The following is a 57671-nucleotide window of genomic DNA, read 5'->3' on the forward strand; positions in this document are numbered from 1 at the left end:
CAGCTGAAAGTGGCACTACATCCGTTACTTCCTTTACTGTAAAGGTCTTATAAATATAGGTATGAGCTAACAAACCAACCCCTCTTTCTTGAGGTCTAAATCCATAGGTATATCCATTCTCCTCTGGCTTATAGACTGCTGTATAATGGTGATTACCTCCTGTACCAATTCCTAAGATATAATTACCAGGAGGCAAGTTGTCTATCTCTGCTTTTTTCTCATATTTGGAAGGATCTGATGAAAGCTTGGCAACTGTATATCTCGCTTGTCTTATATAGTTTCCCGTATTAGCCCGTTTGTAAAGTGGTTCTGTTCCTCCTGGGTCTCTAAAGACATGTAGCCAACCCAGTACATTGTTATCTACCTCATCTACTGCCCTGTAGATAAGCTTTCCTCTTCCCACTTGTCCATTCTTACTACATTCTACCTCTACCTTTAAGGGATCTATCTGTATGTACGGTGCAGGAGTCTCCGCTACAGTAAGAGGAAGGTTACGGGTAGCACAATTATTCTGAATATTTACAATATATTCTCCTGGCGGCACATCCATAATCAGTATATAGCCTGTACGTATATCTGCCTCCTTGTAAGTTCTCTCAATAGGAAATTTTATCTTATAGGTACCTGCCAAGCCTTCAGGACCAGTAGCTATATAGGTCTTTATCCCTTGTAAGCCATCCTTGCGACGGATAGAGACCTTCAAGGGGTTAGCATCAGTTACTATATCTCTCACACCATATAGCTGTACCCTTTTTCCTCTGTGTTCCCACTGTAGGACTGCCCCGTACCCATTATAGGCGGCATGTACCCCTATATTATCAATCAAGTCAGGCTTAGTAAGGGTTATCTCCTGAGAGACATAGTGCTTGCAATCAGTAGGTGTAGCGGGGTTAAAAGGCGTAGAAGCTCCCGCATATTCTACTTGATATTTGTTAGTTATGGTAGAGACTGGTACATACATCCTATGGCGATTAACATCATATTCGTCATAGAACTTATACATGATATCCGTTACTGGGGTGGCTGCCTGCCAAACATTGGAGGTCTTCACACGCCCTTTCATTCCTGTGAAATTACAAAAATCGGTATAGGAAGGCGTTCCTCCATGTTGGAAATGAGTGGTAAGTTCCACCTCTCTGTCACAATCACTTCCTCCTATTTTCTTACGTACTCCTATTTGAGTGTAAGGCTTGTAAGGTGTAGTAACAACCGTATGAGTGAGCACTATAGGAGTTGCCAAGGCACAATCCTCATAAGTAATGGTGATTACATCTCCTCCTTTTACCTTATGAGCGGACTTATGCACCATGGCATCGTAAAGACTACTCAGCCTAAACTCATTATTCCCATACACGATCCCATGAGCGTCTATTCTCGTTTGTGGCAGGGCATCGGTATTGGTGAATTGTTCAGGATATCCTGGAAGCATTACCCCACCACGCTTTACTTCAACCCTTAGAGTATAAGTATAGAACTTATCACGGGTTATTTGATAATTGAGAATACTATTTCTATTAGGGAACTTAGGTGCTACGGCAAACTCGTATTCCCCACAGTCAGCACAGGTGTGTGCCAAGTGAAGTCTCAAGGATTCTGCAGAGAAGCGAAGTGGATTGGTCTGGGTACGTTCGGCTACACAACCTGCTCCTATGTCTTTTATCTTAATAATATAATCCTTTCCTATCTCTAACCTCTTACCTGCATCAGGTTCTATTTCCTTCAGAGTAGTTCCTGTAGCACCTCCTTTAGGAAAAGAAGCATCCGGATTCCCTGAAGATACAATTAACTGGTTATTATCTTTCCGACGTACCTCTACCTGAAAGGGACCTATAGCATTAGAATTATTAATCTCTACCGTGAGCATTCCTCTGGAGCCTTTGAGAACTCCTTTCTGTTTGCAACTCTCTAAGGTGAGACCTCTAAGGAAAGAAGCTGAAGCTGGCTTGGTAGTGAAGTTTCTTACGTTACGGTTTTCTTTTTTTTCGCACATTCCTCCTCCTACTTGATCAGTTACCTCTATCTCATACTTAGTATTGGCTTTAAGACCTGTGGTAATTTGTACAGTAGTCTCATTGCCTGTCTTATTAGTAGGGGCTGAAGTAGCTGCAGCGGTAGCTTGCCCTACTTCATAGAGTTTTATCACAAAGGGACCTGCACCATTTTTTATCTTAAAGGTCATTTTCCCGTCGGAGGTACATTCCCCTACAGCACGTTCGGCATCAGTCTGCTCGAAAGGCTCTACCACGATAAAATCCCTATAGGTGGAGACTACCGCTTGGGTAACTACTGTAGGATGGGTCATAGTACCATCCTTCCTGACAAGTTTTACTTTATAGGTGCCTGAGGAAAGATTCTTGAATTCTGCCTTTCCTGCACTATCAAATGCCTGCTGGGATTGTTTATTAGCACCACTATTATCATACAGCTCTGCCCACCAGTCAGCTACATAAGCAGCTCCTTTAGCGGCTACAGCAGCACTCCAATCCACCTTCACTGTACCTCCACATACTGTGTTCTGAACACTCGTACTATATGGAGGAGGGGTAGTTTGCGATCTACCTAACAGAGAAAAGCATAAAAGAAAAAGTAAATATAAATACCTATTTGTTTTTATATTAGAACTATTGATTTTCATAATCTTATAATTTTATTAGCTATTTATAAGGTATTTTGTGTGCAAATTTATAAATTATTATTAAGATACCAAGTATTTTTTCTTTATTTTTTTTCACAATTTGAAATTTAACATTTAAAATGTTAAATATTTTCCTATTGACAATAATTATAAGCAAACGGATTTCAATAAAAAAATGGTTAATGACAAAAATCATCAACCATTTTCTAAACTATTTAATTAAATTACGCTTCCCCTGAATTTCCGAAATGAGTTTGCTTATTTAAGATATCATCTTCCGAAACTTTATCATGTTCGTATTGATAGAGATTACTACTAAGGGTATGTATCAGTTGTTTGGCTTGCGAGGGAGTAATAATTATCCTACTCTGCACCCTCGCTTTGGGGACTCCTGGCATAATGCTTACAAAATCCAAAACAAATTCAGTTTCTGAATGATTTACTACCACTAAGTTAGCATATACACCACTGGCAATACTATCATCCACTTCAATACTAATCTCCTTTTTTATTACCTTCTCCATGAGATCATATATTAATATTTTGTTTTGCTAAGTCCTTACGGGAACCTACTATGATATTTTCATACCGTTTCATTCCTGTCCCAGCGGGGATACGATGACCTACAATCACATTTTCCTTCAATCCATCTAAGTAGTCCACTTTACCTTGTACGGCAGCTTCATTAAGTACCTTCGTGGTTTCTTGGAAAGAAGCAGCAGAGATAAAGGATTTTGTTTGTAAAGAAGCTCGCGTAATACCTTGTAATACAGGAATAGCAGTAGCAGGAACTACCTCACGAGCCACTACTAAGTTTTTATCCTGACGCTTAAGGAAGGAATTCTCATCTCGTAACTGTCGCATGGTCACCATTTGTCCGGCTTTAAGGTTTTCGGAATCTCCAGCATCCACAACTATCTTCATGCCAAATATCTTATCATTTTCCTCAATAAAGTCATCCTTATGTACCATCTGTTCTTCCAAGAAGAGTGTATCCCCAGGATCCTGAATTTCCACCTTGCGCATCATCTGACGTACTACCACTTCAAAATGTTTATCATTGATCTTCACCCCTTGTAAGCGGTATACTTCTTGTACTTCGTTCACCAAATATTGTTGAACAGCGGAAGGGCCTTTTATCCTTAGGATATCATCTGGTGTTACAGAGCCATCAGAGAGTGGCATCCCTGCACGTATATAGTCATTCTCCTGTACCAATACTTGGTTAGAAAGTTTCACCAAATAAGTACGCTTTTCACCTGTTTTAGATTCAATAAAGATTTCTCGGTTACCACGTTTTACCTTTCCAAAAGAAACGACTCCATCTATTTCCGCTACAATTGCAGGATTAGAAGGATTACGTGCCTCAAAAAGCTCAGTTACACGAGGAAGACCTCCTGTAATATCCCCAGACTTAGCGGATTTACGAGGTATCTTAACCAAAATCTTACCTTCTTTTATCTTCTCTTTATCATCTACCATGATGTGAGCTCCCAAAGGCAAGGTGTAGGAACGTAATATATTGCCCTCCTTATCTTGAATATGCAAGGTAGGAATGAGTTTTTTATTACGTGATTCAGAGATTACTTTTTCTTGGAAACCTGTTTGTTCATCTATTTCCACTTGGAAAGTAACTCCTTGTTCTATATTTTCATAAGCTATTTGTCCGGAAAATTCAGAGATAATTACTGCATTATAAGGATCCCATTGGTTAATTACATCTCCCTTTTGAACGGTATCTCCATTCTTCTTAAAGATAAAAGAACCATAAGGAATATTAGAAGTACTTAATACCATGCGGGTATGAGGCTCTAAAATCTTTACCTCAGAGGTACGAGAGATGACTACCTCTACTGCATTACCATCATAATCTTCTCCGCTAACGGTCTTAAGATCATCAATTTCAAGAATCCCATTGAAGTGTGCAATAATCTTATTCTCTTCAGAGATATTTCCAGCAGTACCTCCCATGTGGAAAGTACGTAGAGTAAGCTGAGTACCTGGCTCTCCGATGGATTGTGCTGCCACTACCCCAACGGCTTCTCCTATCTGTACCATCTTACCTGTAGAGAGGTTACGTCCGTAACATTTGGCACAGATACCATGTTTTGCCTCACAGGTAAGAGCAGAACGTACTTCAATATATTCAATAGGGGCTGCATTAATCTTAGCTACAGCATCCTCACGAATTTCTTCTCCAGCAAGGACAATAATTTCTTCATTAAGTGGATTTATAACATCATTAAGAGCTACACGACCCAATACACGTTCCCCAAGAGTTTCAATTACTTCTTCATTTTTCTTGAGTGCACGTATCTCAATACCACGAAGAGTTCCACAGTCATCAGTATTGATAATCACATCCTGAGATACATCCACCAAACGACGGGTAAGATAACCTGCATCGGCAGTCTTAAGAGCAGTATCGGCAAGCCCTTTACGAGCTCCGTGAGTAGAAATGAAGTATTCCAAAATAGAAAGACCTTCCTTAAAGTTAGAAAGGATAGGATTCTCAATAATTTCTCCTCCTCCTGCGGTGGATTTCTTTGGCTTTGCCATCAATCCACGCATACCAGTAAGCTGGCGAATTTGCTCCTTAGAACCACGTGCTCCAGAATCAAGCATCATATATACAGAGTTAAACCCTTGCCTATCCTCACTAATACGCTTCATCGCCAAATCTGTAAGACGTGCATTGGTAGAAGTCCATACATCAATTACCTGATTGTAACGTTCATTATTGGTGATAAGCCCCATGTTATAGTTATTAATGATTCCCTGCACCTGTTCATTAGCATCGGCAATCATCGCCTGTTTTTCCTTTGGAATAATGATATCGCCTAAGGAGAAAGAAAGACCTCCTTGGAAGGCAAACTTATATCCCATGGATTTGATATCATCTAAGAAATCTGCAGTACGTGGAATACTAGTGCATTTGAGTACATGCCCTATAATATCACGAAGCGATTTTTTAGTCAATACGGTATTAATATATCCAGCTTCTTTAGGCACTACCTCATTGAAGAGTACACGTCCCACAGTAGTTTCAATAAGCTTGGTTACGATATTACCCTTTTCATCCAAATCCTTAGTACGTACCTTAATAGAGGCATTTAAGTGTACTTTACGTTCATTATAAGCAATATTCACTTCCTCTGGAGAGTAGAATACGGAACCTTCTCCTGCAATAGGATCTTCAGGAGTACTCTTACGAACCTTAGTGATATAGTACAATCCCAAAACCATGTCCTGAGAAGGCACTGTAATTGGTGCTCCATTGGCAGGGTTCAATATATTATTAGAAGCTAACATAAGCATCTGTGCTTCCAAAATAGCCTCAGGTCCCAAAGGAAGGTGTACTGCCATTTGGTCACCGTCAAAGTCGGCATTGAAAGCGGTACACACCAATGGATGCAAGCGAATTGCCTTACCTTCAATAAGTTTTGGTTGAAATGCCTGAATACCCAAACGGTGCAGTGTAGGGGCACGATTCAGAAGTACAGGATGCCCTTTAATGACATTTTCCAAAATATCCCATACTACAGGCTCTTTCTTATCTATAATACGTTTAGCAGATTTTACAGTTTTTACAATACCACGTTCAATGAGTTTACGTATCACAAAAGGTTTGTAAAGCTCAGCTGCCATATTCTTAGGAAGTCCACATTCATAAAGCTTTAACTCCGGCCCTACTACAATCACAGAGCGCGCAGAGTAATCCACACGTTTCCCTAATAAGTTTTGGCGAAAACGTCCTTGCTTCCCTTTTAGAGAATCTGACAAGGATTTCAACGGACGATTGGCATCCGTTTTCACAGCAGAGGATTTACGGGTATTGTCAAACAAAGAATCTACAGATTCCTGTAACATACGTTTTTCATTACGTAGAATTACATCTGGAGCCTTTATTTCTATCAAACGCTTAAGACGATTATTACGAATAATCACACGTCTATACAAATCATTAAGGTCAGAGGTCGCAAAACGACCACCATCCAAAGGTATAAGCGGACGAAGTTCTGGAGGTATCACAGGGATGACCTTCATGATCATCCATTCGGGCTTATTCTCTCTATTTTTCTGGGAATCACGGAAAGCCTCTACTACTTGCAAGCGCTTAAGAGCATCTGTTTTACGTTGTTTAGAAGTTTCTGTATTAGCCTTATGGCGAAGGTCATAAGAGAGTGCATCCAAGTCCAAATCATGAAGTAGATCAAAGAGTGCCTCAGCTCCCATCTTAGCAACAAACTTGTTAGGGTCAGTATCCTCTAAATATTGGTTTTCTACAGGAAGTGATTCCATAATATCCAAGTACTCTTCTTCGGTAAGGAAATCCATCTTCTGTAATGGATCTCCATCAATAGTTTTGGCAATACCTGGCTGGATTACTACATAACGCTCATAATAGATAATCATATCCAACTTCTTGGAAGGGAGTCCCAGCAAGTAACCTATTTTGTTAGGCAATGAACGAAAATACCAGATATGTGCAATAGGCACAACCAAGCTAATATGCCCTACACGTTCTCTACGTACCTTCTTCTCAGTAACTTCCACCCCGCAACGATCACACACAATTCCTTTATAACGAATACGCTTATACTTCCCACAAGCACACTCGTAGTCCTTTACAGGACCAAAAATACGCTCACAGAAAAGCCCATCACGCTCAGGCTTATGTGTACGATAATTAATCGTTTCAGGTTTGGATACTTCTCCCCTAGAGACCGCTAAAATACTCTCAGGTGAAGCTAGTCCGATAGAGATTTTATCAAATCTCATTACTGCATTTTTCTCTTTTACTCTTGCCATAGCATTTTTTAATAACAAATTTGTTCCCATTTGGACAAACACACGAAAAGAGGAGGTTACATAATCACTCGACTACGTTACCTTCTCCATCACGCTCCCTCCTCCTAAAGAGAAGAAAAACAAGTGTTTGTATGTGTTAGGAAAGTCAAAATAACTTCTATTGAACACTTTACCAAATTGCGGGCAAAGATACAAAAACTTTTTTATATTACAATTTTTTTGATGATTTTTTCTTTAAAAACAAAATCATTAAATATTGTTAAAATCAGCTCTCTTCTCAAGAAATATCTTTAACCATAAGATCATTAAAACCCTATTGCCGTATCATCGCCACGAGGATCAGCACCTCCCTCTAAGGAACCGTCTCTTTCAACCAAGATAGCATCTACTTTACCGATAATCACAAAATTCTCTTCCTTAGGTTTATAACCCTTTGCCTTGAGCTTAGCTACCACTTTGGGATTAAAACCATTAGGTTCAAACATTACATCATCAGGAAGCCATTGATGATGAAAGCGAGATTTACTTACAGATTCTTGCATGGTCATTCCATATTCGAAGACATTTAAGAGACATTGCAGTACTGAGGTAATAATAGTAGAACCTCCTGGTGTACCAATAACCATACGAAGTTTCCCGTTCTCTTCCACTATGGTAGGTGTCATAGAACTAAGCATACGTTTATTGGGTGCAATCGCATTTTTCTCAGAGCCTACCAATCCGTATGTATTAGGTTCTCCTGGCTTTATACTGAAATCATCCATCTGATTATTAAGAAAAAAACCTCCTCCTTTTACATACACTTTTGAGCCATAATTTGTATTAAGGGTAGTGGTTACGGCTACTGCATTCCCTTGTGCATCTACTATAGAATAATGAGTAGTTTCATCACTCTCATAACCTACTATCTTCCCATGAGCTATTTCAGCAGATTTGCTTGCCTTATCCCAAGAGAAACTTCTCATGCGTTCCTTAAGATATTCAGGAGAGAGGAGAATTTCTGTAGGAACTTTTACAAAATCAGGGTCTCCCAAGTAATAGGCTCTATCGGCATAAGCACGACGCTCTGCCTCTACCAAGAGCTGTATGTATTTTTCTCCATTATGAGGATATTTTCCTATGTTATAAGGAGCTACCGATTTTAGAATTTGTGCTAAGCAAATTCCACCACTAGAAGGTAGTGGCATAGAGGAAATAGTATAATTCTTATAATTAAAAGTAATAGGAGTACGCCACTGAGAATGGTAATTCTTTAGATCCTCAAGGGTTAGGATTCCTCCTAATTCTTGTACATAACTGACAATTCGCTTAGCCGTTTCTCCTTCATAGAACTCAGCACGACCTCCATCACGAATACGTTCTAAGGTTTGTGCTAACTGTTCATACTTAAAGTGCTCACCTGCCTTCCACCCTTTATCAAAAGGAGTTACATAGTTATTGGCTTTTCTAATTTCATCAACATTTTTCCCCATATAGAAATCAGCTTGCAAGGGCGTAATAATAACTCCCTTACGAGCCAAATCAATAGCTGGCTGTATGAGTTCTGCCATTGGAAGCGAACCAAATCTCTTATGTACCTCAAAGAGGGCATCAATAGTTCCTGGCACCCCTATTGCCAATGCCCCAAAAGTGCTCTTATCAGGAATTACCTTGCCATTGGCATCCAAGTACATATCACGATGTGCCTTACTAGGTGCTTTTTCACGATAATCTAGAGCTCCTTTTTCTCCATTGGCAAGACGATAGACCATAAAGCCTCCACCTCCAATATTTCCTGCATTGGGGTAAGCCACAGCTAAAGCAAGTTCAGTAGCTACCATAGCATCAAAGGCATTACCTCCCTTTTTTAGAATAGAAAGCCCTATCTGAGAGGCTTCCTCCTTGGCACTAACCACCATCGCATGTTTAGCTATTACTCCCTTTGCGGACTGCTGGGATATTTTTGAGGTAGTGCAAGCTCCCATGAGGAGAAGCACAAGAAAGAACAAAAATTTTTTCTTGAAAATCATATCCATTATATTTAAATTGATTGTGCAAATATAATGAATTTATCCATAATTCAGACAAAAGAGTATTATTTTTTATTTCAAAGGAGATCTTTTCTAGTTAATTCTTTATTCCAAGCGACACGGAATCTTACAGGCCTACTTTCCTTAAAAGAAAATTCAAATGGATCCACTGCAAAATAGCAATTTTCCTTAGTTTAAGAGGTTTTTAAGTAATTACCCTTAAGAGAGCAAGAGCAGATGTCTTTTCGAAATAGTTGCCTTATTATCCTATCTTCTTCTTTGATAATCATCTCTTTCTCATAGAATTTTGTCACTTCCCCTCTGGAGAAAGGAGTACAAAAATGCAGTGAATAATAATGATTTCACCACTAATTAATCTTTAAAAGCGTTTGGATATTTAGCTTTTATTTCTTTGATATATTCGCCCCAACCATACTTATAGTACTGAGGTGCAGGAGAGAATTCCCCAGCTCCCATATCCAAATCCCCTGCACAAGGAACACGATAATGACCCCAACTTACTTGCTGAGACTTATGTGTTTGCTTACTTGTCCAAGTTCCTATATAGGCATTATTCAGGTAAGGGTCTGCCATGAGATAGCCATCGTTATATTCTATTTTTCTCTTTTTGGAGAGAAACCACCATAGGAGTACTTTCCCTTTGAATATGCCCGTAGCGGGAAGATCTTCGTATTCGTCCAAGGTAAAATCCCCTACAGCCACGCCTTCCTCCTGTACACCACTATTTTTCGTGTTGAGTTCTCCACTTGCATCCTCTGATTTACCTGAGACAAACTGGGTTAGGATTATACGTCCCTTGAATTGACGTATGTTCTTTCCTACACGTGTTTTCCCAGCTACTTCATACACCAAAGGATGCTTTGGGTCACGCTTAGCGGAAGAGAATATGACTACTAATCGTTTTTTATGGACCCCTATAGCTCCTAAATAATCCGTACTTTGGTCAAGAATAAGGGAAGAAAAATCCGCCTTTTGAATATCTATCTTAGAAGGATAAGTCTTATCATAGAACATCGTCATTTTCTGCAATACCTGCTCATAGGCACAAGGTTGTGCTATAGCACAAAAAGGGAGCAAACTTAACAGTAGTGTAAAAATCACTTTCTTCATATCTAAAAGTTAAAAAGGGACAGAGTTTTCTCTATCCCTTATGATAAGTCTTTCTTGAACTATTTCATAGCCTGAATAATAGTGATAAAATCATCTACTATGAGGGCAGCTCCTCCTATGAGTCCACCATCTACATCGGGGTTAGCAAAGAGAGAAGCAGCATTCTTAGCATTACAACTACCTCCGTAGAGGATGGAAAGATCATCAGCTACTGTTTTTCCATATTTATCAGCTACAATCTTACGTATAAAGGCATGTATTTCCTGTGCTTGTTCAGGAGTAGCTGTCTCCCCTGTACCAATTGCCCATACAGGTTCATACGCAAGTATGATACTTGTCCATGCTTGTTGTGGAAGATGAAAGAGAGCTTTTTCTATTTGACCTTTCACCACTTCAAAGTGCTTACCTGCCTTACGTTCAGCAAGCTTTTCCCCTATACAGAAAATAATACGGAAATGATGTGCTAAGGCTGTATCTACTTTCTTGGCAAGGCTCTCGTCAGTCTCGTTAAAGTATTCACGACGTTCGGAGTGCCCTAAAATGGTAGTCTTTATCCCAATAGCTTCAAGCATAGAAGCGGAGACCTCTCCAGTGAAAGCTCCTTTTTCAGCAAAGTGCATATTCTGCGCTGCTACAATAATGGGAGAATTTTTTGTTTTTTCCACTGCCAAAGCCAAATTCACAAAGGAGGGTGCAATAACCACCTCCGCATGAGTTTGCGGAAGCTTTTGTAACAAGGTATTAATGAGCTGAACAGATTGCTCGGCATCATTATTCATCTTCCAGTTTCCTGCGATTACTTTTCTTCTCATAAGTCTGTTATTAAAATAAATTGTTTGTTAGTCCTATCGTAAGGAGGTGTAAAGGTAGGATTTTTTTATTGAAAATGCAAAAAGAATAAGGACGAATTTTCATTCGTCCTTAATTCTCATTTAATTAAAAAATTATTTCACACCATGCATGAGTTTCTTAATCATAGGATGCAGAAGTATTACCAATATCCCTGCTGCTGTTGCTATCACAGCAAAGATAAGGAAGAAAGAACTTAATCCATAGTTCTGTTTTACATACTCTATTTGTCCTCCTAAGGTAGCGGCTATCTTCTGAGCAATGGCTATACCTAAGTACCACATACCAAACATGAAGGCAAGCATCCTTGCGGGTACTAATTTGGAAACATAGGAAAGTCCCACAGGAGAGATAAACAACTCACCTAAAGTATGGAACAAATAGGTAAGGATAAGGAATACTACAGAAATCTTAGCTCCATCACCCAAATCCACTGAACCTAACCATATTGCTAAATATCCAATAGCAACAAAGAACAAGCCAAAGCCATATTTATAAGCTGCAGGTGGATTGAACTTAGATTCCCATATCTTGGACACCGAAGAGGCTAAGGTAATAACAAAGAATGGATTTAGCACAGAGAACCATGATACAGAGATTTCAGAATCTGTTTTAGCAAACTCGCTCTTAAGCATATATACCACTACTACCCAAATCAAAAAGAAGCAAAGAAGAAGAATCATATTGGTAATAGGAATGCGTTTCCATGTAGCTATAGCAAGTTGCATCAGCACATAAGAAATAATAATCAATGGTACTACTATAATAAGACTATTGATAATATTAAAGGTAAGCAATCCACTACCACTAAGACTCCTATCCACATGATCACGAGCAATAATAATCAAAGAAGAGGGTGCCTGATCAAAGGTAATATAGAAAAACATAATAAAAATTGCTAAACTCACTACCGCTAACATTCTGCTACGTACAACCCCTTCGTAACGCATGATACGAGAGAAAAGTACATAGATAAATAAGACTAAAGTAATGATAATAAAGAGTGTTTGCCCTCTCATAAAAGAGCTATCCGCCCACTTGAAGACATCAAATATCCCATTCTTAGACAAAGGGTCATTGAAAGCATAGGTAAGTCCTAATATAGTAACAACAACAATAAGAATACTATCTACAAGAGTAAAAGGATTACGTTTATCAGTATCTACTTTTTGTTCCTGTTTATGAGGTTCTTCCTTCTTAAGTACCCCTAAATCACCCATAAGGTTCTTAGCAAAGATAAACTGAAGAGTACCCAATGCCATAAAAATACCAGCTAAGCCAAAGCCCCAACTCCAACCTTGAGTCATGGCAAGATAACCACAAAGCATAGTACCAAAGAAAGAACCAGAATTCACGCCCATATAAAAGATAGTATAGGCACTATCCTTCTTATCGGCATGCTCCTTGAACATTTCCGAAAGGATAGAAGGTACATTAGGTTTAAAGAACCCTACCCCAATAACAAGGCAGGTAAGTCCCAAAAAGAACATAATAGGGGTTGATAGGAATAGACATAATTGTCCAAAGGTCATCACTACTGCCCCCGTAATTACGGCATTACGTGCTCCAATATACCTATCGGCGATAATACCTCCCAAAACAGGAGTAAGGTAAAGAAGCATCGCATACGTACCATAGAGTGATGCCGCTTGTTCAGGGGTCCAGCCCCAACCTCCCTTGGGATCACCAAAGAGAATTTCGGCAGTTAAGAATTGCACCAAGAGTACTCGCATCCCATAAAAAGAGAAGCGCTCCCACATCTCAGTAAAGAACAAAAAGAAAAGCCCTGAGGGTTGCCCCAGTACTTTTGTGTCAAAATAATGTTTCTTTTGCTGTTCCATAGTATTTATAATAAATAATTTGCTGTTTCTTATCTTTTACTGATTTATCTGCAACACTTTTGCCTAAAAATCCCTTATGACAGACTTATTCTTTGCATTTTTGATAATATTCCTTTTCTGTAAGAAGCTGTCAATTACCACTTTGCTATTAAAAATAAGTCTTTCAAAAACGGTTATAAAATTAAATCTTTTTTTTGAATTTTCCTAATCTTTATCTGTAAAATTTATTCTTTTACCTTTTAAGAAAAAATTGTACCTTTGCACATATTATCTAAGTCATCCTTTTCTGATGAAAAAAATAATTTATATTTTTCTCCTATTCTCCTATTCTCCTCTCTTTCCTCAAGAGAAAGATACACTTTCATTACTCTTTGTGGGAGATATCATGGGACATTCTCCACAAATCCACTCAGCTTACAATAACCAAACTGGACGTTATGAGTATGACCCTGTTTTTGCTAAGGTAGCCCCCATTTTTAAGGAAAATGACTTTGTCATTGCTAATTTAGAGGTTACTCTTGGAGGAAAACCCTATACAGGTTATCCTACTTTTTCCTCTCCAAATGCATTAGCAGCAGCTTGTTATAATAGTGGGATCAATGTAATGGTAACGGCTAATAACCATTCTTGCGATCGTGGTCTGAAAGGGATTACTAATACCCTTTACCAATTGGATTCCTTAGGTATCAGGCATACAGGCACCTTCTATGACCTAATGGACAGGGCTCGAAGAAACCTCCTTGTCCTAGAAAAAAACCGCATCCGTATAGGTATTCTTAACTATACCTATGGTACTAATGGTTTACCTATCCCCAATCCTACTCAGGTGAACCTGTTAGATACGTTACAAATTAAGAATGATATTTATCATGCCCAGAAATTAAACTTGGACAAGCTCATCACAGTAGTACACTGGGGTATTGAATATGCTAATAAGCCTAATAAAGCTCAAAAAGATATGGCTGATTTCCTCTTCAAAAATGGTGTAGACATTATCATAGGAGGGCACCCTCATGTACTACAACCCATGGAAATACGTCCCTGTAAAGCCCCTTACTCTGACCAATTTATCACCTATTCTATAGGAAACTTTATCTCCAACCAGCGAAAACGTCACACCGATGGAGGAGTAATGGTCAAACTTACTTTAATAAAGAATCAACACAAACAAACCTATTTCTCTGCTCCTAAATACTACCTCACTTGGGTACATATTTATAACAAAGAAGGAAAAGCCCACTATGAGATTCTTCCTTGCACTCAAGTAGAAAAGGAAAATTTTAAAGGTATGTCCTTAGAAGCTATAAAGCAAATGAAAATTTTTATAGAAGATTCTCGAAAGCTATTCAAAGAGAATAACTCAGGGGATATTTTTGAAAAAAAATAGTCTTTAATGACCCTTAATAGAAGTTTACAAGGAGAAAAAACACTACATTATATATAGATTTATAAAACTACATATCAAAAAAGATATCTTTCAATAACTTCACAATCTTACACATCTGTTTGAATTAAAACTAAATACTAAATAATGCAAATTAATTGTAAGGGTGAATTAATCACCTTTGATACTCCTAAAGTAATGGGAATACTGAACATAACCCCAGATTCTTTCTATGCAGGAAGTCGTACCCAAAGTACAGAAGTACTCAAAAGAACAGAAAAAATGCTTTTAGATGGGGCTTCTTTTATAGATATTGGTGGATATAGCTCTCGCCCCAATGCACAAGAAGTTTCTCAAGAGGAAGAGATCCAACGGGTAATCCCTGTAGTGAAAATGCTTGTGGAACATTTTCCTGATATTCGTATTTCGGTAGATACCTTTCGTAGTGAAGTAGCACGACTAAGTCTTGAGACGGGAGCCTGCATCATCAATGATATTGCTGCTGGACAAATTGAGGCTACCATGTGGGAGGTTATACAGAAATATCAGGTACCCTATATAGCTATGCACATGCGAGGTACACCACAGACTATGCAAAACTATACCCAATATGAAAATCTTACTAAGGATATTCTCTTCTATTTCTCCCAAATAAAGGATAAAACACGTAAGTTGCAGATCAATGATTTAATCATTGATCCAGGTTTTGGTTTTTCTAAAACTCTTGCCCAGAACTATGAACTTATGCAACATCTGTCTCTTTTTAGGGAACTGGATTGCCCTATCTTGGTAGGTATTTCTCGCAAATCCATGATATACAAGCTCTTCAATTCTTCTCCTGAAGAGGCTCTCAATGGAACTACTGTATTGAATACTTTTTCTTTGCTTCAAGGAGCAGATATTCTCCGCGTGCATGATGTAAAAGAGGCTATAGAATGCATAAGAATTATAGAAGAACTAAGAAAAAAATAGAAAAGAGGCTGTCCCAAGAAAAAGTCTGGGAAGCCTCCTGTAAAGAACTAATTTTTAAATTTATTTATCTATGGTACCAAGTACCCGCCGCATAAAAGCATTAAGAGCATCCTTCTGAGGAGTACCTGCTTTGATAAGCTTTTGTACCTCCAAAGCTCCATACATATTAGAGAGAAGTTCTCCGATAACATCTACCTCTTCCTCTTTAAGGGAAGAAAGCTCAGTGAGATACTCTAATACTTCTATTGTTTCTATCAAATAATCCTCATCATTAACCTCAATAAACTGAGTAAGGTGCTTAATTACTGGTAATTTCATCAATCAATTCATTTAGTACCTCTTGTTTATTGGTTTGTACGTCTCTGACAAGCTGTCCATCTACAAAAATAGCAAAGGTAGGTAGGTTAGTTACATTAGCGAGTTTACGAGATTCTGGAAATTGCTCTGCATCTACAATCACAAAGGTAATATCCTCTCTCTCTGAGGCAAGTTTCTTAAATTTGGGCTTCATAATACGGCAATTCCCGCACCACGAAGCGGAGAATTGTACCGCCACTTTTTTAGTAGCTTGTACTATTTCTCCTAAAGTATCAGTGGTGAGTTCTACTAACATAATTTAATAAAGAGATATAATATTTTTTTGTTTTTAGATGTGAGAGCTAATGTTTAGCTAAGTATTCTGCTGTGCTCTTCCTATCGGCAGTCATAGCATCTTTGCCTTCTTCCCAGTTAGCAGGACATACTTCTCCAAACTTTTGCACATGTGTATAAGCATCAATAAGTCGTAGGTATTCTTTAACATTACGTCCTAAAGGCATATCATTCACACTTTCATGGAATATTTTCCCTTGTTCATCAATAAGGTAAGTAGCCCGATATGCTACATTAGAACCTTCAATAAGATAAGTTTCTTGTTCTTGGTTATATACATGCTCTGCGTCCAGAATCCCCAGAGCATTAGAAAGATTACGAGTAGTATCGGCAAGGAGAGGATAAGTAACTCCTTCTATTCCACCTTGATTTTTCGGGGTATTAAGCCAAGCAAAATGTACTTCACAGGTATCCACGGAAGCACCTATAATAATTGTATTACGCTTTTCAAATTCAACTCGTAACTCCTCAAAAGCATGTAGCTCTGTAGGACATACAAAGGTAAAATCCTTAGGATACCAGAAGAGAACTACTTTTTTATTCTTCTTAGTGGCTTCTTCTAAGATATTAATTCGAAGATTATCACCCATTTCTGACATAGCGTCAACGGTAATATTTGGAAATCTTTTTCCTACTAATGACATATTTCTCTTAATTTAAAATAAACTATATTTCTACTTTTTTTCAGTGGCAAAAGTATAAAGAAAAACTATAGTATGTCTACTATCTTAATCGTTTTTTTCTATAGTAGAATAAGTTTTCACAATACTTGAAACTCTTGAAATTGTTAAAATTCATCATTCCTAATTCTCATTAAACAAGAATTACTATCTTTGTACTTTTAATTTTTTAAACCTTTATATTATGATAAGGAAAATATGCTTTATGTTATTTACATTTCTTTCGCTATCTCTTTTAGCACAGGATAAGTACAAGTGTATGATACAGATGACCAACTATACAGGAGAATCCGCTTATATGGTAGTTTCTTTGATTGATCCAGAGGGAAATTATCAAAAGACTCTTCATATTTTTGGAGACAATGGTAAGTATTATGACTCTCTTAAAAAGTGGTTTGGTTTTTATTCTTCCAAGAAAGAAAAAGTAGATGCTATTACAGGAGCTTCTATTACTCAAGGTGATCGTAAGACTATTGTACTAAACCTTGAGAGAAGCCTATTGAACAAGGGATACAAAATTCGTTTTGAGTCCGCCGTAGAAGACCAATATTACTACACTACTGATGCGGAAGTACCCTTTTCCTCAGAGGGTTTGAAAAGTAAAACAGAAGGAACTGGATACATACGCTATGTACGCATTATTGAAGTCAAGTAACTCCTTCTCTTAACCTATTGAAAATAAAATATTTGATTTTCATTTAGAAAATAGAGCATTTTTTAACAAAAAAAAGAGACTTAATCACTTGCAAAAACAATAAAAATTCCTAATTTTGCAATCTCTAAAATTTCCAAATGAATATAGCCTTTAATAAGAATGAAGATTATAACAAGCTTGCTCGTGACCAAGTTCGTCAACGATGGGAGCAAATAAAACTTGGAGGTGGAGAAAAAGCTATAGAGAAACTTCATTCACAAGGTAAGCTAACTGCACGCGAGCGTATTGATTACCTATTGGACAAAGATAAATCACGTTTGGAAATAGGCGCTTTTGCAGCAGAGGGCATGTATAAGGATTATGGAGGTTGCCCTTCTGCAGGAGTTATTGTAGAAATCGGTTATGTGAAGGGTAGGCAGGTGATTGTCGTTGCTAACGATGCTTCAGTGAAGGCAGGTGCTTGGTTCCCAATGACTTGCAAAAAGAATCTTCGCGCACAAGAGATATCAATAGAAAATCGCTTGCCTATCATCTATTTAGTAGATAGTGCAGGCGTTTTTCTTCCTTTACAAGATGAAGTCTTCCCTGATAAGGAACACTTTGGACGTATTTTCCGTAACAATGCACAGATGAGTAGTATGGGAATTGTTCAGATAGCAGCCATCATGGGAAGTTGTGTAGCAGGAGGCGCTTATCTGCCTATTATGAGTGATGAAGCTCTGATAGTTAACAAAACAGGAAGCATATTCTTAGCAGGAAGTTACTTAGTGAAGGCTGCCATAGGAGAGAATATTGATAACGAAACACTTGGAGGAGCAACTACACATTGCCAAATTAGTGGAGTTACAGATTATCAATGTGAAAATGATTATGATGCCTTAAAGGTTATTAAAAATCTTGTTGACAAATTAGGAGACGCTCCTAAAGCCGGTTTCAATAGAATAAAGAGCGCAAAACCCAAACTCAAAGAAACGGATATCTATGGTATTCTGCCCTATGATAGGTCTCTTCCTTATGATATGAAAGAAATTATCCTTCGCATAGTGGATGACTCCGAGTGGGAGGAATACAAAGAAGGTTATGGAAAAACAATCCTTACAGGTTATGCCCGCATAGATGGCTGGGCTGTAGGGATTGTAGCTAACCAACGAAAGGTGGTAAAAACAAAAAAAGGAGAGATGCAGGTGGGGGGAGTTATTTATTCCGATAGTGCTGATAAGGCAACTCGCTTTATAGCTAACTGTAACCAAAAGAGGATTCCTTTGGTATTTCTACAAGATGTTACCGGCTTTATGGTGGGTAGTAAGTCCGAACATGGAGGAATTATTAAGGATGGAGCAAAGTTAGTAAATGCAGTTGCTAATTCTGTGGTTCCAAAATTCACTATTATTATAGGCAACTCCTATGGTGCTGGTAACTATGCCATGTGTGGCAAAGCGTATGACCCTCGCCTTATTGTTGCCTACCCCACAGCTCATATAGCAGTAATGGGAGGGGTACAAGCTGCTAAAGTACTCCTACAGATAGAAACAGCAACCCTTAAGCGTAGAGGAGAGAGCCTTTCACCTGAGAGAGAAACTCAGTTATTGGAGGAGATACAATCAAAATATGAAGCACAAACCACACCCTATTATGCCGCTGCACGCTTGTGGACAGATGCTATCATTGATCCTTTAGATACACGAAAATGGATCTCCCAAGGGATAGAGGCTGCCAATAACGCCCCTATTGAGAAGAATTTTAACTTAGGAGTAATTCAAGTATAATAATTAGAATAAATAAGACAACACAACATTTTTCTAACATAAAAACACTTTTTTATAAAAATACTAATTAATAAAAATGAGTACCTACATTAGAAAAAATGCTTTGGAATTTCACATTGATTTGCGAAATGTACATGATGAACGCACTTTTTTGATGAGAATGAAAGAAGGCTTCTCTTTTCCAGATTATTTCGGATACACTTTGGACTGTTTGGATGATTGCATGCAATCCTTAGACTGGATAGAACATAAGCATGTATTGGCAAAGTTCTATCACCTGGAGGATGTGAAAAAGCACAATGAAACCTTGTATGGGGAAATCGTCAATAGTCTTAATCTTTATCGTTCTTATTGGACTGGGAATAAAGAAAAAAACGTTCAATTTGAATATTAATCCTTACGAGAGATCGCTATCCAAAAAGTATAGTTAACAATAATCCTTACCTCCTGTAGGAGGTAAGAGGAAGAGTATTTGCAGTTTTTTGGACAGTTTTTTTCTTCAAATAGAACTAACTACTTAAAAATAAAGCAACCTATATAGGTTGCTTTATTTTTATTTATCATCTTCTTCCTCGTCAAAGGCTTCATCATCAGGTTCATCATATTCAGATTCATCTTCCTGATCTTTACTCTTGGATTTTGTCTTTGTTTTTTTCTTAACAACTACTTTTCCTTCCCTAACAGCTTCTTTAATTTTATTTTCTATCTCTTCTGCCATTTCAGGATTATCCAAAAGTACTGTCTTCATAGCCTCTCTCCCTTGAGCCAAACGTGTACCTCCATAGCTATACCATGCCCCACTTTTAGAAAGAATATCATAATCCGTTCCCCAATCTATAATTTCTCCCGTTTTTGAAATTCCCTCTCCGTATATAATTTCAAATTCAGTATTTTGGAAAGGAGGGGCTACTTTGTTCTTTACTACTTTTACTCTGGTAAGGCTTCCATAGGCTTCTCCTTCTTTATTTTTCAAAGGAGAAGGTTGTCGGCGTACATCCACTCTTACAGATGCATAGAATTTTAAGGCATTTCCTCCAGTAGTGGTCTCAGGATTTCCAAAGGAAACCCCTATTTTTTCCCTGAGTTGATTGATGAACATCACCACACAATTAGCCCTACTAATACTCCCTGTTATTTTACGAAGCGCCTGAGACATAAGGCGTGCATGTACCCCCATCTTGGATTCTCCCATATCTCCTTCAATTTCCACTTTAGGAGTAAGGGCTGCTACAGAGTCCACCACAATAATATCCACTGCTCCTGAACGAATAAGATTGTCCACAATCTCCAGAGCTTGCTCTCCATTATCAGGTTGTGAAATAATGAGATTATCTATATCTATTCCTATTTTCTTAGCATACCCTGGATCAAAAGCATGTTCTGCATCAATAAAGGCAGCTGAACCTCCTTTTTTCTGAGCCTCTGCAATAGCATGCAAGGTAAGGGTAGTTTTCCCTGAAGATTCCTGACCGAAAATCTCAATAATGCGTCCACGAGGATAACCTCCTACCCCTAAGGCTATATCCAACCCTAAAGAGCCAGAGGGGATTACCTCTACCTTCTCAGCAACCTTATCGCCTAAGCGCATTACGGTTCCCTTTCCAAAGGTTTTATCAAGTTTCTCTAAAGCAAGTTTTAAGGCTTTGGCTTTAGCTTCTTTATCCTTGATTTCCTCTACTTTTTCTTTTTCTTTTTTTGCCATTGATTTTTAATTTTTTAATAACCTTAAGGAAATCTTTAAGCCAATTATCTTCTATAGCAAAGATTTCCATACATTATAAGAAGTTATAATACAAACTTCTTAACAGATTGCCTTTGATAACGTTCTATGCACGCTCTGTATACTTCAAGTGCTTTTTCTGCATTTCCCCATCCTCTTACCTCTACCTTCTTGTTTTCAAGGTCTTTATACACCTTAAAGAAATGTTCTATCTCCTTAGTCAGATGAGGGTTTACTTCATTAAGTTCATTAAGAGATCTTACCATGGGATCCGCCTTAGGAACACAAAGAACCTTTTCATCTCCTCCTTTTTCATCGGACATATAAAGGATTCCTACAGGTTTAACTTCTACTACACAACCAGGAAAAAAAGGGATAGTAGAGATAACAAGTACATCCAAAGGATCTCCATCATCGGCAAGGGTTTCTGGGATAAAACCATAATCCGTAGGATATACCATAGAAGTATGGAGCATTCTGTCAAAACGCATTTTACCTAATTCAAAATCATATTCATACTTATTCCTACTTCCTTTTGGGATTTCAATAAGCACATCAAAAGTTGTCTCTTTTGTCATCTTTTATATTTCTTTGAAAATTAAAGAGCAAAGGTATATATTTTTTTTTATTATCAAAACAAATATTATGTTTCTTTGCCCAGAAAAAAGTTGTATATTTGCCCCATAATTTTGTAAGATATGTATTCAGAACTTTCAGAAGGACACCCCATACGCACCTACTTACGTGAGACAGAACTTATTGAAAACCTATTAGATGAGATCATGCGTACTGATCCCTCTGAGGATTATCAGAAGTTCTACAACCTTTTCAATCAACTTTCCACTGTTGAAAAGCGCTTCCAGCGTAAAGAAAATCAACTCTTTCCTTTCTTAGAGCAACACGGTTGGACAAATCCTTCACAAAATATGTGGTCATTCCATGATACTATTCGTGATATGTTTCGTTTAGTACGTAAGAACTTGGAGGAGAAGGACCTTGTAGGCGCTAAAAACAATATGGTATATGTAGAAGAAAATTTGCAACGCTTACTCAATATAGAATATAACATCCTTTTTGCACGTGCTTTGGATATTCTTTCTGAAGATGATTGGATAAAAATGAGACAAGGAGAAGAGGAAATTGGTTGGATGCTCCCGACCCCTCCTCCTCCCTACCCTAATGAATCCACCTATATACATCCTTCTATGGACACCACTCTACGTACTGATGTTGTCTTTGATGAAAAGGCACAGCATTATAATGAAGGATATATGACCATAGAGCAGGTAAACTTACTGCTAAAGACTCTTCCTGTTGATATTACTTTTGTAGATGAGCATGATAAGGTTATCTTCTATAATCGTGGAGAAGAACGCGTGTTCCCTCGTAGTGCAGGTATTATAGGTCGTGAAGTCAAGTTCTGTCATCCTCCAAAGAGTGTAGGAACTGTACTCAAAATAGTAGAAGCTTTCCGTAATGGCACTCAGAATGAAGCTAATTTCTGGTTTAACTATCGCGGTAGGCTTATTTATGTGCGCTATTTTGCTGTACGTGATGCACAGAAGAATTATAAGGGAGTGATAGAGATGTCTCAGGATATTACTGATATCAAAACCATCGAAGGAGAAAGACGACTTTTAGAATGGGAGTAAATAATTTTTTTTATATTTTCAACTTTGGCAAAAATCATAGAACAAATAAAAGAACCCATCGCTCAGGAGATGGCTACCTTTGAGGACAAATTCAGACAATCCATGTCCTCACGGGTTGCTCTACTGAACCGTATCACACACTATATTGTAAATAGAAAAGGAAAACAAATGCGCCCCATGTTTGTCTTCTTAGTAGCAAAACTCATCTCCAATGGTATTATAAACGAGCGTACTTACAGAGGGGCTGCTGTAATAGAACTTATTCATACCGCAACCTTGGTGCATGATGATGTAGTAGATGATAGTAATAAGCGACGCGGTTTCTTCTCTATCAATGCATTATGGAAAAATAAAATTGCTGTTCTGGTAGGCGATTATCTTCTTTCTAAAGGACTTCTGTTATCAATAGATAATAATGATTTTGACCTGTTGAAGATTATCTCCGTCGCCGTACGTGAAATGAGCGAGGGAGAGCTCCTTCAAATGGAAAAAGCCCGCCGGTTGGATATTACTGAAGAAGTATATTATGAAATCATCCGACAGAAAACAGCCACTCTTATTGCTGCTTGTTGTGCTATGGGTGCCTGTTCTGTTGCTCCTGAGAATACTACGCTAATAGAAAAGATGCGACTCTTTGGAGAATGTGTGGGCATGGCTTTCCAGATAAAAGACGACCTTTTTGACTATACAGAAGAGGCTATTGGAAAACCTACAGGTATTGATATTAAAGAGCAGAAAATGACCCTCCCCCTTATTTATGTATTGAATACAGTGAAAGAAAAAGATCGCCACTGGCTCATTAATAGTATTAAGAACTATAATACAGATAAGAAACGGGTAAAAGAAGTCATTGCCTTTGTAAAAGCTCATGGAGGTATAGAGCGTACTCAAGAGAAAATGAGAGCTTACCAAAGAAAAGCACTTGCTATTTTAGATGATTTTCCTGCTTCTCCCTTCAAAAAAGCTCTCTTACAAATTGTGGACTACGTAATTGAACGAACAACATAATATAACCCTCACATTTTCAATTTTCTATCATATCCATTAGTTCTCTGTAGAACAAATAGGTGGGGAATCCTACTACATTATTATAGGAGCCTTTAATTTGAGTGATTCCTACGGCTCCTATCCATTCTTGAATTCCATAACTACCAGCCTTATCAAAAGGATGATAATTAGCTAAATAGTAGTTAATCATCTCAGAGGTAAGAGGAGCAAAAGTTACCTCAGTAGTATCACAAAAGATTTTCTGTTTGTCCTTCATCGTAAGGCATACAGCCGTAATTACCTCATGTGTTTTCCCAGAAAAGGCAGTAAGTGTCGCCAAAGCATCTGCATAATCCCTAGGCTTACCGATAGCTTCACCTTCAAACCAAATAAGCGTATCAGCAGTAATCAAAACTTCCTTATCCCTAAGTTCCTTAAGGAAGGGTACTGCCTTACTCCTAGCTATATAGAGGGGAATTTCTTCTCTACACAATTCAGGAGGATAATGTTCCTCAATTTCTTTGATGCGTACTTGAAAATCAAGCCGTAATTCTCTTAAAAACTGTTGTCTACGAGGAGAGGAAGAAGCTAAAATAAGTGTATAATCCTTTAATTTATCTAATAACATGATGCATTAATCTGGAACAAAAATATTTTCACCATCCTCATTTTCATAAAGTATTCCCAAGCGTTTACCCTTTTCTTTAGAAGAACCATCAGAGGGAGAGCCCCCCTTAGTTGTCTTGTATTTAGTAATTTTTTCTCCTTTTTTCTGAATAATTTCCATATCATCTCCGTTCTTATTCACAATCGTAAAATCTCCTCCAGTAAAGAAAGCCGAGAGATTTAGGTTCATTACCATGGAAACCATCAATGCTACAGAGAAGACCATAGCTACATCAAAGAGATTTACTACCACACTTAGGGGATCTGCATCATCATCCTTGAAAGGCATTGTTCTACGCGTATTTCTCATTTCTCAATAAGTTGTTGGTTATAGGTACGAGTAATATAATCCAATTGGTTCACCTCCTTAGCATACCAGCGTTGCTTGAGCTGAAGGGTTATCAGCCCTACCAGGCTCACAACAAGCCCTACTACAGTAGTGGCAAAAACCACCTGCATATTGGATGCCATCTTGGAAATATCCCCTTGAGAAAGTCCTGTAAGAGCAGGGCTCATAGCAATAAGCGTCCCGATAAGCCCTAATACAGGACCTACTTTTGCTAATAATTTGGAAGTAACTACATCTTTTTCCGCTTCATTCTCAAAATTAGTTATCATATAATCAGTATAAGCATCATCCGCAGGATGTTCTAATATTTTACGCAAGTACTTTACAAACAATGAATTATCCTTCTTTGGTAGTACCTTATGTAATTCAACTACCGACTCAGGAGTAAGGCTCTGAAGTATAGGGCGAAGCTGTCTCTCATTCTTATACTTAGTAATATACTGATTGTAAAAGCTGCCTACCAACAGTAAAGCACGTACAAAAAGTACCAATAGCACAATAATATCAGGAATAAGGAGGCTATCGGAAACCAAAAAGAGGATTTGTGAAATCTGATCCATATCTATCATTTTTTTGCGGAGCAAAGGTACGAAATTAATTCTATTTTTTTTGTTTTTACTTATTCTAAAAAAATATTAACTTATCTCTTTTTTTACAATAGGATGTAATAGCTATGAAAGCATTTGTAACTTAATGAAAACAAGAGAAAAGGAAATTTTTCACTTTTCATTTTTCACTATTCACTTTTTTTGTACCTTTGCCCTTTCAAAGAACAAGATGAAACACTTAGAAGCTATCGGGCGCTATTTCCTGATGATATATGAAATATTTCGTAAGCGAACCAAATGGTCTATAATGAAAAAGCTCATTATGAAAGAGATAGATGACCTTATGTATAGTTCATTGGGGATTATTGCCTTTATTTCGCTATTTGTAGGAGCTGTAATTGCTATACAAATGGCACTGAATATTGATAATCCTCTTATTCCTAAGAGTTTGATTGGTTTTGCTACACGTCAGACCATTGTACTGGAGTTTGCTCCTACTTTCACCTCTATCATTGTAGCAGGGAAAGTAGGTTCCTTTATCACTTCCAGTATAGGTACTATGCGGGTTACCGAACAGATTGATGCTCTAGATATTATGGGGGTCAATTCACTGAATTATCTAATCTTTCCTAAAATTATTGCTTTGCTTTTATATCCCTTTGCTATTACTATGGCGATGGCTTTAGGTATCTATGGAGGATATATAGCAGCTACTGTAGGACATTACGCCACTTCAGCAGAATTTTTAGAAGGTTTAAAACTTCAATTCCGTTCCTTTGATATTACCTACGCACTAATTAAGAGTGTTATCTTTGCCTTCGTGCTGGCGACTATCCCTGCTTATCATGGCTATTATATGAAAGGAGGTGCCTTGGATGTAGGAAAGGCTAGTACAGTATCCTTTGTATGGACAAGTGTTGCCATTATTATTATTGATTTTATCATCACTCAAATACTTCTTACATAAATGATTGAAGTACAGAATATAAAAAAATCCTTTGACGGAGTGGAAATTCTCAAGGGAATCTCTGCAACCTTTCATAAAGGAAAAACGAACCTCATCATCGGACAGAGTGGTTCTGGGAAGACTGTTTTTCTTAAAACTCTTTTGGGACTTTATGCACCTGATAGCGGAAACATTATTTATGATGGGGTCAAATACACCGATATGAACAAGGAGCAGCGCCGGAAGTTACGACAGAAAATGGGCATGGTTTTCCAAGGAAGTGCCCTCTTTGACTCCATGACAGTGGAAGAGAATGTAATGTTTCCCTTACAGATGTTCTCCTCCCTCTCCTCAGCAGAGATGAAAGACAGGGTGGATTTCGTTCTGGATAAGGTAAATTTAGTAGATGCCCATCACAAAAAACCTTCTGAAATATCAGGAGGAATGCAAAAACGTGTGGCTATTGCTCGTGCGGTAGTCAATGAGCCCAAATACCTATTCTGTGATGAACCCAACTCAGGATTAGATCCCAAAACAGCCATTGTAATAGATAACCTTATCCACACAGTAACCGAGGAGTTCAATATCACCACCATTATTAATACCCATGATATGAATTCAGTGATGGAAATAGGCGAACAGATTATCTTCCTTAAGAATGGCTACAAAGAATGGGAAGGCAGCAAAGATACTATCTTCAAGACAGATAATGAAGCGGTTACCGACTTTGTATATTCCTCTGAACTCTTTAAAAAAGTACGGAAGATGTATTTAGATAATGATTAATCATTATTAGCGTTAATTATTGCCTGGTATGCCTCCGCTGTAAGAAGGGTATCCCACTGCTCTATTTGGGTAGGTTTTATTTGGAGAATCCATGCTTGGTAGGGAATCTTATTAATTTGTTCAGGCTTGCGTACGAGTTCTTTGTTGAAGGCAACAATCTCCGCAGAGAGGGGCATATACAGGTCAGAGAGGGTTTTTACCGCCTCTATAGTGCCAAATATCTGATCCTTTTCGAGTGTTTGCCCCTCTGTTTCTACCTCTACATATACGATATCACTGAGTTGTTCTTGAGCAAAATCAGTAATCCCTGCATAATACACTTCTCCTTCTTGTCGCACCCATAAGTGCTCCGGAGTATAACGAAGATCTTTAGGAAAAAACATATTAATTTTAGTTTTTAAGTTTTGAATTATTTAGTCATGAAATAAGTTCTTTACTTCTTATAATTATAGTTTCTTGTATATACCCAAAGAAGAGAATTGTTTTCATTGGAGACTCCTACTTCTATGAAAACATCCTCCCTTTGAAGTTCTTTGCTCAGAAAAAAAGGTTTTGCTTCTTCCCACTTTTGGGTTAAAATAAACTGTTCTCCCTTGCCCTTGTAAGAAAGACTATACTGAATATTGTTTGTAAGACGGAATTCTTGAATCTCATCAGAGATACATTGTACCGATTCCTCTTCATATTCTCCCTTTTCGCTTTGCACATAAGCTCTTAGTATATCACAACAATTTCCTTGTATGAAATAATCATTTCCCTCTTTACGTAATCGAATATGTGTTAACACTATATGTCGGGTTGTCCTGTCCATAGCTATATCTTTATCACAATAACACTCCTGGTGGATAGCCTGTTTGTTTTGCGGTAAGAGATTCTTTCTTTGCGCATGACAAGAGAAGAGTATCCCAAATAATAAGAATATTATTCTTTTTTTCATAAGTATTAATCATTGATAATTAATCCCTATTTCCAATCTTTTTTCTTAGAGGTCTTCCCAATACCTGAGTTAAAGCTATTGGTAGGATCCAGTTCCTTATAAAAGTTCTTAAGGGAATCCTTGGCGTGATATAGGTGACCGACATTATGTTCGGCGGGATATTCCGCTCCTCTCCTATCAAGTATCTTAAGCATTTCTTCCTCTATCTCCTCACAATTATAGCCTTTCTTAATCACATAATCCTGATGGAAAACATGACACATAAAATGTCCATAATAGAGCTTGTGTAGGATCTTGTTGTCTAATTCGGCAGGGAGTTGTTCAAACCAGTTCTCCTCATTGCGCTTAAGAGCTATGTCCAAAGCTACAATATCCTCTACTTCTTTTTCATGTACGGAGCGGTAACGAATGGCTGCTGATGCTACAGCAAAACGCAAGAGCATAGCTGCTTGGGCAAGCTTAGCATCACACTCAAAATAAGCTCCTTTATTCTTATCAGCAAAGTATTCCTTAAGGTATTCTCGAGCTTCTTCTACCCCTTTTCCACCCATTTTTAGGATAAGGTGGTGTTCATATTGATTGCGATAATCCCACATAATCTGAGGTAAATGCTTAGGCATAAGTTTAGAGGTACCCTGTAGGAATTTTTCACTAAAATGATGTGGCATAAAAGGGAGTTTTTTTGCCACACGGTCTGCCCATGCTTTAAGAGAAAAGAGTTTAGGTAGGTACTCAGTACCTACATGCTTGATGTACCAGAAAGTATCCTTACCATATTTAGCAGCAATGTCAAATGCTGTACGGTGAATATACTCTCCGGAGATAGGAATCTGCTCAAAGGTTCCAAGCATGTGTCGGCGTAGCTCAGTGAGTACCTTAGTGTCATTAGTACCAATGTAGAACACTGCTGTATGCTCTTCGGCAGGGAAAGTATCTACACGCACGGCAAAGATCGCAAGGCGACCTGCACTTCCTGAAGCTTCATATAGACGAGCAGGGTCAGCGTTAAAGCGAGCAGGAGTATCAGCATCTATCTGACGAACATGATTACAATATTCATGATCATGCCCTCTTTTCCCAGTGTCCTTGATATCCTTATTTTGGTATTTCCCCTCCTGTAGGTTAGTGAGTATCTCCTTAGGAGTCTCCCCTAAATCAATTCCCAAATGATTGATAAGCTCCAGTTTCCCATCAGCATTACGCTGAGCATAGAGCGCCATCTCAGTATAGGCAGGACCTCTCTGTACAAGAGAGCCTCCTGAGTTATTACATACTCCACCAATCACTGAAGCTCCTATACAGGAAGAGCCAATCACCGAATGAGGTTCTCTCCCATAAGGCTTAAGTTCCTGTTCTAAATGATTCAATGTAGAACCAGGTAAGCATACCGCTTGTTCTCCATTGAGGATAAGTTGAATATTATCATTACGCATAGTATTGATAATCACTACATCACGGTCATAATCATTTCCAAAAGGATTAGACCCTCCTGTAATTCCTGTATTTGCAGCTTGAGAGATGACAATTACATCTGCATCCATACAAGCTTCAAGGATTTGCCATTGTTCCCACAGAGTAGCAGGGCGCACCACCGCCAAAGCATTTCCTGTCCCAAATCGGTAACCAGTGCGATAGCGTTCTGTCTGTGAAGGGTTTGTAATCACATACTTACTCCCCACAATCTGACGTAGTCTTTCTAATAAATTTTGTGTATTCACAATTTACAAATTGTTAACAATGTAATATTTAATAAATTGATAATTAATTAACCATTGATTTAATTCCTTTTTCAAGCCATTCTTTATAAGTTTCTGTATCCACATATTGTACTGGGGTAGAGAGAAGTTCTGTATTAGGTGAAAGGAGGACATAATATGGCTGGGAAGCCGTAGAGAAATTCACCTCTTGAAAAGTTGCCCACTTATCCCCTATAGTCTTTATATACTCCACACGACCGTTGCGATGCTTAAAATCAAATTGCTGTTCCTTAGGGAGTTCCTCCTTATCATCCACATAAAGAGAGATAAGAACATACTGTTGCATAAGTTGCTTCACTTGAGAGTCCGTCCATACATGTTCCTCCATTTTACGGCAATTCACACATGCCCATCCTGTAAAATCCAACATCACTGGCATATTATGTTCCTTAGCATACGCCATTCCTTGATAATAGTCCTTAAAGATAATCTGTCCACTACTTTGCTCTTTAGGGAAGAAGGCATAAGATTCTGGGGGAGGGAAACCACTAAGTATACGCAAGCTATTCTTTCCGAAAAGTCCTAAAAGCAGATATATAGAAAATAATCCCGAAAGTACCCCTATAAACAAACGACCTTTGGAGTATTGTAGCAATGATTTTTTAGGTCCATCATGAGGAAAACGAATAAAACCAAAGAGATATAAGGTGAGTAAGGCAAAAAGAATAAACCAGAGCCCTACAAATATTTCTCTTTTAAGCAATCCCCAGTGCTCTACCAGGTCAGCATTAGAAAGGAACTTAAGTGCAAAAGCCAATTCTAAAAAGCCTAAAAATACTTTAGCAGTGGTCATCCAACCTCCTGATTTGGGTAAAGAATTCAACCAAGAGGGGAAAAGAGCAAAGAGTACAAACGGTAAAGCCAAGGAAAGCCCAAAACCTGCCATTCCTAAAGTTAGTTGAGTAGCTCCTCCTGAGGAGAGTGATCCCGCCAAAAGTGATCCTAAAATAGGTCCCGTACAAGAGAAGGAAACTATGGCTAAAGTCAGTGCCATAAAGAAAATTCCAATGATTCCCCCTATATTAGAAGCATTATCCATCTTATTCCCCCATGATGCAGGCAACGTAATTTCATAGAATCCAAAGAAGGAAAAAGCAAAAAATACAAAAATTACAAAGAAAATTACATTCAACCATACATTAGTAGAAATAGTATTGAGAATTTCGGGATCTATATTATCCAAAAAGTGAAAGGGAATACTTAAAAGCACATATATCAATAGGATAAAAAGCCCATATAGAAAAGCATTGAATATACCTTTTCTACGTGTTTTGCTCTGCTTAGTAAAGAAAGAGACTGTAAGAGGTATCATAGGAAACACACAAGGAGTAAGTAAGGCTATAAAGCCTCCTAAGAAGCCTAAGATGAATACTGTCCAGTTGGATTCTTTTTTTGTTTCCTCAATAAGTTCTTTGTTCTTGAGAGGGAGCTCGAGATTTTTTGCCAAATCCTGACTACGTGCATCTATGTGTTTTTCTTCTACTTGAGCCACAGATCCATCCAAAGAAAAGGCAAAATCCTCCTTGAGGTTGATACATACATCTATACAAGCTTGGCAGAAGATTTCCCCTTTGATATACTTTACATTAGGATCAGTAAGCTTAACTTTTTGAGTGATTTTTATATTTTTCTCAAAGAAAAGTTCGTTCACTCCAAAAACATCATTAAAAGCTTTCTGTAGACCTTCCTCTTGAGATTCTCCCATAAGCTCTATTCCCTGTGTTGTATAGGTAATGACCATAGGAAGGGCTCCTCCTTCTGGATTTTTCTGAGAATAAACATGCCATTTTGGAGCAATTTTCCCACTAAAAGTAAGCAAATATTCTGTATCAGAAAGTCTCTCCTGAGAGAAAGACCATTGTACAGGATTTTCATCACGTTGTTCAAAGGGTTTACTCCCAAAAGAAATTTGGGCTTTAGCCATAAAACTCCATAATATGGAAAAGAATAAAACAAAACTACTTTTTTTCATATAAATTAAGTTATTCAAATGTAAGATTAATCATTATCCCTCGTGTATAGAGTCCCTTTATATTACTTGTCCAGGGACTGGCAGGGTCATTATCCCAAATAAGTTCATTATTAATAGAAAATAACCCACGTATAGAGGGGGTAAAACGAAAATGAGGTGTATAAAAATCAATTCCGAAACCCAACTCATAAAAGAATATTGTGGGATTCACCCGAAACTTTCCTTCACTATTATCTGCATGAGATCTGTTATTAGCACTAAGATTCAAAGTCATAGAAGCTCCAGCGGTTATATAAGGCTTAAAGTTATACCATCTCTTAGCACCATATTTCAAGAGAACAGGAACATAGATATAAGTAGAATTAATATCCCTTATACGTTCATTATCATTGGTAAAATTAGGAAATTCCAAATGCCGCTTATTATAGATAAGACCCGGTTCAAAACGCAGGCTCAAGTGATCCACAAGACGTAAATCCCCTGTAAGTCCCACATTAAAACCTGCTGATTTTTTCGTTTGGATATCTATAAGATTATTAGTAGTATAGTCCAATTTCTGATAATCCAAACGGAAATCTAATGAGTTAAGTCCAAAATAATAACCCCATTGGAATTTTTGATAATCAAAATCCTCTAAATTAGTAATAGGTTGTGCCTTTGCAAAGAAAGGTATTACAAATAATATTCCTATAATTTTCTTCATATATACTTATTTATCAGCTATATATATAGTAGCTACGCCTAACGTTTGGGGCTTGTAGATAACCTTTGAAAAGCCTATTTCTTTAGAAAGAATCTGTGACAATCTTTCTCCAAAGGGAAACTTAGCAGCGGACTCTGAGAGATAAGCATAAGCATTTTGGTTCTTTGCTAAGAATTTTCCCATGAGAGGGACTATAAATTTTGTATATAACTTATATCCCTGTTTGTAAGGAAAACGAGTGGGAACAGAGGTCTCCAAAATAACCAATCGTCCTTTAGGACGGAGTACTCGCTTAATCTCAGTAAGTCCTTTTTCAAGATTCTCAAAATTACGAATTCCAAAAGAAACTGTTACAGCATCAAAACTCTCATCAGCAAAAGGTAGGTTTTCGCTATCGGCTACCTGCATAGTAATACGATCTGATAAGTTCAACTCTTTTACCTTCTTCTCTCCCACTGAAAGCATTCCTTGAGAGATATCTACAGCAATAATATGTGCTTTAGGAATCTTAGAGAGTTCTATAGCCAGATCTCCCGTTCCTGTAGCTACATCAAGTATTGTGCCAGGTTTTATTTGAAACACTTTTTCTCTCACATGTTTTCGCCAAGAAATGTCCATACGCAGGGTCATTACCCTATTGAGCCCATCATAGGAAGAAGAAATAGTATCAAACATTTCTTGTACCTGTACTTTTTTCCCTTTATCTGAATTCTTATCTGGAGTTACTATCTCTTCTTGTTTCATAAATTTCAATTTAGGCGCAAAGATACAAATTAATGATTAATTGTTAATTATCAATTATTAATTTTTTAGGATAAAGAAAAGGAGTACTCTAAGAAAGAGCACTCCTTGAGTTTTTAATTATGCCGAAAAAAATAAAATTTTTACTATTCAAAAGCTCCACCAAAACGAATACCAAAAAAGAAATTCAGCTCTTTAGCATTGTTCTTAGCTATCAAATTAGTCAAAATACTACGAGATCCGAAGAACAAAGGCCCTAAACGAACCGCTGTTCCTACATTAAATTTAGATACTGAATTAATACTCATAGGCAAATAAGCGCCAAAAGTATTATTTTCCCAACGAGGAGTTAGCACAAAGTCATTTGCATAACGTGCATTATACTCATTTTTCTTTACTACATTGAACTGGCTGGAAAGGTTCAAATATACTCCTTCTATAAAACGGTAATCCAAATTGATATTCAGTGTAGTAGGCAAAGAAGAGGCAAAAGATTCTCCCTCTTGTGTTCTTTTCAAAGCATCTGACATTTTATCAAAACTATCTTGCATATTTTCAAGATTAATATCTTGATTATGAAGAGTGTATGTAAAAGAGTTTTTATTTGTCTTGTACTTGAGACGTCCTAAATCTAACAAGGAAACCCCCACCTTAAAATCGTAAGGAATATGTCCGTCGCAATTAGGACAACCATCTTGGCTATATTCATACACAAAACCGAGGTCAAGTCCTACAGTAGAAGCCTCTGATTTAAAGAGGTCTCCTAACGAACCATCATTAATTACATTCAGACCACCACTCCTTACCTCTGCATATCCATTCCCTACATGCATAATAACATCACCATTCTCCCTACGAAGAGTTACATTATCACTGTTAATTCCTGAGAATCCCATACGGAAACTACCTGAACCTTGTACATACTTAAGAGTTGCTCCCACACGCATAAGATTATAACCATCATTATATAGGGTATAAGCATAAGTGGCTCCTATTTCCATAAAGGCATTGACCAATAAGTTCATATCATTAATACTCTTCACCTTATAGTAATCCGAAGGATTGGTAGGTAGTTCTAAATTCTTAGCTGATAAAAATGCCTGTAACATCTTAGCATCTACGCCATCGACACTTGCCATAGCTCGTGCACGAGAGAAAAGCCCTACTGCATGTTTCTTATTGATACGATATAGAAAGGAAGGACCTAAAATATCCGCTTTAATGTTAGCATCAATTACATTATTCAACCCCTTAGAGAAATCCTCAAGGGACTTTGTCAAATTTGGAGAAAATCCCATAGTATTATTTCCCATATCAGCATCTACAGATATCAGATTGGCATCCCAAGGACGTGCTCCAAGTACATTAGCAGGATTAGAAATGGGAGTTAGTGTGCCTCCATATACGCTGGTTCTTAATCCCGAAAAAGATTGTTGTGCAAAGCCCTGATAAGTGGCTAAAACAAGCAACGAAAGACAGATTCTTTTCATATTTATAATCTATTTTTTCACGGGGCAAATGTACAAAAATAATGATTAATTATTAATTTTTAATTATTATTTAACGTTTATGGTTGTTAAAATCCAAATATAATAATTTTACCATGTTTATTATACATTCTGGAAAAATTAATGCTTAAAAATATTTATTAAGAAATAAATCTATTTAGCATTGAAAATAGAAAATATTTATTACCTTTGCCTATTCTTAAATTGATTCAATATGAATTTCTTAAAATTAGCACAAACTCGCTATACTACTAAAACTTATAGCAATCAACGCATCCCAGAGGAAAAAATCCAAGAATTAAGAGAAATTCTACGACTTTGTCCTTCCTCTATCAATAGCCAACCATGGCAGTTTGTATTTGTGAGTGATGAGAAACTTAAGAACGATGCTTTTGCCAAAGTTTCTTTCATCAATGAACAACGTGTAAGAGAGGCAAGCCATCTGGTAGTATTCAGGGTAATAGCCAGTGAAGAACTCTTTGAGGAAAAATCTAAAAGTTTCCTTTCCGAGACAGGAGCCAACTTCTACCGACAAACAATAAAAACTAAAGGAGAAGCTTTCGTTCGGTCATGGCTTGCCCACCAAGTGTATATTGCCTTAGGTTATTTCCTTTCTGCTTGTGCCTCTATAGGGATTGACTCCACTCCTATGGAAGGTATTCTTCCTGAAGAATATGACAAGATTCTCCAAGAGAACGATTATCGTACGCTTTTTGCTGTAGCTATTGGCTATCGTAACCCTGAGGATAAAAATCAACCTTCTTTTACCCCTAAGAAACGATTACCTTTAGAAGAAGTAGTAAAAAATAAATAAAATTAAGGTTAGTACAATAAGGCTGTTTTTTTATCAGCCTTATTTATTTTTGTCCCAAAGAAATATACTTAATATTCATTAGCCTTTGATAATTATTTCCTATCTTTGCCCCTACTTTTTAATCTTATAATAAATGTTGAATGTCAGTGGCTTATCTATTTCATTCCAAGGAGAAACACTCTTTTCGGAAGTAGCTTTTATGCTCAATGGAGGCAATCGTGTAGGAATCATTGGAAAGAATGGAGCTGGAAAATCCACTTTGCTTAAAATTCTCTCCGGTCAGTTACATCCCGATACGGGAACTATAGCCTTGGAGAAAAACACTAAAATAGGTTACTTAAGGCAAGATATTGACTTTGTTGCAGGGCGTACCGTCCTTGAGGAGGCATACCAAGCCTTCTCCAATCTCATTGATTTGGAAGCAGAAATGGACGCTATCCATTTGGAGATGGCAGAGCGCACCGATTATGAAAGTGAGAGTTATAATAAACTGCTCATACGCCTACATGACATCACTCATGAATATGAAATTCACGGAGGTTACTCCTACAAAGGGGATACGGAACGTATCCTGACGGGCTTAGGCTTTTCTAGAGAGGATTTCACCCGCCTAACCGATAGTTTCTCAGGAGGTTGGCGCATGCGAATAGAACTTGCCAAACTCCTTTTGGAAAAAAATGACATTCTTCTCTTGGACGAACCTACCAACCACCTGGATATAGAATCCATTATATGGTTTGAAGGATTTCTTAAGACTTTTCCTGGAGCAGTGGTGATCATCTCCCATGACAAGATGTTCTTGGATAATGTAACCAATCGTACTATTGAAATAGTAGCAGGACGTATCTATGATTATCCTAAACCTTACTCTGCTTTCTTGGAACTAAGAAAAGAGATGATAGCCCAACAGCTTTCCGCTCAGAAGAATCAAGAAAAAATGATTCAACAAACGGAAAAACTTATTGATAAATTTCGTGCCAAAGCCTCTAAAGCTTCCATGGCACAATCACTCATCAAAAAATTAGAGCGTATTGAACGCATTGAGGTAGATGAGCAGGATAATTCTGTAATGTCCGTACATTTTCCTATTTCCCAACAACCAGGCAAGGTAGTTCTGGAGATAAACCATGTGAGCAAGAGCTATGGAGCAAAGAATATTTTAAAGGATGTAAATCTCCTGGTAGAACGAGGAAGTAAAATAGCCTTTGTAGGACAAAATGGTCAAGGGAAGACCACTCTTGCCAAAATGATTATAGGAGAGATTCCCTTTGAGGGTAATATTCGCTTAGGTCACAATGTGGAAATTGGTTACTTTGCTCAAAACCAAGCCCAGTATTTGGATGGTGAACTCACCTTACTTGATACAATGCTCAATGCTGCCAATGACTCCAATCGCACTAAAGTACGGGACATATTAGGGGCTTTTCTTTTCCGTGGCGATGAAGTGGAGAAGAAAGTAAAAGTCCTCTCCGGGGGCGAACGTAACCGTTTAGCATTGGCAAAAATGCTCCTTTCTTCTTTCAATGTTCTGGTAATGGACGAACCCACTAATCACTTGGATATTGCCTCCAAAAGTGTCCTCAAACAAGCCTTACAACGCTTTGAGGGAACACTGATTATTGTTTCCCATGACCGTGATTTTCTTACTGGACTCACTGAAAAAGTATATGAATTCAAGAATCATAATATCAAAGAGTATTTAGGAGATATTGACTTCTACTTAGAGCAAAGAGCCGTTTCCTCCTTCCGAGAAATAGAAAAAGGTAAAGAAGTGAAAAAAAATGCTTTGGTAGATAAGGGGAAAACTTTATCCTATGAAGAACAAAAAGAACGAAAAAAACTCACAAATCAACTTAGTAAAGTAGAAAATCAGATCAATAACTTAGAAAAAGAACTTGCCCTATTGGATGAACAGTTACAGAGTGTATCTCCCACAGCCTCTCTCTTAGAAGAATATGGACAGAAGAAAGAAGCCTTAGATACTCTTATGGAAGAATGGGAGAAAATTTCATTAATGATTAATGACTAATCAAAAATAACTAAAAAATTCATTCTCGATCATTAAAAACTAATTATTATTTTCGTATCTTTGTCGCATGAATCCATTTATAGTATCTGCACGTAAATATCGCCCACAGACATTCAAGGATGTAGTGGGTCAACAAGCCATTACTGACACTCTGGAGAATGCTATCGCTAATGATCACTTAGCGCAAGCCCTACTTTTTACAGGTCCTCGTGGAGTGGGCAAAACTACTTGCGCCCGTATCCTAGCAAAGAAAATCAATGAAAAAACAACCTCTACTCAAGAGGAAGATAATGATTTTGCCTTTAATATATTTGAGTTGGATGCAGCTTCTAATAATAGTGTAGAAGGGATCCGCTCCCTTATTGAACAAGTACGTATCCCCCCTCAGGTGGGAAAGTACAAAGTATATATCATTGATGAGGTACACATGCTCTCTAATGCTGCTTTCAATGCTTTTCTTAAAACATTGGAAGAACCCCCTGCACATGCTATTTTCATCCTTGCAACTACCGAAAAACATAAAGTAATCCCCACTATTCTCTCCCGATGTCAGATATTTGATTTCAAACGGATTACTATAAATGATGCTCGTGAATATCTTAAGTATATTGCTAAAGAACAAGGATTAAATGCTGAAGATGAAGCCCTACAAATCATTGCTCAAAAGGCAGATGGTGCTATGCGCGACGCTCTTTCTATTTTTGATAGGGTCGTGAGTTTCTGTGGGAAAACTATCACCCGACAGGCTGTTTCAGAAATACTTAATGTATTGGATTATGATACCTATTTCAAAATTACCGACCTTATCCTACAAAATAACATTCCACAACTTCTAGTAGAATTCAATGGTATTCTTGCTCATGGTTTTGATGGACAACATTTTATAGCAGGATTAGCAGGGCATTTTAGGGATTTAATGGTTTGCAAGAATAGCAAAACCATTGCTCTTATGGAAGTAGGTGAAGAAACCAAAAGGAAATATGCAACCCAATCCGAACAATGTGATTTTCCTTTCCTTATAAAAGCTTTAGAAATTACCACCAAATGCGACCTAGAGTACAAGACAAGCCGTACCCCTCGCCTACTGGTGGAACTTACCTTAATGCAACTTGCCTCATTAACCTTTGAAGGGGATAAAAAAAAAATGATGGATATATAATTCCTGTTGCTTTCTTTCATAAAACCACAACACAAGAGACTGTAAATAAAGAAGATACATATAATATTTCAACAAAAGAAAACAGTTCCTCCACAACGGTCTCTCCTCCTGAACATAGTGTCTCGGCTACTTCTCTCAAGAGCATTCAACTTAAGCGTGAAGCAGCTAAAGTACGTGATGACAAAAATATACACGCACAAAACCTTGCTACCGATGACTATTCATCAGATGATTTTGCGCGTGTATGGCAAAACATGTTGACTATTTTAGATAAAAGAGGAGAACACCTCCTTATCACTAATTTGGGCAAAAATACGCCTACTATTAAGGATGATATGATCCAATTAGAAGTAGCTACTGATATTGCACAAATAGAAATCCTCTCTCAACAAAAACGATTGCTTGCCTATATTTGTAAGTCACTAAACAACTATAATATTTCACTACAGATTACTGTAAATAAAGAAAATACCTCCAATATTGCTTATACTCCTGAGGAGAAATACAAAGCATTAAAAGAACAAAATCCTTATTTAGAAACCTTTATTCGGGAATTAGGCTTACAATTCTGATAATTTCTCTTTATTTAAAAAAGGAAAGAGGTTTTTTACCATCCCATTCATAAGGCTTTTTACCTTGCTCAAAAATACGAGCTGTAAGTTTGCCCTTGAGTGTAAGTTTACCATTTTCTATTACAAGCCAACTTCCTTCACGTAAGCCAATAACAGGAGTCTCATTTAGTACATGAAACTCATTGATACGGGTTTCACGGGTTTCTCCCTTATGCTTGCTCTTAGGATCTGGGTCAAGGTAATGTGGATTGATATTGAAAGGCACTACCCCTAAAGTTTTAAAACTGGGTGGGTAGATGATAGGCATATCATTTGTAGTTTGCATACTCTGCCCTGCTATATTGGTTCCAGCACTAGCTCCCATATAAGGAGTTCCATTATTAACGGCTTCACGAAGAGGTTCTATTACTCCATTCTCATAGAGCTTAGTCACAAGTAAAAACGTATTCCCTCCTCCTGTAAAAATAGCTTTGGCTTTTCTTACTGCTTCTGCAGGATTCGAAAAAGTGTGTATTCCCACGACCTTCTTGCCAATGGTGGCAAAAAATGTTCTTGCCCTTTCAGTATATTCATCATGAGAGATACCACTGGGACGTGCATAAGGAATAAATAGAATTTCATCTACCCCATCAAAGAAGCGTACAAGTTCTTCTTTCAAATAGGATAAATAAGTACCTCCGTAAACAGTTGAAGTACTGGCAAGTAGAATTTTTTTCATAGGAGTTTGCGTTTGGTTCTCTTGAGGATTATTCTCTAGAGAGATTCTCTGTGCACTAACAAAATTACCTACTAAAAATATAAGTAGGGAGAAAATCATTTTTTTCATATTTCAAAATCTTTTAGATATGTTTAACTTCTACAAAACTACGTTTTTTTTATGATTTACCCAAGAGAATCATTTAAAAAGTATCTATAATTATTTCTTCGTTAAAATAATCAGTTCATTATTTAATTCTATTTTTGAAAAAACTAAGATATTATATTTCTCCTTAAGAATATGCATAAAACTCCTATTTCTCTGAAATTCTTGCTTGTTCTTCACAATTGTATTAAACAGAATTATCCCTTCTTTGTTTATGATGTTATTAATTTGATTAAAGAATAAAGGCTCAAAAAGGAAGTTAGGCATTCTATCGTCTTGAAAAATATCTACTATTACCAAATCATATCTATCGTGTGTTCTTTTTATATAATCCTGTGCATTCTCTATAAATATCTGCAGGTTTTTTATCTCTCCCAAATGGAAGTATTGCTTTCCTATCTCTATTACCTCTTTATCTATATCTACTCCATGTATTTCTCCTTGAAAATTAACCTCTTCTACTAAGGTCTCCACTACGCTTCCTGCCGCCAAACCTAATACAAGCACCTTTTCTTGGCTGCGAATAAGGTCAAAACCTATCTTATGGAGTCCAAAGCGCAATACACGTTGGAGACTCCCATAAGAATAATCAGTATTAGGAGAATTAAGTATTTGTTTTCCATTGAGAAGTGTTACAGAAAGCAATCCACTTATAGTTGATTCTTTCTGGAAGAGAGAGAAAGGAAGAATATAACTAAAAATACGTTTGAACATTATATATCATTTAAGGAATATTCAAGTATTTATGCATCTGCAAGGAAATTTTCCATTGAGGATGTTCCATTACATATTCTACCATCTTAGGAATCATTTTCTCCCTTCTACTCCACTCAGGTTGTAGGTAACGGATACAATCCGTACGAGTGAGAACGGACATTTCCTCCGCAAAAAGGAAGTCATGCTGATTATAAATAATCATTTTTAGTTCATTGGCTTTTTGGTGAATTGGTGGAAGTGGGCGCTTATTCTTTTTGGGAGAGAGACATATCCAATCCCAAACACCTGTAAGAGGGTGAGCACCAGAGGTTTCTATATGAGTACGAATTCCTTTACTTCTAAGAAGTTCTGTCAGAGGATCTAAGTTATACATCAGGGGTTCTCCCCCTGTAATAATCGCTATTTTTGAGAATTTAAAAGCTTCTTCTACCATTGTTTTAATGGGAACTAGTGTATGTATAGAGGCATCCCAACTTTCCTTAACATCGCACCAATGACATCCTACATTACAACCTGCTAACCTAATAAAATAAGCCGCTGTTCCCTTATAAAATCCTTCTCCTTGAATAGTATAAAAAGACTCCATCAAAGGAAGCACTTCCCCTCGTGTTATAAGTTCTTGCATTTAATTTATAAGTGATTCTAAATAAATATTCAGGACTTAGATATTGAGTAAAAGGTAAAAAGTAATAGAATTTATTACTTTTTACCTTATTACATACATAAGATTACTTGTCTTTAGATTACTTATCTTCTGTTTGTTGTATTCTTCGAGAGTAATCCAAGGACACGGCTGTGCGTTCAAATTTAAGCTTTCCAGAAAGGGTTTCTATCACTACAGACGTATCTGTAAGTTCCACTATCCTCCCATGTAATCCACTCTTCATAATTACCTTATCTCCCTTTTTAAGTGATTCGTAGAATTTCTTTTCTTGTCGTTGTCTTCTCATAGAAGGAAATATCATAAAAGCAAACATGATAACGACCATTATCAGGATAAAAAGGAAATTACCTCCTCCCCCCTGAGGAGCTGCTTGTAATACTATATTCATAAAATCTGTGTTATTATTCTTTTACAAAAGCCTTAATAGTAAGGAGTTCTGTACCTTGTTCTGTATTAGTGGTAAGGGTGACTGTCTTAGAGATAGCATCCTTGCCTGAACCATTATATACTACTTTTATTGCTCCTTTCTCTCCTGGTGCAATAGCTTCTTTAGGATATTCTGGAACAGTACAACCACAACTACTGGTAGCATTGGTAATTACTAAAGGTACTTTTCCTGTATTTTTGAATTCAAAGGAGGTTTCTACTTGCACATTCTGTTTGATTTCTCCAAAATCATGAGTAGTTTCTTCAAATTTTATTACGGGAAACTGATTTGCTTGTTCTGCTGTCCTTTGAGCTTCTTCTAAGTTACTTTGCTTGATCTTACTGGCAGCATTTGTACCATTTTCTGAGCAAGAAGCCAATAAGGCAATTCCTGCTAAAAAAAATATTTTTTTCATAAAATCCTTTTTTTTATTAATTCTTTATCATTATAAAAGTCCTCTACCTATTTTTTTGAGTTTTCCTTCTTGTATGAAATCCTTAGAAAGTGTATCCAAAATACCATTTATAAAAACACTACTCTTAGGGGTAGAATACTCTTTAGCTATCTCCACATATTCATTAAGTGTAACCTTTACAGGAATACTAGGAAACTTAAGAAATTCTGTAATTCCCATCTTAATAAGGATAGCATCAATTTCAGCAATACGCTCTGTATCCCACTGGGGAGTTTTTTCCACTAAATATTGATGAAACAACTCATCATTTAATATCGTCTTCCTTAAGAGTTCCTTTCCAAACTCCTTATCAGACTCATCTTTGAACAAAGGGGGAAGGAGATTTGCTTCTTTTCCCTGTGAAAGTCCCTTAAGAAGCTTTACTATCAAGGTATTCACTATAGGAAAATCGTCACTCCATGTAATTTCCTTATCTGATAAAAAGTCAAAAAGTTCTTCATTTGGAGCAATCACTTCTGTGTAAAGTTCCACCAAAAATTGTCTATCTTTCTCAAAAGTCCTTTCAAGAGCCATTTGTCTTCTATATATTTTGCTCTCTACTAACTTATTGTATAAGATGTTCACATACTCATTATAGGTATACCAAGATAATTTCTTTTCCTGTTCAATTGCTTCATTCAATTGCTTATTAGTTATAATAAGTTGTAATGCTTTATTCTCAGAAAACAAAGTATGTGAAATGTCCTCATTACGGATAAACTTGCTTTGGAAGAGAAGCTGCATTTGCTTAGAACGCTCATAAAGGGCTACCCACAAACCCATTAATATAATATATAAGCTATACATATTATCCATACTTGCTTGCAGGAAAGTTTCCTGACGCTGCAAGTTATGATTTTCTTCCTGATGCAGTGCATAAATGCACTGCATTACCTTTACACGAATGTGCCTACGTGTGAGCATAAAGAACTTTAATTAATTGCAAATTTACCGGCAAAAGTACATATTTATTTTTATATAACTCTTACTTTTTTCTTTTTTTTACTACAAAAATAGTATCTCGCTGATTTTTAATAAGTAGTACTCTAATAAAGAATAGGAGACAAAAAGTTATTAACAATCTTATGTGGAAAAAATAAGTCTTTTGTTTATAAGTATTTATGACATCATCCTCTTTTTTTGTTGCAAAACCCTACTTAAAGTTCTAATTTTGCACATAATTTTTTCACTATGACACAAACTGACATTGGCCAGATAGAGACCCTTATCCGTGAGGGTCACAAGCTAGAAGCGGTAAAGCTCTTGATGGAGACGGCTCATTTAGGTCTCAAGGAAGCCAAGGACATCATTGATGACTTTTTCTTAGGCAAGCAAACCGACCTGCAAGCAGCGGTCACTCAGTCCAAGACTCGCTCCTCGGAGAACTACGAGAGCATCAGTGCCACCTCTGATCCCGATGGATCCAATGTACATTTCTTTTACCAAAAAGGCAATGTTAAGGAAGAGGTAACCCCAGGTCACCCTATGTGGGAGCGTGTCAGAAGTTACTACACCATTGCTTGGGATCAAGCCCCCGAAGAGGTCAATAAGGCACGCGAACCTCTCTTCAAGGCTGTCTTAGATTTGGAAGCCAAAACTGGCTACATTCCCAAGAAAGGAACCCAAACCACCAGTTCCACCGAGAAAAAGGACTCTTTATTCATCAAGAAAAGCCCCTTTGACTTTTTTAAATGGTACTTTTACTTTTTCATCGCCGCTATTATAATCTATATAGTATATCTAATCATTGGTGATTAGTGCCTGTAGGAGCAAAGTCTGTGAAAGCGGAGTATGTGAGTCAATTCGCCCCCTCCTCATTATTCATTAATCATTATTCATTAATTATAAAAAAATGGGAATATTTGACAAAAGAGAAAATTACAAGCCCTTTGAGTATCCAGAAGTGATGAAATTCGTGGATATGATGCACCAGACCTTTTGGGTGCACTCTGAAGTAGAATTTACCGCTGATATACAAGATTTTAAGTCCAATCTCAGCTTAATAGAAAAAGAAGCCGTAAAACGTGCTTTATTGGGGATTGCACAGGTAGAGGTAGCTGTAAAAACCTTTTGGGGAGACCTCTATGACATTTTCCCAAAACCAGAATTCAACGGGCTGGGAGCTACTTTTGCCGAATGTGAGTTTCGCCATTCAGAAGCCTATTCACGATTATTGGAGGTATTAGGCTACAACAATGAGTTCGAAACACTTCTGGAAGTACCCATCTTCAAAGAAAGAAATGGTGTGCTTAAGGAATATTTGGCAAAGAACCGAGAGAATGCTATGGAGCGTATCCTTTTCTTTACCTTAATTATTGAGAATGCCTCCCTCTTTAGCCAGTTTGCAACTATCCTTTCCTTTACCCGCTTTAAAGGATATATGAAGAATGTAGCCAATATTATTGCATGGACTTCCATAGATGAGCAAGTACACGCCAATGCAGGCATCTATATTCTCAAGACTATTTTCGAGGAAAATCCAGAGTTCCGCACTAAAGCAAAAGAAGAGGCTACTCAGTTCATTCGCGAATATATTCTCTTGGAGGATAAGATGCTGGACTGGATTTTTGAGGAAGGTGAACTAGATTTTTTCACCAAGAAGGATTTAGCTAATTATATGCGCTATCGCTTGGATGATGCCCTTACCCAACTGGACTTAGGCAAACCTTTTGGTATCACGGCTGAAGAAGCAAAACCCATGCTGTGGTTTGAGGAAGAGGTCTTCGTAAACGAACTTGATGACTTTTTTGCCAAACGACCTACCGCTTATACTAAGCACGATAAAAGTATTACCGCTAATGATTTATTTTAGTACTTAATTAATAACAAAATCTAATCTTTTACCAAAATGCATCTAACCAAAGAAATCAACCAAGAAATCAACCTTATCAATACCGACTACTTTACAAAAGGAGAATATATTTATATGGCAATGGGGCTGGTTGGCAATCACCGTGTATGTATCGCTGTCGCCTATAAAATAGACTATTGTATTAAGAAAGCCTTACAATTCACAGAAGTAGATCCTAATGTAAAGTTTACTCATATTAACAAAGTGAAAGTAGGAGAGAAAGAGGCAGAAAAACGGTTTGAATGGGAACCTTGAAAAACTAATTTATTTTCCTGCAAAAAAGTTTGGCTATTTTTGAAAAAAGTCTTACTTTTGCGCCCAAATTTAATTAATTAAAAGCAACCGAATATGTATGCAATTGTAGAGATGGCAGGGCAACAATTCAAAGTTAGCAAAGACCAAAAAGTATTTGTTCACCGCTTGGAAAATGCCGAAGGAAGTGAAGTTATCTTTGATAGAGTACTTCTTTTGGATCAAGATGGAGCCATTACCATTGGCGCCCCCGCTATAGATGGAGCTTCTGTGCAAGCTAAAGTTTTACGTCATGTAAAAGGAGACAAAGTCATTGTTTTCAAAAAGAAAAGACGCAAAGGTTACAAAGTAAAAAATGGACATCGTCAATCTTTTACTGAAATCATGATAGAAGAAATTCTTGCCTCTGGTGGAAAAAAAGTTTCTGCAAAGGAAAGCAAATCTAAAAACACACCAAAGGACGATCTTAAAAAAGTAGAAGGTATTGGCCCTAAAGCTGCTGAAGCCTTAGTAAAGGCAGGAGTAGATACTTTTGACAAACTCTCTAAAAAATCCGTGGAAGAAATTCATGCCATCCTTATGGAGGCAAGTAATACCTTAGCCCACCTTGATCCTCAAACATGGGCTCAACAAGCTCGCCTTGCTGCTGATGGCAAATGGGACGAACTTAAAAAATGGCAAGATGAACTTAATGGAGGAATTGTAAAATAATTGTATAACCCACTTGAATATCAAGTACTAAATTAAATAATATGGCTCACAAAAAAGGTGTCGGTAGTTCTAAGAATGGTAGAGAGTCACACTCTAAACGATTGGGTGTGAAGATATATGGAGGTCAACTTGCGGTAGCAGGTAACATTATCGTTCGCCAAAGAGGAACTGTACATATAGCTGGAGAAAACGTATATATGGGTAAAGACCATACATTACATGCCGCTATAAATGGAATTGTAAGATTCCAAAAGAAAAAGAATAACAAATCTTATGTCTCTATTGAACCTTTAGCAGAAGCATAAGACTTAAAGTAATTTCTTTTTAACAAAAAAGCAGTGAGATTTATTCCCTCACTGCTTTTTTTATTATGAAAAAAAACGTAAATTTGTAGCTCTAAATTTATATAAAATGAAAAAAATAAGTTTCCTCATCGCTTTATGTCTCCCTTTTGTAGGATTCTGCCAGAAGCAAACAATAGCGACTGACCAAGCCGCTTATAATTATTCCTTACGGGTTAAGCGCTTATATGACTTGCGCTGGATAGAAGGAACCGATAATTACATGTACTACAAGGATGGCAATTTTGCTATTTTTGACAACAAAGGAGTAGAAGCAGCCTCTATTAATGTTAAAAAATTATCTGAAACATACAGTTTGCAAGGATATCCCTCCATTGTTTATGTAGATAGTAATCAATTAGTAATTACAAATGGCAACAAATATCATATCTATGATTATCTAATTGAGAAACCTCTCTTTACCATTACACTTCCTGAAAAAGCAGAGAATGCAGAATATAATCATGCACAAAGGGCTGTTGCCTATACTTTAGATAATAACTTATTCGTAGCCACAACTTCTGAATCACGTATTCCCATTGCTGTTTTCAAGGATGAAAATATTATCTCAGGACAGTTCATCCACCGAAATGAATTTGGTATTCAAAAGGGTATCTTCTGGTCTCCTAATGGAAACTATATTGCTTTCTACCAAAAAGATGTCAGTCAAGTAACCAATTACCCTCTAGTGGATATAACTACCACTCCTGCTTCCCTAAAAAGTATTAAATACCCTATGGCAGGAGGAAAAAATGAAATCGCTAAAGTAGGTGTATTTGATCTTTCTAAAAGAACTACTTCTTATCTTAAAGTAGATAACCACGATGCCCATTTCCTTACTAATTTAGCTTGGACACCTGATGAAAAACAAATTCTTTTAGCTGAAGTCAATCGTGGTCAAAATCACTATGATTTAAATACATACAATCGTGAAACAGGGGAAAAGGCACAAACTCTCTGGCAAGAGAGCAATTCTCGATGGGTAGAACCTGAAACAGCCGCCATTTTCATCCCTAATAAGCCTAACGAATTCATCTGGCTTAGTGAGAAAGATGGTTTTATGAACCTCTATATAGGTGCTACCAACTCCACCAAATCACGCCAGCTTACTTCTTTCAAATGGGTTGTTCAAGAAGTTTTAGGATTTGATACTAAGGGGGAAACTGTATTCATTAAAGGAACAGGAGAAGATCCTCGTGAAGGACATATTTATAGTGTAAACATCAAAAAAGGAACTGTAAAAAATATCACCCCTAAAGGAGGAGTCCATAATGGAATGCTAAGCCATAGCGGACGCTATTTATTAGATATCCACAGTGCCTTAAATACCCCCTATAATGTCTCCTTAGTGGATATTCATAAGAACACCTCTAATACCTTCTATCAGGCAGAAAATCCTTTTGAAAAATATGACTTAGGAACTGTAGAGTTTCTTACTCTCAAAGCAGATGATGGCACTCCTCTGTATGGAAAAATGGTAAAACCTCGTGATTTCGATCCTAATAAGAAATACCCCGTATTAGTATATGTATATGGAGGACCTCATGCTCAGTTGGTTGTTAATGAATGGGCAGGAAGCACTTATACATGGATGTTAGCCATGGCTCAAAATGAACAATATCTCATCTTTACTTTAGATAATCGTGGCTCTGAAAATCGTGGATTTGCTTTTGAAAGTGTAATTCACCGTAATTTAGCTACTTATGCTATGAAAGACCAATTAGTGGGAGTAGAGTATCTAAAATCTCTTCCTTATGTAAATAGCAATCGCATGGCCGTCTATGGTTGGAGTTTTGGAGGATTCCTTACCTCTTCTCTCATGTATCGTTATCCAGGCGTTTTTACTACCGCAGTCGCAGGAGGAGCTGTTATTGATTGGAAATACTATGAAGTAATGTACGGAGAACGCTATATGGATACTCCCGAAGAAAATCCAGAAGGTTATGAAGATACTCGTGTTACCAATTATATTAAGAACTTAAAAGGAAATATCCTTTATATTCATGGATATATAGATGATACCGTGGTTCCACAAAACATGTTAGCAATTTCCTTAGCTGCTATTAAAGAAGGAAAGGTCATAGACTCCTTCCTCTACCCTCTGCAAAAACATAATGTACAGGGGCCTAAACGTATTCATCTTTCCAAAACTATTGTTGAATATATTCTCAAGAATAATGTAGAAAAGGCTAAAAATTAATTTTCTTCATATTTGACCTATGTAAAGAGGCTGTCCCTGTTTGCAAGGACAGCCTCTTATCTTCTATAAAATTAATTATGATTCTATTTATTTAAAGGCTTGTTTAAGATCCCCTTGCAAGTCCTCAATATCCTCCAAACCTACAGAAAGGCGGATAAGGTCGGGAGTAACTCCAGTAAGTGCCTGATCAGCCTCACTCAACTGCTGATGGGTGGTACTGGCAGGGTGAATGATAAGTGACTTAGTATCACCCAAATTTGCTAATAAGGAAAATATCTTGACATTATTCACTGTCTTTTTGGCTGCCTCAAATCCACCTTTAAGTCCAAAGGTAACCAAACCACTCTGTCCTCCTTGCAAATATTTATTGGCTAATACTCTATAAGGGCTATCATCTAATCCAGGATAATTAACCCATGCCACCTCAGGCTGTTCCTTAAGCCATTTGGCTAAGGCAAGTGCATTCTCACTGTGTTTCTTCACTCGAATAGGAAGGGTTTCCAAGCTCTGTAATATTTGAAAAGCATTGAAGGGACTTAATGTGGCTCCTAAATCACGTAACCCTTCAATACGTACCTTAGCAATGAAAGCCAAGTTGCCCAAAGCCTCATGTAGTACCAGTCCGTGGTACCCCGCAGAAGGCTCTGTAAATTCAGGGAACTTACCACTACTCCAATCAAAATTACCCCCATCAATGATAGCTCCTCCAAGAGAAGTACCATTACCCCCAATATATTTAGTAAGAGAATGAACCACTATATTAGCTCCATGCTTAATGGGATTAAGTAATATAGGAGTAGCTACTGTATTATCTACTATTAGAGGAATTCTATGCTTATAAGCTACCTTAGCTATAGCTTCTATATCTAAGACATCTAATTTTGGATTTCCAAGACTCTCTATGAAAATAGCTCTAGTATTCTTCTGAATAGCCTTATCAAAATTCTCTACCTGTCTAGGGTCTACAAAAGTAGCAGTAATCCCTAAGCGTGGCAACGTTACATTGAAAAGGTTATAAGTCCCTCCATAAAGACTATTAGAGGAAACAATATGATCTCCTGTACGCAAAAGTGTCAAAAAAGCAGTGGTAATAGCTGCCGCTCCCGAAGAAGTAACCACAGCTCCTACACCACTCTCTATGGCAGCCAAGCGTTGTTCTAAGACATCATTGGTAGGGTTGTTTAGTCTCGTATAGATGTATCCAGGAACCGAAAGATTAAACCTTCCTGCAGCATCATCTGCATCTTCAAATACATAGGACGTTGTCTGATAGATAGGCACCGCCTGAGCACCCTGGTGTGCTAATGGGGCATACCCTGCATGTAGGGCATTGGTAGATTGTTTAAATGTTGTCATACTTTTATATTTTCTATTACAATGATTAAATTCTATTTTAAATTTCAGTTGTGTTTTTTTATTCGTAAATAAAGCACAAAGATAGAAAATATTTTTTATATCACCAAAGGAAAAAAGATTTTTTTTATAATAAACAAAATATACTTACCTTTGTATCTCTATAACCCTATAACTCAAAGTTCATGAAGTGGTTTTTACTCTTATTAAGCACTGCCCTTTACGCCAATGACGGAGCTTTTTTCGGTTCGGGCAATCACTTGGTTCCTATCATGGAAACTGATATTTCCGTACAGAAAGAAATTCTATATCTCAAAAAGATACAGAACAAATATATAGAAGTCTCCGTCTATTACGAGTTCTTCAACCCCAAGGAAGACAAGGAAATCACCGTAGGCTTCGAAGCCGAAAGCCCCGATGGCGATGTAGATGGTGCCCCTAAAAACGGACACCACCCTTATATGTTTGATTTTACGGTAAACCTCAACAATGTCTTCCTCCCCTACCAAATCGCCTATATAACCGATTCCCTCTATGCCAAAGGGGGAAAAATAAAGAGCATAGACCTCAACACCTTCGATGGAAATAAGGACGGCAATTATATTGATTTCAGGTACGTCTATCACTTCAAAGCCAAGTTCAAAAAGGGCGTGAATATCCTAAAGCATACCTACAAATACAACATCTCTGGCGGCATCGCCTACAACTACCACTTTGACTATATCCTTACTGCCGCCAACCGCTGGGCGAATAAGCGCATAGACGACTTTACCCTTATCATTGATATGGGTGCTTTCCAAACTGCCTCCATAGAACGCACCTTCTTCAAAAGTGGCAAAGAATGGCTTCTCAGCGGCATAGGGAAAATCACTGAAACAGCCCACAAAGGACCTGGAGACGGTACCGAGCTGAATACTACCAACTTCTATATACAGCAGGGGTTACTCCTTTTCCAAAAGAAAAATTTCACCCCCAAGGGAGAACTCCATATCTATGATTGGGCACTATGGGTACATCAGAATGCGGGCTTCCCTATTGACTACCCCTTCACCATTGACCTACCCAACTTCAAATACGAAACAGAACCCAAAACAGAAGAAGAAAAGCGCCTCCTACGCAACCTACCCTTTGCCCGCCGAGGCTATATCTTTAAGGACAAGACACTACAAGCCTTCTATAACAAACAGGATTGGTACCAGCCTAACCCCAGCTATATCCCTGAAGTCGAACACTTGACCCCAAAGGAAAAAGAGCTAATCAATAGCCTAAAATAAAACTGATGATGAAAGAAATACTCATAAGTAGCGATGGTAATTATGAGTATTTGGTCGCTGAAATCTATATTGAAGGCAAATATATCGCGCTTGTTAGCTACGATGAGGATCATAATTTTTTCGTAGAAACGCCTACCATTAATCGAAGCAATGAGGAAATAATAACCCATAAGGTAGAATACAATACCTTTATCGAACTATTAGAGGATGCTAAGAATAGTTTAAAAGGAAAATATACTCAAAAAACTTAAAAAATTAGAAAAAAACACCTAACAAAGAAATTAGAAAAATCTAATTGTCAGTTATGAAAATAGAAGGATGAGAATGCCATGTGATTTCATCAAGATTTACAATGATTAAAATAAAAGAAATCACAAGAGGGCAAATTATCGTTTTTTATAAAGGCCAGTATTACAAAATCTTAGGAAAAGGTTTGTTACTGACCGAAAGGAATAGTTATAGTTATGTCATCTATTGTAATTCCATAGATAATACGCTTTTCCTTACAGAGCAAGAGGCTATATTACAAGTTATTATAGATTATTTCTCAAACAAAGAACAAAAGGTAATATGTGGATAAAAAAAGAAATAACCTTCCAAAATTCAAAACTTATTATCGAATTGAATTTTACTTATCATCGTTGGTCTCTTTGAAGTGGCTTTTACTTTCTGCTTAAGCAAAGGAAAAGAAATGTATATTCTTCCTCACTACGCTGATAGACTCTGTAATGGGACTAAAATCCAATAGCCAGCAGTCAGTGATAGACTGAGAACTACTTTTTTGAAAATTTTTACCTTTTATTTTTTATTTTTTATCTTTCACCTAAAATTTGGCATGTTTTTTGTCATTAGGAAGGCGAAAAATAAACTTAATGAGAAAGATATTTATTATCACCAGCATGCTATGTTCTTTTATGAAACTATGACACAAATTAAGCTCCCTCAACCCAGCGTAAAGGGTAGCATAGGCCAAATGGTTGGACTTACCGAAGTGGAAGTAAGCTATACACGCCCAGCTAAGCGTGGTAGAAAAATCTTCGGAGAACTGGTACCATACAGCCGTGTATGGCGTACAGGCGCCAATGAAAACACCACTATCTCTTTCAGTGAAGACGTATCTATCGCAGGCAAAGTACTCCCTAAGGGGAAATATGCCCTCTATACCAAACCTGAAGCTGACAAATGGACTTTCTACTTCTATAAGAAAAATGACAACTGGGGTGTTCCTCAACAATGGGACGAAAACCAAATCGCCCTACAAGCCGAGGCTAAACCTATCCCCTATTCCATGGAAACAGAATACCTTACCATTGAGCTGAATCCAATCAACTATAACGATGGTAAAATAGCGGTACGCTGGGATAAGACCCTCGTAGAACTACCTTTCCACACCCAGACTCAAGAGCAGTCCATGGAGAACATAGCCGACAAGATTACCCTACAATCCTCCGCTCGTGATTACTACGAAGCGGCCAACTACCTGCTTACCTCCAACGGAGACCTCAACAAGGCTAATGAGTTCATCACCAAGTCCCTAAGCATGCAAACCGATGCTCCTTACTATATGTATCGCGCGCAGGCTGTGATTCTCTCTCGCTTAGGAAAAACCAAAGAAGCTATCAAAGCTGCCGAAACCTCTCTACAAAAAGCCAAAAAAGAAGGCAATGAGGACTATGTGAAAATGAATCAAGACTCCATTTCCCAATAGAAGAAGAAAAGGAAATGATATTAATGACTAATATCTTAGTGTATGAGTTATTAGTCATTATTTATACATATCAATATCTATCCAAGCATTAAGCCTATGGAGTATATCAAGTATTTTGTTATCAAAAACTATAGCAGGGCAACTCTCCTTAGGACTCATTTCTACACAAACAAGTAATTTTGAGGTAAGAGCAAACCCTTTGATAAAAGAGGATAACGCCGGCAAACAAGGTATTATCTGAGCAGCAAACACCTGCAAATTATCTTCTATAAGGAGTGTTTCGATAGGAGCAAAGTTATATTCCCAAAAAGTCTCTTCACTGACGCGATATTTTAGTTGGTCTCCCTTATAAGCGGTCTCAGTAGGCGAAAGCCCTATTATATCTGTAACCTTATCCACATCAAAATAGTCTCCATATATACAAAAGGAAAGGCGAATAGTGGTTGGCTGGTATTTCATTAGTTGGTTATTGGTTATCTACTGACGTTTGATTCCTATCTTGATATACATTCGTTGTTTATTGGGGTTATTATGCTCGTCAAAAAAGTTTGGGATAACATTCATTGGGGCGTATAAGAAACCATTTTTACTAAAAAAGATGGGTTCTTTATCAAAATCATAGGCTGCCCACCATTTTGTGTCTTCATTTACTAAAGTTTCAATCACAAATGGTTTTATGCTTTTTATGCGATACAAAGAAATCTTTCCCACTAAATCTTCATAAGCTCTCCCTATTGTAATGATATACTTCTTATCGGGAGAGAGAAAGGGAAAACGCTCAAAATCAGTTTGCTTACCAGTGGTTTTATCTATAAAAATATAAGCATAAAAATCTTCAGAATCTTCAAAAACTAAATATTGATTGAGAACAGGTACATTCCCTACATAAGCATAGGTTGTAGAAAAAGGATCTTCAACGCTATTAGGCAGGTCTTTTAGATAAACTGTTTTATGCTCACATGGGAAGGCAAGTTTGCTATTCTTCTTTACAATTGCAAGGGTGTCTTCTATGAGAAAATCTATCTTATTTCTAAGAGCTTCTTGATATTCTTCATAAGAAATTTGATCTATAATCAGGTATTTAGAGATACGATCGTTAGATTTTCCGTTAATATCTACGTTTTTTGTAAGATCATCCCTACTGATTTTAGTTTTCAGGGTATTCCAATCGCCTACATCTTTCTTTTTTATATAATCTCCTCCATCAGTTTTGTAAAACTCATTTCCTTCTGCACTTATTTTTATTTTCTCGCCGAAAAGATAATTATCTTGCCGTTCTTCCTTATCAATCACATACAACTCCTTCTCCACTGGCACAAACACTTCTTCTTGTTGCTGCTTTTCCTCTGCCGATTGTTGCCCTTGAAAAAGGTTACAGCCTGCAAACAATAAGATTGATACATATAGTAGTAAGATTCTCATTTCTTAATATATTTTTTAGTTCCTTTTTCTACTAATATCTCTTTATAAGTTCCACTCTTTGTATAAAAAGTAAAGATTATAGCCGTCATTACATAATCCTTACAACCTTTACAACATTCTTTTATAAGATTTTCCCCCAGAATGTCTGCTACAAAAATATGGTCTCCTTGTTTGAACTCAAAAGCCGTATATTCACGATATAGGAAAAAATCATCAGCATTAGGGTCACAACAATAGCGGTCATATACTTTGCGCTTCATTTCCTTATCGAGATACTTGGCTATATGTTCATCTATAAAAAACTGGCTTCCCTTAAAGCAACCTTCTATTATTGAGGCTTTAAATAACTTACGCTCATAGGTTATTTTTTCAATTTCTTCAGTAGGAATCTTCTCATCAAAGCAAATTTGCTCCCCATCTAGAAAAGTAACACACCTGTGCTGACTGTAAACATTTCCTACCCATAAAATCCCTAAAAAGTAAAGTAATAATCTTGTCATAATAACTATTGTTTGATCTTAATTCTTATATACTTACAAGGTTTATCTGGCTTATCGTATTGATAACTATCATAGGCATCCATGGCAACATATAGGCACCCGTCTTTTCCAAAGAAAGTAGGTCGTTTTTTATCATTCTCATAGGCTATCCAATAGCGAACCCCCACCACTGCTACAAGTTCAATTTCGAAAGGCTCCTTATTGAGAACTTTGTATAAGGCAATAGCAGTAGGTCCTCCCATTTCTGTAACACCAAGCGTAATGATATACTTCCCATTTGGGGAAAGGTAAGGGTGACTATCTATTTCTGTCTTATGACCCGTTCTTTTATCTATAAAAAACTTATCCCATGCCTCGTCGTAAGTTCCTGCTATAAGGTACTGATGTATTGGCTTCATCTCACCCAAATATTCATATTCCTCCCTATCTGCCTCTGGATTCAACTCTGAATCCTTAAGCTCAACAAGTGTATCTCTACAGGGTAGTGTTAGAATCCATTTTTCTTTTTTAATAGAAACTGTATCTCTTTCCAATGGAAAATATCCATTGCTCAATGCTTTTTGATATTCTTCATAAGAAATCAAATTAATTATAAAATATTTAGAAAGAGTAGTTCCTTCTTCATTCTCTATAGTACCATCTTCTCGTTTTTTACCTATTATATAAACATCTTCTAAGGCTTCCTTAGTAAAACGAATATCCTCATAGCTGCCCATATCCTCCTTGCGAAGATACCAATCCCAATTACTTTTTATTTTATAGAAATGCTCCGATTCCGCTTCTATTTCAAAGAGATATCCAAAAGAGTCTAATCTGTCTTTAGGCTCACTATGAATATCAGGTTCTGTATATTGCATAGCTGTAGAGCTAATCACATACAACTCCTTCTCCACTGGCACAAACACTTCTTCTTGTTGTTGCTTTTCCTCTGCCGATTGTTGCCCTTGAAAGAGGTTACAACTGGTAGATAACAATGCCAAAAATATTACAAAGTATTTCATTAGTTGGTTATTTACTGATAACTATCTTTGATTTTGATTCTCAAATACTTACAAGGCTTATCTGATTCTTTATAATTATACTCATAGCTATCTAAAGCATCCATGGCAACATACAAGCACCCATCTTTGCCAAAGAACGTAGGTCTATTTTTAGATGCTTCGTAGGTTACCCAATAGCGAATCCAAGCGGATACTACCAGTTCAATAGCAAAAGGCTCTTTGCTTAACACCTTATATAGCGCAATAGCTGTAGCCCCTCCCATCTCTGTCACCCCTAAAGTGATGATATACTTTCCATCAGGCGAAAGGTAAGGGTGACTTTCTATTTCTGTTTTATGGCCTGTTCTTTTATCTATAAAAAACTTACCCCTAGCCTCATAGTAGTAACCTGCTATAAGATATTGGTGTATGGGCTGCATCTCTCCCTCATATTCATAGACTTCCAAGTCATCTTGGGGCGTCATTTCTACATCCTTAAGCTTAACTACCGTATCGCTACAAGGGAGTGATAGTATTCCCTCTTTCTTTTTTATAGTGAGGGTATCTTTTACCAAAGGAAAATATCCTTTTTTCTTTGCTTTTTGATATGCTTCATAAGAAATCATGTCAATTGTAAAGTATTTGGAAAGGGTAGTCCCCTCTTTTTCATCTACAAAAGTATCTCCCTCCCATTTACCTATAGAATTGACTGCTTCCAAGACCTCCTTAGTAAAACGAATATCCTCATAGCTTCCCATATCTTCCTTGCGAAGATACCAATCCCAATTGCTTTTTATCTTATAGAAATGCTCCGATTCCGCTTCTATCTCAAAAAGATTTCCAAAAGAATGCACCTCCTCTTCGGGATCACTATGAATATCTGGCACTGTATATCGCAGTGCTGTAGGGCTAATCACATACAACTCCTTCTCCACTGGCACAAAGACTTCTTCTTGTTGCTGCTTTTCCTCTACAACAACACTTTCCCCTGCCGGCTGTGCTCTTTGAAAAAGGTTACAGCTTGCCAATAATAATGTTACAAAGGATATTACAAAGTATTTCATGGGTTAGTTATTATTTATCAGCATTTCACTATTCATTCCCAGCGTGGTGATGAATTGAGGAGTAAGTTACAAATTGGCGCTTGTTAAGACCTATTCATAATAAGTAAAGTTTCTCTCTATAAGATAATCTAAACTATCTCTAAAGAATTTAGCTTCATAGATGCAGTTGTTATACTTATCATATTTGTAAATACTTTTACCTATAGTTTCTATGGTTCTCGTTCTTATGTTGTAGACTTTGGAAAGTTCCATCGTACAATTCCCCTTTTCATCATAAGAATAATAAACGCCTCCTTGTAGCTTTCCATCGGGAGAGAATTCCTCTTGCTGGGTCGTTTTTCCATTCTCTTCTCTCCAGAAAGTAATACTTTTAAGAGTCCCTTGTACATAAGTATAATTTTCTTTCAATTTCTTATCCTCATAGCAATAAGAAGTAATCACTTTGAAATCATCCGTATCTATGTATTGGTCTTCTACGAGGTCACCATTCGCATCATAGGTATAATAAGTGATGGTCTCATTCCTCTTTTTATCTTTTTCTCCTGAGTGAGTTTCGTAAGAAGTTTTCTGCCACACTTTTCCGTTAGAGAGATAGGCAAAGGTATCAAAATAGTGTTTGTTTCCTTGTTCTATCCTTTCCCTTATAAGAAGTTGTCCTTT

57 protein-coding genes (1 of these 57 running past the window's edge) are annotated in these 57671 nt (G+C 37.3%); 22 read left to right on the forward strand and 35 right to left on the reverse strand.

Annotated features, from left to right (window positions below; translation table 11 throughout):
• From HMPREF9071_RS10850 to HMPREF9071_RS10880, 7 genes are all read right to left on the reverse strand, one after another.
• Nucleotides 1–2635, reverse strand: a 2635-nt coding sequence (locus HMPREF9071_RS10850; protein ID WP_009401282.1) for a hypothetical protein, incomplete at its 3' end; no start/stop codon positions are given.
• 224 nt (nucleotides 2636–2859) lie between these two features.
• Nucleotides 2860–3159: a DUF3467 domain-containing protein gene (locus tag HMPREF9071_RS10855; protein WP_009401284.1), complete on the reverse strand. Its 300-nt coding sequence runs from the start codon at nucleotides 3157–3159 to the stop codon at nucleotides 2860–2862.
• 4 nt (nucleotides 3160–3163) lie between these two features.
• The gene (gene rpoC, locus HMPREF9071_RS10860) at nucleotides 3164–7447 is read right to left on the reverse strand and encodes a DNA-directed RNA polymerase subunit beta' (protein ID WP_040358753.1); all 4284 of its coding nucleotides are present in this window, start codon (nucleotides 7445–7447) and stop codon (nucleotides 3164–3166) included.
• A gap of 305 nt (nucleotides 7448–7752) precedes the next feature.
• Complete coding sequence (gene ggt / locus HMPREF9071_RS10865; RefSeq protein WP_253908294.1) at nucleotides 7753–9411, reverse strand: gamma-glutamyltransferase; 1659 nt, start codon at nucleotides 9409–9411, stop codon at nucleotides 7753–7755.
• A gap of 417 nt (nucleotides 9412–9828) precedes the next feature.
• Nucleotides 9829–10587, reverse strand: a complete 759-nt coding sequence (locus HMPREF9071_RS10870) for a hypothetical protein (RefSeq protein WP_009401288.1) — start codon at nucleotides 10585–10587, stop codon at nucleotides 9829–9831.
• 59 nt (nucleotides 10588–10646) lie between these two features.
• The gene (gene tpiA, locus HMPREF9071_RS10875) at nucleotides 10647–11399 is read right to left on the reverse strand and encodes a triose-phosphate isomerase (protein ID WP_009401289.1); all 753 of its coding nucleotides are present in this window, start codon (nucleotides 11397–11399) and stop codon (nucleotides 10647–10649) included.
• A 132-nt stretch (nucleotides 11400–11531) separates the two neighbouring features.
• Entirely contained in the window at nucleotides 11532–13277 is a 1746-nt protein-coding gene (locus HMPREF9071_RS10880) for a peptide MFS transporter (protein WP_009401290.1), read from the reverse strand.
• 289 nt (nucleotides 13278–13566) lie between these two features.
• Between HMPREF9071_RS10880 and HMPREF9071_RS10885 the strand changes: the two genes are divergently transcribed.
• Nucleotides 13567–14664, forward strand: coding sequence for a CapA family protein (locus HMPREF9071_RS10885; RefSeq protein ID WP_009401291.1), 1098 nt, complete (start codon nucleotides 13567–13569; stop codon nucleotides 14662–14664).
• 144 nt (nucleotides 14665–14808) lie between these two features.
• The gene (folP, locus tag HMPREF9071_RS10890) at nucleotides 14809–15633 is read left to right on the forward strand and encodes a dihydropteroate synthase (protein ID WP_009401292.1); all 825 of its coding nucleotides are present in this window, start codon (nucleotides 14809–14811) and stop codon (nucleotides 15631–15633) included.
• Nucleotides 15634–15693: 60 nt separating this feature from the next.
• Here the strand turns inward: folP and HMPREF9071_RS10895 are convergent, their stop codons facing one another.
• From HMPREF9071_RS10895 to HMPREF9071_RS10905, 3 genes are read right to left on the reverse strand one after another with little or no spacing between them, the layout of a single operon-like run.
• Complete coding sequence (locus HMPREF9071_RS10895; RefSeq protein WP_009401294.1) at nucleotides 15694–15951, reverse strand: hypothetical protein; 258 nt, start codon at nucleotides 15949–15951, stop codon at nucleotides 15694–15696.
• Nucleotides 15932–16246 carry a co-chaperone YbbN gene (locus HMPREF9071_RS10900; protein ID WP_009401295.1) on the reverse strand — a complete coding sequence of 105 codons (315 nt, stop codon included), beginning with the start codon at nucleotides 16244–16246 and terminating at the stop codon, nucleotides 15932–15934. Before HMPREF9071_RS10900 ends, HMPREF9071_RS10895 begins: the two co-directional genes overlap by 20 nt.
• Before the next feature lie 46 nt (nucleotides 16247–16292).
• Nucleotides 16293–16928 (reverse strand): peroxiredoxin, encoded by a 636-nt coding sequence (locus tag HMPREF9071_RS10905; RefSeq protein ID WP_009401296.1) that lies wholly within the window; start codon nucleotides 16926–16928, stop codon nucleotides 16293–16295.
• 241 nt (nucleotides 16929–17169) lie between these two features.
• Here HMPREF9071_RS10905 and HMPREF9071_RS10910 point away from each other — a divergent pair, with 241 nt between their 5' ends.
• From HMPREF9071_RS10910 to HMPREF9071_RS10920, 3 genes are all read left to right on the forward strand, one after another.
• Nucleotides 17170–17619: a DUF2271 domain-containing protein gene (locus HMPREF9071_RS10910; protein WP_009401297.1), complete on the forward strand. Its 450-nt coding sequence runs from the start codon at nucleotides 17170–17172 to the stop codon at nucleotides 17617–17619.
• Nucleotides 17620–17756: 137 nt separating this feature from the next.
• Complete coding sequence (locus HMPREF9071_RS10915) at nucleotides 17757–19385, forward strand: acyl-CoA carboxylase subunit beta (protein WP_009401298.1); 1629 nt, start codon at nucleotides 17757–17759, stop codon at nucleotides 19383–19385.
• Between the two features lie 76 nt (nucleotides 19386–19461).
• Nucleotides 19462–19779: a barstar family protein gene (locus HMPREF9071_RS10920; protein ID WP_009401299.1), complete on the forward strand. Its 318-nt coding sequence runs from the start codon at nucleotides 19462–19464 to the stop codon at nucleotides 19777–19779.
• Between the two features lie 159 nt (nucleotides 19780–19938).
• Here the strand turns inward: HMPREF9071_RS10920 and recA are convergent, their stop codons facing one another.
• On the reverse strand, nucleotides 19939–21087 hold the full coding sequence (gene recA, locus HMPREF9071_RS10925; protein WP_009401300.1) for a recombinase RecA: 1149 nt from the start codon (nucleotides 21085–21087) through the stop codon (nucleotides 19939–19941).
• Nucleotides 21088–21170: 83 nt separating this feature from the next.
• Nucleotides 21171–21683: an inorganic diphosphatase gene (locus HMPREF9071_RS10930; RefSeq protein WP_009401301.1), complete on the reverse strand. Its 513-nt coding sequence runs from the start codon at nucleotides 21681–21683 to the stop codon at nucleotides 21171–21173.
• 120 nt (nucleotides 21684–21803) lie between these two features.
• Here HMPREF9071_RS10930 and HMPREF9071_RS10935 point away from each other — a divergent pair, with 120 nt between their 5' ends.
• The gene (locus HMPREF9071_RS10935) at nucleotides 21804–22757 is read left to right on the forward strand and encodes a DUF438 domain-containing protein (protein WP_009401302.1); all 954 of its coding nucleotides are present in this window, start codon (nucleotides 21804–21806) and stop codon (nucleotides 22755–22757) included.
• 69 nt (nucleotides 22758–22826) lie between these two features.
• Nucleotides 22827–23765 carry a polyprenyl synthetase family protein gene (locus HMPREF9071_RS10940; RefSeq protein WP_050784946.1) on the forward strand — a complete coding sequence of 313 codons (939 nt, stop codon included), beginning with the start codon at nucleotides 22827–22829 and terminating at the stop codon, nucleotides 23763–23765.
• A 16-nt stretch (nucleotides 23766–23781) separates the two neighbouring features.
• Here HMPREF9071_RS10940 and HMPREF9071_RS10945 read toward each other — a convergent pair whose 3' ends face one another.
• Genes HMPREF9071_RS10945 through HMPREF9071_RS10955 form a run of 3 tightly spaced genes read right to left on the reverse strand, consistent with a single transcriptional unit; the run spans nucleotide 23782 to nucleotide 25319 of the window.
• The gene (locus HMPREF9071_RS10945; protein WP_009401304.1) at nucleotides 23782–24372 is read right to left on the reverse strand and encodes a Maf family nucleotide pyrophosphatase; all 591 of its coding nucleotides are present in this window, start codon (nucleotides 24370–24372) and stop codon (nucleotides 23782–23784) included.
• 6 nt (nucleotides 24373–24378) lie between these two features.
• Nucleotides 24379–24720, reverse strand: a complete 342-nt coding sequence (locus HMPREF9071_RS10950) for a DUF2149 domain-containing protein (protein WP_009401305.1) — start codon at nucleotides 24718–24720, stop codon at nucleotides 24379–24381.
• Nucleotides 24717–25319, reverse strand: a complete 603-nt coding sequence (locus HMPREF9071_RS10955) for a MotA/TolQ/ExbB proton channel family protein (RefSeq protein ID WP_040358756.1) — start codon at nucleotides 25317–25319, stop codon at nucleotides 24717–24719. The genes HMPREF9071_RS10950 and HMPREF9071_RS10955 overlap by 4 nt, the downstream gene beginning before the upstream one ends.
• A 217-nt stretch (nucleotides 25320–25536) precedes the next feature.
• Here HMPREF9071_RS10955 and HMPREF9071_RS10960 point away from each other — a divergent pair, with 217 nt between their 5' ends.
• Together HMPREF9071_RS10960 and HMPREF9071_RS10965 are read left to right on the forward strand one after the other, a co-directional pair.
• Nucleotides 25537–26274 carry an ABC transporter permease gene (locus HMPREF9071_RS10960; RefSeq protein ID WP_040358757.1) on the forward strand — a complete coding sequence of 246 codons (738 nt, stop codon included), beginning with the start codon at nucleotides 25537–25539 and terminating at the stop codon, nucleotides 26272–26274.
• Entirely contained in the window at nucleotides 26275–27039 is a 765-nt protein-coding gene (locus tag HMPREF9071_RS10965) for an ABC transporter ATP-binding protein (protein WP_009401308.1), read from the forward strand.
• On the opposite strand, the gene gcvH is transcribed toward HMPREF9071_RS10965, so the two are convergent.
• The 7 genes from gcvH to HMPREF9071_RS11000 form a co-directional block, all read right to left on the reverse strand.
• The gene (gene gcvH, locus HMPREF9071_RS10970; protein ID WP_009401309.1) at nucleotides 27036–27422 is read right to left on the reverse strand and encodes a glycine cleavage system protein GcvH; all 387 of its coding nucleotides are present in this window, start codon (nucleotides 27420–27422) and stop codon (nucleotides 27036–27038) included. The genes HMPREF9071_RS10965 and gcvH overlap by 4 nt on opposite strands.
• Nucleotides 27423–27472: 50 nt before the next feature.
• Nucleotides 27473–27976, reverse strand: coding sequence for a hypothetical protein (locus tag HMPREF9071_RS10975; RefSeq protein ID WP_009401310.1), 504 nt, complete (start codon nucleotides 27974–27976; stop codon nucleotides 27473–27475).
• 26 nt (nucleotides 27977–28002) lie between these two features.
• On the reverse strand, nucleotides 28003–29694 hold the full coding sequence (dld, locus tag HMPREF9071_RS10980; protein ID WP_009401311.1) for a D-lactate dehydrogenase: 1692 nt from the start codon (nucleotides 29692–29694) through the stop codon (nucleotides 28003–28005).
• A 43-nt stretch (nucleotides 29695–29737) separates the two neighbouring features.
• Complete coding sequence (locus HMPREF9071_RS10985) at nucleotides 29738–31705, reverse strand: protein-disulfide reductase DsbD (RefSeq protein ID WP_009401312.1); 1968 nt, start codon at nucleotides 31703–31705, stop codon at nucleotides 29738–29740.
• A 10-nt stretch (nucleotides 31706–31715) separates the two neighbouring features.
• Complete coding sequence (locus HMPREF9071_RS10990; protein ID WP_009401313.1) at nucleotides 31716–32408, reverse strand: porin family protein; 693 nt, start codon at nucleotides 32406–32408, stop codon at nucleotides 31716–31718.
• A 6-nt stretch (nucleotides 32409–32414) separates the two neighbouring features.
• Entirely contained in the window at nucleotides 32415–33152 is a 738-nt protein-coding gene (ubiE, locus tag HMPREF9071_RS10995; RefSeq protein ID WP_009401314.1) for a bifunctional demethylmenaquinone methyltransferase/2-methoxy-6-polyprenyl-1,4-benzoquinol methylase UbiE, read from the reverse strand.
• A gap of 143 nt (nucleotides 33153–33295) precedes the next feature.
• Entirely contained in the window at nucleotides 33296–34639 is a 1344-nt protein-coding gene (locus tag HMPREF9071_RS11000; protein WP_009401315.1) for a DUF5723 family protein, read from the reverse strand.
• A 232-nt stretch (nucleotides 34640–34871) separates the two neighbouring features.
• Between HMPREF9071_RS11000 and HMPREF9071_RS11005 the strand changes: the two genes are divergently transcribed.
• From HMPREF9071_RS11005 to HMPREF9071_RS11020, 4 genes are all read left to right on the forward strand, one after another.
• On the forward strand, nucleotides 34872–35471 hold the full coding sequence (locus HMPREF9071_RS11005) for a nitroreductase family protein (protein ID WP_009401316.1): 600 nt from the start codon (nucleotides 34872–34874) through the stop codon (nucleotides 35469–35471).
• Nucleotides 35472–35604: 133 nt separating this feature from the next.
• A complete protein-coding gene (locus HMPREF9071_RS11010) occupies nucleotides 35605–37500 on the forward strand; it encodes an ABC-F family ATP-binding cassette domain-containing protein (protein ID WP_009401317.1) in 1896 nt (631 codons plus the stop codon).
• Between the two features lie 67 nt (nucleotides 37501–37567).
• Entirely contained in the window at nucleotides 37568–38659 is a 1092-nt protein-coding gene (gene dnaX / locus HMPREF9071_RS11015; protein ID WP_009401318.1) for a DNA polymerase III subunit gamma/tau, read from the forward strand.
• A gap of 254 nt (nucleotides 38660–38913) precedes the next feature.
• Entirely contained in the window at nucleotides 38914–39231 is a 318-nt protein-coding gene (locus tag HMPREF9071_RS11020; protein WP_009401320.1) for a hypothetical protein, read from the forward strand.
• Between the two features lie 10 nt (nucleotides 39232–39241).
• Here HMPREF9071_RS11020 and pepE read toward each other — a convergent pair whose 3' ends face one another.
• The 6 genes from pepE to HMPREF9071_RS11050 form a co-directional block, all read right to left on the reverse strand.
• Nucleotides 39242–39949, reverse strand: coding sequence for a dipeptidase PepE (gene pepE, locus HMPREF9071_RS11025; protein WP_040358759.1), 708 nt, complete (start codon nucleotides 39947–39949; stop codon nucleotides 39242–39244).
• Between the two features lie 198 nt (nucleotides 39950–40147).
• Nucleotides 40148–40807, reverse strand: a complete 660-nt coding sequence (locus HMPREF9071_RS11030; RefSeq protein WP_009401322.1) for a spermidine synthase — start codon at nucleotides 40805–40807, stop codon at nucleotides 40148–40150.
• Between the two features lie 10 nt (nucleotides 40808–40817).
• The gene (locus HMPREF9071_RS11035) at nucleotides 40818–41435 is read right to left on the reverse strand and encodes a 7-carboxy-7-deazaguanine synthase QueE (protein ID WP_009401323.1); all 618 of its coding nucleotides are present in this window, start codon (nucleotides 41433–41435) and stop codon (nucleotides 40818–40820) included.
• A gap of 118 nt (nucleotides 41436–41553) precedes the next feature.
• Nucleotides 41554–41862, reverse strand: coding sequence for a preprotein translocase subunit YajC (yajC, locus tag HMPREF9071_RS11040; protein ID WP_009401324.1), 309 nt, complete (start codon nucleotides 41860–41862; stop codon nucleotides 41554–41556).
• Between the two features lie 13 nt (nucleotides 41863–41875).
• Complete coding sequence (locus tag HMPREF9071_RS11045; RefSeq protein ID WP_009401325.1) at nucleotides 41876–42316, reverse strand: DUF1573 domain-containing protein; 441 nt, start codon at nucleotides 42314–42316, stop codon at nucleotides 41876–41878.
• Between the two features lie 30 nt (nucleotides 42317–42346).
• On the reverse strand, nucleotides 42347–43279 hold the full coding sequence (locus HMPREF9071_RS11050; protein WP_009401326.1) for a transcription antitermination protein NusB: 933 nt from the start codon (nucleotides 43277–43279) through the stop codon (nucleotides 42347–42349).
• 267 nt (nucleotides 43280–43546) lie between these two features.
• Between HMPREF9071_RS11050 and HMPREF9071_RS11055 the strand changes: the two genes are divergently transcribed.
• The 6 genes from HMPREF9071_RS11055 (at nucleotide 43547) to HMPREF9071_RS11080 (ending at nucleotide 48710) form a co-directional block, all read left to right on the forward strand.
• Nucleotides 43547–44113, forward strand: coding sequence for a hypothetical protein (locus HMPREF9071_RS11055; protein ID WP_009401327.1), 567 nt, complete (start codon nucleotides 43547–43549; stop codon nucleotides 44111–44113).
• Nucleotides 44114–44207: 94 nt separating this feature from the next.
• Entirely contained in the window at nucleotides 44208–45167 is a 960-nt protein-coding gene (locus HMPREF9071_RS11060; protein ID WP_009401328.1) for a ribonucleotide-diphosphate reductase subunit beta, read from the forward strand.
• Nucleotides 45168–45203: 36 nt separating this feature from the next.
• Nucleotides 45204–45461: a hypothetical protein gene (locus HMPREF9071_RS11065; RefSeq protein ID WP_009401329.1), complete on the forward strand. Its 258-nt coding sequence runs from the start codon at nucleotides 45204–45206 to the stop codon at nucleotides 45459–45461.
• A gap of 93 nt (nucleotides 45462–45554) precedes the next feature.
• The gene (gene rplU, locus HMPREF9071_RS11070; RefSeq protein ID WP_009401330.1) at nucleotides 45555–46169 is read left to right on the forward strand and encodes a 50S ribosomal protein L21; all 615 of its coding nucleotides are present in this window, start codon (nucleotides 45555–45557) and stop codon (nucleotides 46167–46169) included.
• 41 nt (nucleotides 46170–46210) lie between these two features.
• Complete coding sequence (gene rpmA / locus HMPREF9071_RS11075) at nucleotides 46211–46474, forward strand: 50S ribosomal protein L27 (RefSeq protein WP_009401331.1); 264 nt, start codon at nucleotides 46211–46213, stop codon at nucleotides 46472–46474.
• A 106-nt stretch (nucleotides 46475–46580) separates the two neighbouring features.
• Nucleotides 46581–48710: a DPP IV N-terminal domain-containing protein gene (locus HMPREF9071_RS11080; protein ID WP_009401332.1), complete on the forward strand. Its 2130-nt coding sequence runs from the start codon at nucleotides 46581–46583 to the stop codon at nucleotides 48708–48710.
• Nucleotides 48711–48797: 87 nt separating this feature from the next.
• Here HMPREF9071_RS11080 and HMPREF9071_RS11085 read toward each other — a convergent pair whose 3' ends face one another.
• Nucleotides 48798–50066 (reverse strand): O-acetylhomoserine aminocarboxypropyltransferase/cysteine synthase family protein, encoded by a 1269-nt coding sequence (locus tag HMPREF9071_RS11085; RefSeq protein WP_009401333.1) that lies wholly within the window; start codon nucleotides 50064–50066, stop codon nucleotides 48798–48800.
• A 182-nt stretch (nucleotides 50067–50248) separates the two neighbouring features.
• Here HMPREF9071_RS11085 and HMPREF9071_RS11090 point away from each other — a divergent pair, with 182 nt between their 5' ends.
• The 3 genes from HMPREF9071_RS11090 to HMPREF9071_RS11105 all read left to right on the forward strand — a co-directional run bounded on the left by HMPREF9071_RS11090 (nucleotide 50249) and on the right by HMPREF9071_RS11105 (nucleotide 53045).
• Nucleotides 50249–51337, forward strand: coding sequence for a YARHG domain-containing protein (locus tag HMPREF9071_RS11090; RefSeq protein ID WP_009401334.1), 1089 nt, complete (start codon nucleotides 50249–50251; stop codon nucleotides 51335–51337).
• 8 nt (nucleotides 51338–51345) lie between these two features.
• A complete protein-coding gene (locus HMPREF9071_RS11095; protein ID WP_253908289.1) occupies nucleotides 51346–51588 on the forward strand; it encodes a hypothetical protein in 243 nt (80 codons plus the stop codon).
• A gap of 584 nt (nucleotides 51589–52172) precedes the next feature.
• Nucleotides 52173–53045, forward strand: a complete 873-nt coding sequence (locus HMPREF9071_RS11105; RefSeq protein WP_009401337.1) for a DUF2911 domain-containing protein — start codon at nucleotides 52173–52175, stop codon at nucleotides 53043–53045.
• A gap of 57 nt (nucleotides 53046–53102) precedes the next feature.
• Here HMPREF9071_RS11105 and HMPREF9071_RS11110 read toward each other — a convergent pair whose 3' ends face one another.
• The 6 genes from HMPREF9071_RS11110 to HMPREF9071_RS11135 form a co-directional block, all read right to left on the reverse strand.
• Nucleotides 53103–53504, reverse strand: a complete 402-nt coding sequence (locus HMPREF9071_RS11110; RefSeq protein ID WP_009401338.1) for a DUF4279 domain-containing protein — start codon at nucleotides 53502–53504, stop codon at nucleotides 53103–53105.
• Nucleotides 53505–53522: 18 nt separating this feature from the next.
• On the reverse strand, nucleotides 53523–54467 hold the full coding sequence (locus HMPREF9071_RS11115; protein ID WP_009401339.1) for a hypothetical protein: 945 nt from the start codon (nucleotides 54465–54467) through the stop codon (nucleotides 53523–53525).
• Nucleotides 54464–54967: a hypothetical protein gene (locus HMPREF9071_RS11120; RefSeq protein ID WP_009401340.1), complete on the reverse strand. Its 504-nt coding sequence runs from the start codon at nucleotides 54965–54967 to the stop codon at nucleotides 54464–54466. The genes HMPREF9071_RS11115 and HMPREF9071_RS11120 overlap by 4 nt, the downstream gene beginning before the upstream one ends.
• A 5-nt stretch (nucleotides 54968–54972) precedes the next feature.
• Nucleotides 54973–55968, reverse strand: coding sequence for a hypothetical protein (locus tag HMPREF9071_RS11125; protein ID WP_009401341.1), 996 nt, complete (start codon nucleotides 55966–55968; stop codon nucleotides 54973–54975).
• A gap of 11 nt (nucleotides 55969–55979) precedes the next feature.
• Entirely contained in the window at nucleotides 55980–57011 is a 1032-nt protein-coding gene (locus HMPREF9071_RS11130; protein WP_009401342.1) for a hypothetical protein, read from the reverse strand.
• Nucleotides 57012–57101: 90 nt separating this feature from the next.
• Nucleotides 57102–57671: the end of a hypothetical protein gene (locus HMPREF9071_RS11135; protein ID WP_040358723.1), read on the reverse strand. The gene runs 708 nt beyond the window's last position; 570 of the gene's 1278 nt are visible here — the last part of the coding sequence; its start codon lies beyond the right edge, outside the window — the gene reads right to left on this strand; the stop codon is at nucleotides 57102–57104.

The sequence above is a fragment of the Capnocytophaga sp. oral taxon 338 str. F0234 genome, from assembly GCF_000192225.1.
Lineage (GTDB): Bacteria > Bacteroidota > Bacteroidia > Flavobacteriales > Flavobacteriaceae > Capnocytophaga.

Coding starts and splice junctions, on each gene's coding strand:
- HMPREF9071_RS10855 (WP_009401284.1), bottom strand. CDS start 3,159: ATGGAGAAGGTAATAAAAAAGGAGATTAGTATTGAAGTGGATGATAGT.
- rpoC (WP_040358753.1), bottom strand. CDS start 7,447: ATGGCAAGAGTAAAAGAGAAAAATGCAGTAATGAGATTTGATAAAATC.
- ggt (WP_253908294.1), bottom strand. CDS start 9,411: ATGGGAGCTTGCACTACCTCAAAAATATCCCAGCAGTCCGCAAAGGGA.
- HMPREF9071_RS10870 (WP_009401288.1), bottom strand. CDS start 10,587: ATGAAGAAAGTGATTTTTACACTACTGTTAAGTTTGCTCCCTTTTTGT.
- tpiA (WP_009401289.1), bottom strand. CDS start 11,399: ATGAGAAGAAAAGTAATCGCAGGAAACTGGAAGATGAATAATGATGCC.
- HMPREF9071_RS10880 (WP_009401290.1), bottom strand. CDS start 13,277: ATGGAACAGCAAAAGAAACATTATTTTGACACAAAAGTACTGGGGCAA.
- HMPREF9071_RS10885 (WP_009401291.1), top strand. CDS start 13,567: ATGAAAAAAATAATTTATATTTTTCTCCTATTCTCCTATTCTCCTCTC.
- folP (WP_009401292.1), top strand. CDS start 14,809: ATGCAAATTAATTGTAAGGGTGAATTAATCACCTTTGATACTCCTAAA.
- HMPREF9071_RS10895 (WP_009401294.1), bottom strand. CDS start 15,951: ATGAAATTACCAGTAATTAAGCACCTTACTCAGTTTATTGAGGTTAAT.
- HMPREF9071_RS10900 (WP_009401295.1), bottom strand. CDS start 16,246: ATGTTAGTAGAACTCACCACTGATACTTTAGGAGAAATAGTACAAGCT.
- HMPREF9071_RS10905 (WP_009401296.1), bottom strand. CDS start 16,928: ATGTCATTAGTAGGAAAAAGATTTCCAAATATTACCGTTGACGCTATG.
- HMPREF9071_RS10910 (WP_009401297.1), top strand. CDS start 17,170: ATGTTATTTACATTTCTTTCGCTATCTCTTTTAGCACAGGATAAGTAC.
- HMPREF9071_RS10915 (WP_009401298.1), top strand. CDS start 17,757: ATGAATATAGCCTTTAATAAGAATGAAGATTATAACAAGCTTGCTCGT.
- HMPREF9071_RS10920 (WP_009401299.1), top strand. CDS start 19,462: ATGAGTACCTACATTAGAAAAAATGCTTTGGAATTTCACATTGATTTG.
- recA (WP_009401300.1), bottom strand. CDS start 21,087: ATGGCAAAAAAAGAAAAAGAAAAAGTAGAGGAAATCAAGGATAAAGAA.
- HMPREF9071_RS10930 (WP_009401301.1), bottom strand. CDS start 21,683: ATGACAAAAGAGACAACTTTTGATGTGCTTATTGAAATCCCAAAAGGA.
- HMPREF9071_RS10935 (WP_009401302.1), top strand. CDS start 21,804: ATGTATTCAGAACTTTCAGAAGGACACCCCATACGCACCTACTTACGT.
- HMPREF9071_RS10940 (WP_050784946.1), top strand. CDS start 22,827: ATGGCTACCTTTGAGGACAAATTCAGACAATCCATGTCCTCACGGGTT.
- HMPREF9071_RS10945 (WP_009401304.1), bottom strand. CDS start 24,372: ATGTTATTAGATAAATTAAAGGATTATACACTTATTTTAGCTTCTTCC.
- HMPREF9071_RS10950 (WP_009401305.1), bottom strand. CDS start 24,720: ATGAGAAATACGCGTAGAACAATGCCTTTCAAGGATGATGATGCAGAT.
- HMPREF9071_RS10955 (WP_040358756.1), bottom strand. CDS start 25,319: ATGGATCAGATTTCACAAATCCTCTTTTTGGTTTCCGATAGCCTCCTT.
- HMPREF9071_RS10960 (WP_040358757.1), top strand. CDS start 25,537: ATGAAACACTTAGAAGCTATCGGGCGCTATTTCCTGATGATATATGAA.
- HMPREF9071_RS10965 (WP_009401308.1), top strand. CDS start 26,275: ATGATTGAAGTACAGAATATAAAAAAATCCTTTGACGGAGTGGAAATT.
- gcvH (WP_009401309.1), bottom strand. CDS start 27,422: ATGTTTTTTCCTAAAGATCTTCGTTATACTCCGGAGCACTTATGGGTG.
- HMPREF9071_RS10975 (WP_009401310.1), bottom strand. CDS start 27,976: ATGAAAAAAAGAATAATATTCTTATTATTTGGGATACTCTTCTCTTGT.
- HMPREF9071_RS10985 (WP_009401312.1), bottom strand. CDS start 31,705: ATGAAAAAAAGTAGTTTTGTTTTATTCTTTTCCATATTATGGAGTTTT.
- HMPREF9071_RS10990 (WP_009401313.1), bottom strand. CDS start 32,408: ATGAAGAAAATTATAGGAATATTATTTGTAATACCTTTCTTTGCAAAG.
- ubiE (WP_009401314.1), bottom strand. CDS start 33,152: ATGAAACAAGAAGAGATAGTAACTCCAGATAAGAATTCAGATAAAGGG.
- HMPREF9071_RS11000 (WP_009401315.1), bottom strand. CDS start 34,639: ATGAAAAGAATCTGTCTTTCGTTGCTTGTTTTAGCCACTTATCAGGGC.
- HMPREF9071_RS11005 (WP_009401316.1), top strand. CDS start 34,872: ATGAATTTCTTAAAATTAGCACAAACTCGCTATACTACTAAAACTTAT.
- HMPREF9071_RS11010 (WP_009401317.1), top strand. CDS start 35,605: ATGTTGAATGTCAGTGGCTTATCTATTTCATTCCAAGGAGAAACACTC.
- dnaX (WP_009401318.1), top strand. CDS start 37,568: ATGAATCCATTTATAGTATCTGCACGTAAATATCGCCCACAGACATTC.
- HMPREF9071_RS11020 (WP_009401320.1), top strand. CDS start 38,914: ATGTTGACTATTTTAGATAAAAGAGGAGAACACCTCCTTATCACTAAT.
- pepE (WP_040358759.1), bottom strand. CDS start 39,949: ATGAAAAAAATTCTACTTGCCAGTACTTCAACTGTTTACGGAGGTACT.
- HMPREF9071_RS11030 (WP_009401322.1), bottom strand. CDS start 40,807: ATGTTCAAACGTATTTTTAGTTATATTCTTCCTTTCTCTCTCTTCCAG.
- HMPREF9071_RS11035 (WP_009401323.1), bottom strand. CDS start 41,435: ATGCAAGAACTTATAACACGAGGGGAAGTGCTTCCTTTGATGGAGTCT.
- yajC (WP_009401324.1), bottom strand. CDS start 41,862: ATGAATATAGTATTACAAGCAGCTCCTCAGGGGGGAGGAGGTAATTTC.
- HMPREF9071_RS11045 (WP_009401325.1), bottom strand. CDS start 42,316: ATGAAAAAAATATTTTTTTTAGCAGGAATTGCCTTATTGGCTTCTTGC.
- HMPREF9071_RS11050 (WP_009401326.1), bottom strand. CDS start 43,279: ATGCTCACACGTAGGCACATTCGTGTAAAGGTAATGCAGTGCATTTAT.
- HMPREF9071_RS11055 (WP_009401327.1), top strand. CDS start 43,547: ATGACACAAACTGACATTGGCCAGATAGAGACCCTTATCCGTGAGGGT.
- HMPREF9071_RS11060 (WP_009401328.1), top strand. CDS start 44,208: ATGGGAATATTTGACAAAAGAGAAAATTACAAGCCCTTTGAGTATCCA.
- HMPREF9071_RS11065 (WP_009401329.1), top strand. CDS start 45,204: ATGCATCTAACCAAAGAAATCAACCAAGAAATCAACCTTATCAATACC.
- rplU (WP_009401330.1), top strand. CDS start 45,555: ATGTATGCAATTGTAGAGATGGCAGGGCAACAATTCAAAGTTAGCAAA.
- rpmA (WP_009401331.1), top strand. CDS start 46,211: ATGGCTCACAAAAAAGGTGTCGGTAGTTCTAAGAATGGTAGAGAGTCA.
- HMPREF9071_RS11080 (WP_009401332.1), top strand. CDS start 46,581: ATGAAAAAAATAAGTTTCCTCATCGCTTTATGTCTCCCTTTTGTAGGA.
- HMPREF9071_RS11085 (WP_009401333.1), bottom strand. CDS start 50,066: ATGACAACATTTAAACAATCTACCAATGCCCTACATGCAGGGTATGCC.
- HMPREF9071_RS11090 (WP_009401334.1), top strand. CDS start 50,249: ATGAAGTGGTTTTTACTCTTATTAAGCACTGCCCTTTACGCCAATGAC.
- HMPREF9071_RS11095 (WP_253908289.1), top strand. CDS start 51,346: ATGAAAGAAATACTCATAAGTAGCGATGGTAATTATGAGTATTTGGTC.
- HMPREF9071_RS11105 (WP_009401337.1), top strand. CDS start 52,173: ATGTTTTTTGTCATTAGGAAGGCGAAAAATAAACTTAATGAGAAAGAT.
- HMPREF9071_RS11110 (WP_009401338.1), bottom strand. CDS start 53,504: ATGAAATACCAGCCAACCACTATTCGCCTTTCCTTTTGTATATATGGA.
- HMPREF9071_RS11115 (WP_009401339.1), bottom strand. CDS start 54,467: ATGAGAATCTTACTACTATATGTATCAATCTTATTGTTTGCAGGCTGT.
- HMPREF9071_RS11120 (WP_009401340.1), bottom strand. CDS start 54,967: ATGACAAGATTATTACTTTACTTTTTAGGGATTTTATGGGTAGGAAAT.
- HMPREF9071_RS11125 (WP_009401341.1), bottom strand. CDS start 55,968: ATGAAATACTTTGTAATATTTTTGGCATTGTTATCTACCAGTTGTAAC.
- HMPREF9071_RS11130 (WP_009401342.1), bottom strand. CDS start 57,011: ATGAAATACTTTGTAATATCCTTTGTAACATTATTATTGGCAAGCTGT.